55 protein-coding genes (2 of these 55 only partly in view) are annotated in these 56,236 nt (G+C 63.1%); 22 read left to right on the forward strand and 33 right to left on the reverse strand.

Annotated elements, in window-relative coordinates; translation table 11 throughout:
- A protein-coding gene (locus LSG43_RS07410; RefSeq protein WP_231802556.1) for an ABC transporter substrate-binding protein crosses the window boundary here: on the forward strand, positions 1-1,139 show its 3' portion. Its footprint begins 439 nt before the window's first position; 1,139 of the gene's 1,578 nt are visible here — the last part of the coding sequence; its start codon lies off the left edge, out of view; the stop codon is at positions 1,137-1,139.
- A 188-nt stretch (positions 1,140-1,327) separates the two neighbouring features.
- Here LSG43_RS07410 and LSG43_RS07415 read toward each other — a convergent pair whose 3' ends face one another.
- Both LSG43_RS07415 and LSG43_RS07420 read right to left on the reverse strand, forming a co-directional pair.
- A complete protein-coding gene (locus tag LSG43_RS07415; protein WP_231802558.1) occupies positions 1,328-1,555 on the reverse strand; it encodes a hypothetical protein in 228 nt (75 codons plus the stop codon).
- Between the two features lie 113 nt (positions 1,556-1,668).
- Positions 1,669-2,931 carry a hypothetical protein gene (locus LSG43_RS07420; RefSeq protein ID WP_231802560.1) on the reverse strand — a complete coding sequence of 421 codons (1,263 nt, stop codon included), beginning with the start codon at positions 2,929-2,931 and terminating at the stop codon, positions 1,669-1,671.
- Between the two features lie 241 nt (positions 2,932-3,172).
- Between LSG43_RS07420 and pabB the strand changes: the two genes are divergently transcribed.
- Positions 3,173-4,957, forward strand: coding sequence for an aminodeoxychorismate synthase component I (gene pabB, locus LSG43_RS07425; RefSeq protein ID WP_231802562.1), 1,785 nt, complete (start codon positions 3,173-3,175; stop codon positions 4,955-4,957).
- A 22-nt stretch (positions 4,958-4,979) separates the two neighbouring features.
- Here the strand turns inward: pabB and LSG43_RS07430 are convergent, their stop codons facing one another.
- The gene (locus LSG43_RS07430) at positions 4,980-5,681 is read right to left on the reverse strand and encodes a GntR family transcriptional regulator (protein ID WP_231802564.1); all 702 of its coding nucleotides are present in this window, start codon (positions 5,679-5,681) and stop codon (positions 4,980-4,982) included.
- Positions 5,682-5,951: 270 nt separating this feature from the next.
- Here LSG43_RS07430 and LSG43_RS07435 point away from each other — a divergent pair, with 270 nt between their 5' ends.
- The 6 genes from LSG43_RS07435 to LSG43_RS07460 are packed head-to-tail and all read left to right on the forward strand — an operon-like array spanning position 5,952 to position 11,626.
- Entirely contained in the window at positions 5,952-6,929 is a 978-nt protein-coding gene (locus LSG43_RS07435; protein WP_231802566.1) for an ABC transporter ATP-binding protein, read from the forward strand.
- Between the two features lie 60 nt (positions 6,930-6,989).
- On the forward strand, positions 6,990-8,300 hold the full coding sequence (locus LSG43_RS07440; RefSeq protein WP_231802568.1) for an ABC transporter substrate-binding protein: 1,311 nt from the start codon (positions 6,990-6,992) through the stop codon (positions 8,298-8,300).
- Between the two features lie 57 nt (positions 8,301-8,357).
- Positions 8,358-9,230, forward strand: a complete 873-nt coding sequence (locus LSG43_RS07445) for an ABC transporter permease (protein ID WP_231802570.1) — start codon at positions 8,358-8,360, stop codon at positions 9,228-9,230.
- 2 nt (positions 9,231-9,232) lie between these two features.
- Positions 9,233-10,075 (forward strand): ABC transporter permease, encoded by an 843-nt coding sequence (locus tag LSG43_RS07450; protein ID WP_231802572.1) that lies wholly within the window; start codon positions 9,233-9,235, stop codon positions 10,073-10,075.
- 4 nt (positions 10,076-10,079) lie between these two features.
- Complete coding sequence (locus LSG43_RS07455; protein ID WP_231802574.1) at positions 10,080-10,769, forward strand: aspartate/glutamate racemase family protein; 690 nt, start codon at positions 10,080-10,082, stop codon at positions 10,767-10,769.
- Positions 10,766-11,626: a GNAT family N-acetyltransferase gene (locus LSG43_RS07460; RefSeq protein ID WP_231802576.1), complete on the forward strand. Its 861-nt coding sequence runs from the start codon at positions 10,766-10,768 to the stop codon at positions 11,624-11,626. The genes LSG43_RS07455 and LSG43_RS07460 overlap by 4 nt, the downstream gene beginning before the upstream one ends.
- Before the next feature lie 42 nt (positions 11,627-11,668).
- Here LSG43_RS07460 and LSG43_RS07465 read toward each other — a convergent pair whose 3' ends face one another.
- The 5 genes from LSG43_RS07465 to LSG43_RS07485 all read right to left on the reverse strand — a co-directional run bounded on the left by LSG43_RS07465 (position 11,669) and on the right by LSG43_RS07485 (position 17,141).
- On the reverse strand, positions 11,669-12,667 hold the full coding sequence (locus LSG43_RS07465; protein WP_231802578.1) for an ABC transporter permease: 999 nt from the start codon (positions 12,665-12,667) through the stop codon (positions 11,669-11,671).
- The gene (locus tag LSG43_RS07470) at positions 12,664-13,644 is read right to left on the reverse strand and encodes an ABC transporter permease (protein WP_231802580.1); all 981 of its coding nucleotides are present in this window, start codon (positions 13,642-13,644) and stop codon (positions 12,664-12,666) included. The genes LSG43_RS07465 and LSG43_RS07470 overlap by 4 nt, the downstream gene beginning before the upstream one ends.
- A 2-nt stretch (positions 13,645-13,646) precedes the next feature.
- Complete coding sequence (locus LSG43_RS07475; protein WP_231802582.1) at positions 13,647-15,146, reverse strand: sugar ABC transporter ATP-binding protein; 1,500 nt, start codon at positions 15,144-15,146, stop codon at positions 13,647-13,649.
- A 153-nt stretch (positions 15,147-15,299) separates the two neighbouring features.
- Positions 15,300-16,295 carry a rhamnose ABC transporter substrate-binding protein gene (rhaS, locus tag LSG43_RS07480; RefSeq protein ID WP_231802584.1) on the reverse strand — a complete coding sequence of 332 codons (996 nt, stop codon included), beginning with the start codon at positions 16,293-16,295 and terminating at the stop codon, positions 15,300-15,302.
- Between the two features lie 45 nt (positions 16,296-16,340).
- Positions 16,341-17,141 (reverse strand): DeoR/GlpR family DNA-binding transcription regulator, encoded by an 801-nt coding sequence (locus tag LSG43_RS07485; protein ID WP_231802586.1) that lies wholly within the window; start codon positions 17,139-17,141, stop codon positions 16,341-16,343.
- A 250-nt stretch (positions 17,142-17,391) separates the two neighbouring features.
- On the opposite strand from LSG43_RS07485, the gene LSG43_RS07490 reads away from it, so the two are divergent.
- The 3 genes from LSG43_RS07490 to rhaM all read left to right on the forward strand — a co-directional run bounded on the left by LSG43_RS07490 (position 17,392) and on the right by rhaM (position 21,280).
- The gene (locus LSG43_RS07490; RefSeq protein ID WP_231802588.1) at positions 17,392-19,494 is read left to right on the forward strand and encodes a bifunctional rhamnulose-1-phosphate aldolase/short-chain dehydrogenase; all 2,103 of its coding nucleotides are present in this window, start codon (positions 17,392-17,394) and stop codon (positions 19,492-19,494) included.
- A gap of 127 nt (positions 19,495-19,621) precedes the next feature.
- Entirely contained in the window at positions 19,622-20,914 is a 1,293-nt protein-coding gene (gene rhaI / locus LSG43_RS07495; RefSeq protein ID WP_231802590.1) for an L-rhamnose catabolism isomerase, read from the forward strand.
- 48 nt (positions 20,915-20,962) lie between these two features.
- Complete coding sequence (gene rhaM, locus LSG43_RS07500; protein WP_231802592.1) at positions 20,963-21,280, forward strand: L-rhamnose mutarotase; 318 nt, start codon at positions 20,963-20,965, stop codon at positions 21,278-21,280.
- On the opposite strand, the gene LSG43_RS07505 is transcribed toward rhaM, so the two are convergent.
- Complete coding sequence (locus tag LSG43_RS07505) at positions 21,277-21,648, reverse strand: DoxX family protein (RefSeq protein ID WP_369412453.1); 372 nt, start codon at positions 21,646-21,648, stop codon at positions 21,277-21,279. The two genes, rhaM and LSG43_RS07505, sit on opposite strands and share 4 nt — an antisense overlap.
- A 20-nt stretch (positions 21,649-21,668) precedes the next feature.
- Entirely contained in the window at positions 21,669-23,330 is a 1,662-nt protein-coding gene (locus LSG43_RS07510; protein WP_231802594.1) for a glutaredoxin domain-containing protein, read from the reverse strand.
- 105 nt (positions 23,331-23,435) lie between these two features.
- Between LSG43_RS07510 and LSG43_RS07515 the strand changes: the two genes are divergently transcribed.
- Entirely contained in the window at positions 23,436-24,359 is a 924-nt protein-coding gene (locus tag LSG43_RS07515) for a LysR family transcriptional regulator (protein WP_231802596.1), read from the forward strand.
- A 2-nt stretch (positions 24,360-24,361) separates the two neighbouring features.
- Here LSG43_RS07515 and LSG43_RS07520 read toward each other — a convergent pair whose 3' ends face one another.
- Positions 24,362-25,945, reverse strand: coding sequence for a glycoside hydrolase family 43 protein (locus LSG43_RS07520; RefSeq protein ID WP_304622646.1), 1,584 nt, complete (start codon positions 25,943-25,945; stop codon positions 24,362-24,364).
- 127 nt (positions 25,946-26,072) lie between these two features.
- On the opposite strand from LSG43_RS07520, the gene LSG43_RS07525 reads away from it, so the two are divergent.
- The gene (locus tag LSG43_RS07525) at positions 26,073-27,458 is read left to right on the forward strand and encodes an FGGY-family carbohydrate kinase (protein ID WP_231802600.1); all 1,386 of its coding nucleotides are present in this window, start codon (positions 26,073-26,075) and stop codon (positions 27,456-27,458) included.
- 6 nt (positions 27,459-27,464) lie between these two features.
- On the opposite strand, the gene LSG43_RS07530 is transcribed toward LSG43_RS07525, so the two are convergent.
- From LSG43_RS07530 to LSG43_RS07565, 8 genes are all read right to left on the reverse strand, one after another.
- Positions 27,465-28,763 carry a Gfo/Idh/MocA family protein gene (locus LSG43_RS07530; protein WP_231802602.1) on the reverse strand — a complete coding sequence of 433 codons (1,299 nt, stop codon included), beginning with the start codon at positions 28,761-28,763 and terminating at the stop codon, positions 27,465-27,467.
- An 88-nt stretch (positions 28,764-28,851) separates the two neighbouring features.
- Entirely contained in the window at positions 28,852-29,919 is a 1,068-nt protein-coding gene (locus LSG43_RS07535; RefSeq protein WP_231802604.1) for an ABC transporter ATP-binding protein, read from the reverse strand.
- A 27-nt stretch (positions 29,920-29,946) separates the two neighbouring features.
- Positions 29,947-30,717 carry a carbohydrate ABC transporter permease gene (locus LSG43_RS07540; protein ID WP_231802841.1) on the reverse strand — a complete coding sequence of 257 codons (771 nt, stop codon included), beginning with the start codon at positions 30,715-30,717 and terminating at the stop codon, positions 29,947-29,949.
- A 134-nt stretch (positions 30,718-30,851) separates the two neighbouring features.
- Entirely contained in the window at positions 30,852-31,745 is an 894-nt protein-coding gene (locus LSG43_RS07545; protein ID WP_231802606.1) for a carbohydrate ABC transporter permease, read from the reverse strand.
- A gap of 93 nt (positions 31,746-31,838) precedes the next feature.
- The gene (locus LSG43_RS07550; protein WP_231802608.1) at positions 31,839-33,137 is read right to left on the reverse strand and encodes an ABC transporter substrate-binding protein; all 1,299 of its coding nucleotides are present in this window, start codon (positions 33,135-33,137) and stop codon (positions 31,839-31,841) included.
- Positions 33,138-33,461: 324 nt separating this feature from the next.
- Entirely contained in the window at positions 33,462-35,102 is a 1,641-nt protein-coding gene (locus tag LSG43_RS07555) for an MGH1-like glycoside hydrolase domain-containing protein (protein ID WP_231802610.1), read from the reverse strand.
- 146 nt (positions 35,103-35,248) lie between these two features.
- Positions 35,249-36,376 (reverse strand): epoxide hydrolase family protein, encoded by a 1,128-nt coding sequence (locus tag LSG43_RS07560; protein WP_231802612.1) that lies wholly within the window; start codon positions 36,374-36,376, stop codon positions 35,249-35,251.
- An 80-nt stretch (positions 36,377-36,456) separates the two neighbouring features.
- Positions 36,457-37,155 (reverse strand): helix-turn-helix transcriptional regulator, encoded by a 699-nt coding sequence (locus tag LSG43_RS07565; RefSeq protein WP_231802614.1) that lies wholly within the window; start codon positions 37,153-37,155, stop codon positions 36,457-36,459.
- Positions 37,156-37,232: 77 nt separating this feature from the next.
- On the opposite strand from LSG43_RS07565, the gene LSG43_RS07570 reads away from it, so the two are divergent.
- From LSG43_RS07570 to LSG43_RS07585, 4 genes are all read left to right on the forward strand, one after another.
- Positions 37,233-37,799 (forward strand): NnrU family protein, encoded by a 567-nt coding sequence (locus LSG43_RS07570; protein ID WP_231802616.1) that lies wholly within the window; start codon positions 37,233-37,235, stop codon positions 37,797-37,799.
- Positions 37,800-37,907: 108 nt separating this feature from the next.
- Positions 37,908-38,648: a tetratricopeptide repeat protein gene (locus tag LSG43_RS07575; RefSeq protein ID WP_231802618.1), complete on the forward strand. Its 741-nt coding sequence runs from the start codon at positions 37,908-37,910 to the stop codon at positions 38,646-38,648.
- Positions 38,649-38,673: 25 nt separating this feature from the next.
- Positions 38,674-40,131 carry a ribosome biogenesis GTPase Der gene (gene der / locus LSG43_RS07580; protein ID WP_231802620.1) on the forward strand — a complete coding sequence of 486 codons (1,458 nt, stop codon included), beginning with the start codon at positions 38,674-38,676 and terminating at the stop codon, positions 40,129-40,131.
- A gap of 503 nt (positions 40,132-40,634) precedes the next feature.
- Positions 40,635-40,862, forward strand: a complete 228-nt coding sequence (locus tag LSG43_RS07585; RefSeq protein ID WP_231802622.1) for a hypothetical protein — start codon at positions 40,635-40,637, stop codon at positions 40,860-40,862.
- 17 nt (positions 40,863-40,879) lie between these two features.
- Here LSG43_RS07585 and LSG43_RS07590 read toward each other — a convergent pair whose 3' ends face one another.
- The 12 genes from LSG43_RS07590 to rpsF form a co-directional block, all read right to left on the reverse strand.
- The gene (locus LSG43_RS07590; RefSeq protein WP_231802624.1) at positions 40,880-42,580 is read right to left on the reverse strand and encodes a glycine/sarcosine N-methyltransferase; all 1,701 of its coding nucleotides are present in this window, start codon (positions 42,578-42,580) and stop codon (positions 40,880-40,882) included.
- 511 nt (positions 42,581-43,091) lie between these two features.
- On the reverse strand, positions 43,092-43,820 hold the full coding sequence (locus tag LSG43_RS07595; RefSeq protein ID WP_231802626.1) for an SDR family NAD(P)-dependent oxidoreductase: 729 nt from the start codon (positions 43,818-43,820) through the stop codon (positions 43,092-43,094).
- Positions 43,820-45,301, reverse strand: a complete 1,482-nt coding sequence (purF, locus tag LSG43_RS07600; protein WP_231802843.1) for an amidophosphoribosyltransferase — start codon at positions 45,299-45,301, stop codon at positions 43,820-43,822. The genes LSG43_RS07595 and purF overlap by 1 nt, the downstream gene beginning before the upstream one ends.
- A gap of 134 nt (positions 45,302-45,435) precedes the next feature.
- Positions 45,436-46,080 carry a CvpA family protein gene (locus tag LSG43_RS07605; protein WP_231802628.1) on the reverse strand — a complete coding sequence of 215 codons (645 nt, stop codon included), beginning with the start codon at positions 46,078-46,080 and terminating at the stop codon, positions 45,436-45,438.
- An 86-nt stretch (positions 46,081-46,166) separates the two neighbouring features.
- Positions 46,167-47,564, reverse strand: a complete 1,398-nt coding sequence (radA, locus tag LSG43_RS07610) for a DNA repair protein RadA (protein WP_231802629.1) — start codon at positions 47,562-47,564, stop codon at positions 46,167-46,169.
- 102 nt (positions 47,565-47,666) lie between these two features.
- Positions 47,667-48,800: an alanine racemase gene (gene alr / locus LSG43_RS07615; protein ID WP_231802631.1), complete on the reverse strand. Its 1,134-nt coding sequence runs from the start codon at positions 48,798-48,800 to the stop codon at positions 47,667-47,669.
- Positions 48,801-48,946: 146 nt separating this feature from the next.
- Positions 48,947-49,375 carry a type II toxin-antitoxin system VapC family toxin gene (locus LSG43_RS07620; RefSeq protein ID WP_231802845.1) on the reverse strand — a complete coding sequence of 143 codons (429 nt, stop codon included), beginning with the start codon at positions 49,373-49,375 and terminating at the stop codon, positions 48,947-48,949.
- On the reverse strand, positions 49,372-49,626 hold the full coding sequence (locus LSG43_RS07625; RefSeq protein ID WP_231802633.1) for a type II toxin-antitoxin system Phd/YefM family antitoxin: 255 nt from the start codon (positions 49,624-49,626) through the stop codon (positions 49,372-49,374). The genes LSG43_RS07620 and LSG43_RS07625 overlap by 4 nt, the downstream gene beginning before the upstream one ends.
- Before the next feature lie 76 nt (positions 49,627-49,702).
- Positions 49,703-51,196, reverse strand: a complete 1,494-nt coding sequence (locus LSG43_RS07630; protein ID WP_231802635.1) for a replicative DNA helicase — start codon at positions 51,194-51,196, stop codon at positions 49,703-49,705.
- A gap of 220 nt (positions 51,197-51,416) precedes the next feature.
- Complete coding sequence (gene rplI, locus LSG43_RS07635; RefSeq protein ID WP_231802637.1) at positions 51,417-52,028, reverse strand: 50S ribosomal protein L9; 612 nt, start codon at positions 52,026-52,028, stop codon at positions 51,417-51,419.
- A 95-nt stretch (positions 52,029-52,123) separates the two neighbouring features.
- Positions 52,124-52,378: a 30S ribosomal protein S18 gene (gene rpsR, locus LSG43_RS07640; RefSeq protein WP_231802639.1), complete on the reverse strand. Its 255-nt coding sequence runs from the start codon at positions 52,376-52,378 to the stop codon at positions 52,124-52,126.
- Positions 52,379-52,397: 19 nt separating this feature from the next.
- Positions 52,398-52,772: a 30S ribosomal protein S6 gene (rpsF, locus tag LSG43_RS07645; RefSeq protein WP_231802641.1), complete on the reverse strand. Its 375-nt coding sequence runs from the start codon at positions 52,770-52,772 to the stop codon at positions 52,398-52,400.
- Between the two features lie 294 nt (positions 52,773-53,066).
- Between rpsF and LSG43_RS07650 the strand changes: the two genes are divergently transcribed.
- From LSG43_RS07650 to LSG43_RS07660, 3 genes are read left to right on the forward strand one after another with little or no spacing between them, the layout of a single operon-like run.
- Positions 53,067-53,351, forward strand: coding sequence for a type II toxin-antitoxin system ParD family antitoxin (locus tag LSG43_RS07650; protein ID WP_231802643.1), 285 nt, complete (start codon positions 53,067-53,069; stop codon positions 53,349-53,351).
- Positions 53,348-53,677 carry a type II toxin-antitoxin system RelE/ParE family toxin gene (locus LSG43_RS07655; protein ID WP_231802645.1) on the forward strand — a complete coding sequence of 110 codons (330 nt, stop codon included), beginning with the start codon at positions 53,348-53,350 and terminating at the stop codon, positions 53,675-53,677. Before LSG43_RS07650 ends, LSG43_RS07655 begins: the two co-directional genes overlap by 4 nt.
- A complete protein-coding gene (locus LSG43_RS07660; RefSeq protein WP_231802647.1) occupies positions 53,674-53,862 on the forward strand; it encodes a helix-hairpin-helix domain-containing protein in 189 nt (62 codons plus the stop codon). The genes LSG43_RS07655 and LSG43_RS07660 overlap by 4 nt, the downstream gene beginning before the upstream one ends.
- On the opposite strand, the gene LSG43_RS07665 is transcribed toward LSG43_RS07660, so the two are convergent.
- A complete protein-coding gene (locus LSG43_RS07665; RefSeq protein WP_231802649.1) occupies positions 53,845-54,060 on the reverse strand; it encodes a YjiS-like domain-containing protein in 216 nt (71 codons plus the stop codon). The two genes, LSG43_RS07660 and LSG43_RS07665, sit on opposite strands and share 18 nt — an antisense overlap.
- A 113-nt stretch (positions 54,061-54,173) precedes the next feature.
- On the opposite strand from LSG43_RS07665, the gene LSG43_RS07670 reads away from it, so the two are divergent.
- Both LSG43_RS07670 and LSG43_RS07675 read left to right on the forward strand, forming a co-directional pair.
- Positions 54,174-55,040 carry a LysR family transcriptional regulator gene (locus LSG43_RS07670; protein ID WP_231802651.1) on the forward strand — a complete coding sequence of 289 codons (867 nt, stop codon included), beginning with the start codon at positions 54,174-54,176 and terminating at the stop codon, positions 55,038-55,040.
- Between the two features lie 158 nt (positions 55,041-55,198).
- Positions 55,199-56,107: a FecR domain-containing protein gene (locus tag LSG43_RS07675; protein WP_231802653.1), complete on the forward strand. Its 909-nt coding sequence runs from the start codon at positions 55,199-55,201 to the stop codon at positions 56,105-56,107.
- Between the two features lie 8 nt (positions 56,108-56,115).
- Here LSG43_RS07675 and LSG43_RS07680 read toward each other — a convergent pair whose 3' ends face one another.
- Positions 56,116-56,236, reverse strand: partial view of a MarR family winged helix-turn-helix transcriptional regulator gene (locus tag LSG43_RS07680; protein WP_231802655.1) — the 3' end only. The gene runs 485 nt beyond the window's last position; only the last 121 of its 606 coding nucleotides appear in the window; its start codon lies off the right edge, out of view — the gene reads right to left on this strand; its stop codon occupies positions 56,116-56,118.

The raw sequence follows: 56,236 nt of genomic DNA on the forward strand, positions 1-56,236 counted from the left end.
TCTTTCCCGACAGCATCGCCAACTGGATGATCCTGGATCGTGGCTGGGCCGAGGCCAATAACGCCACAATGCCCGCGCGCGACGAGCAAACGACCGCCACACTCGAAACCAACGGAACCGGCCCGTTCATTCTGCAAGCGCGCGAGCCGGGTGTCGAAATCCGCCTCACGCCCAATCCCGACTGGTGGGATACCCCCGAACACAACATCACCGAGGCGGTATTCAACCCCATCGTAAATCCCGCAACCGCGCTCGCCGCCCTGCTTTCGGGCGAGGTCGACATGCTCGCGACCGTGCCGGTTCAGGATGTCGAGCGCTTGCGCACCCAGGACGGCATTACCGTTTTCGAAGGGCTTGAAGCGCGCGTCATCATGCTTGGGTTCGGACACAACAAGGACACGCTTTATGGCGGCTCCGGCGATGTCGAGGGCAACCCCTTCCGCGACATGAACGTCCGCGAGGCCGTCGCCCATGCGATCAACGTGGATGCGATCGACCAGGTTTTGATGGACGGCATGGCCGAACCGGCAAGCCAGCTGCAGCCCGCGGGACTTTCCGGATATTCGGAGGAAAACGCCGCGCGTCCCGAGTTCAATCCCGATCTGGCGCGCGAACTGCTCGCCGAGGCGGGCTACGCCGATGGTTTTGCGTTCAACTTCAAATGCACGAACGATCGCTACCTCAACGATTCCGACGTGTGCCAGGCGATTGTGGGCATGCTCGGACAGGTCGGCATCGACGCCCAACTCGAAGCGATCCCCGTCGCCAACTACTGGACCGAACTGCGCGCCGGCAATTACGACATGTACCTTCTGGGCTGGTCGCCCGGAACCTTCGACGCCGAGCACCCCATCCGGTTCCTCGCGCATACGCCGACCGAAACGCTAGGGACGTGGAATTTCGGCGGCTATTCGAACGCGCGTGTCGACGAATTGCTGCCGCAGATCCAGAGCGAACTGGACCCGGAGGCCCGGCAGGCCATGCTCGACGAAGTCGCGGCCATCCTGCAGGACGAGGTCGCATACGTCCCGCTGTATCAGGAGCCTCTCGTCTGGGCGGCCCGGGACGGCATCGACCTCACCCAGCGGCCGGACAATTTCTTCATGCTGCGCTGGGTTACCGTGGACGGCGGACAATAGGCCGTCGCGCCGCCGCGAGAGGGTGGTGGCCGGGCGGTACCCAAGACAAGTGAGCCGCTCGCCGGACGCTTGGGGGCAAACGTCGGCAAGCGGCTCTACGGCGGCAAAGCGAGCTTTACCGGTCCGTCCCTGTACAACGGACAAAGGCGTCCAGGGGTTCATCGATTTTCGCAAACGTGCGTGCGCCGTCAGCTCGCCGGGCGGTAGAGCCTGCCTGAGGGGGCCGGGCGCTCGAGGACTTCGGCGATCCTGTGCTCGATGAGCCGATGAATCTCCCCCACGCCATTAACGCTTGGAGCTGTGCGGGCGAAGGACGATACCGTCGTCGTACCTTCGATACTGGTGACTTTTGCTGTGAACGACACAGTGGCGCTATCGGGGTGATAGCGAAGATCGACAACTTCCACGTCATGCATGACCGTACTCCGGACAAGGGCTTCGTTTCGGAACATGCTGCGCGGCGAGTGCGGCGGTGTTTTGGTGGGAAGCGGGCAGGGGGGTGCCTTAAATGTGGCCGGTGCCCAGGCGGTTACCGCGCACGCGTCGGGAACGGGTTCAGCCGCGTTGCGGGGCGGACCTGGCTCTGCGCCATATGAACGGCGCTGCCGTCGAGATAGCGGAACCCGTAATCCATCGCCCGGTTGGCGACCGCGATTGTCGTCACGCCATGGGCGATGCCGACGAGCCCGGCCTGGCCGCACACGCCGCCGATACCCTTGAGCCAGAAATCGTGCTCCCGCGTAAGCTTGCGCGATGAACCAAGCTCGACCGAAACGCCCCAGACCTGCGCCTGGAGCGCCTGCCGCAGCAACGCCCGGTCGTGTCCCACCCCGACCACCACGCGCTTGAGAACCGCCGAAAGCGCCGCGATCGCGTCGGCCAACGCCCCCGGCGCGGGCTGGCCGTCCGGCTCGGCGATTTCCACGATGAGCGATTGGCGGTAGGCCTCGGGCGCGTTTTTGATCTGCTCGATGTAATGCGCGCGCCGCTGTGCATCGGTCAGCGTGAAGGCCGTGACCGGGACCATGATGTCGGGCGCGTAGCGCTGGCGTTTCGCGTTATAGACGCCCAGCAGCCCTTTCTTGAGCGCCATGAGGTCATAATCGGCGCAGATCGCCTGCAATTCTGCGTCGTCGATGGCGGACCGGATCTGTTTGATCGCCGCCGACCGGAGCGAAAAATCCAGAACGCAACGATTGATGTCGGTTTTCTCGTTCGCCGTGTTCCAGGCCGGTACGAAGAGCGAGGCGGCGTCCTTGCGCACGGCGCGCAGCTTGCCCTCGTGTTCCTGGGCGAGCGCGAGTTGCCGCGCTTCGAGCTCGCTGAACAGGGTCGCGACATAGTCGTTCACCGAACCCGGCTTGTCGGCGGCCTTCGGCGCCGCCGCGAGACTGCTGACCCGGACGTCGATAGCGTCGCCCGTGGCCTCGAGGAGCCGGACCCGAAGCGCATCGCCGATCTGTTCGAGCTTTATGTTCGCGCGCTCGGCGTCGAGATCCCGAAAGTGGACCGAATAGCGCAACGCGCCTTGCGTGAGCACGCGGCCGGCGTCCGAGATGTGCCATTCGATGACCGAAAGGGCGATGTCGCCGAGCCGGTCGGCGTCCTCGCGCTCTGCGAGGCCCGATAGCTCCAATACGCAAACCGCACCCGCCAGCGCCGTCAGTTCGTGCGCGGCCGCGCCGGCATGTTCCGGGACGTCCCGAACCCGCTGTGCGACGCGCACGGGCGCTTGCTTTTTGGCGGCCTCCTCGCGCTGGAGAAGGTCCTTTACCTGTTGAAGTACGCTCATTGCCCCATCGCGTCCGGCACTGCGATTAACGGAGATTGCAAACGACCGGGACCTTGCCGCCAAATAGTAAAACCCGGGTGACTTTCGGACCCTCGGTTGTTCGCTTCGGATTAACGCAAACGGTACCCAATTGCGGCCTTGGCGAGCGGGGCCGCCCGCGGTAGAAGCAGCGCTCTATGACCGCCCCGGCCCGCGGGGGGAGTTTCCAACGATCGAGCGGCGAAACCTATTGGCAAACCAGATGCGGCCAGGCACCGTTCTGCTCAACGACACGCTTTCCCAGCATGCCGCGAGCCTGTTGTTCGACGAGCCCCGCGAGATCGTCCGCGCCTATACGCGGGAGGAAGCGCTCACGGCGCTGGACCGGCTGGAAACAGCGCGCGCCGAGGGGCTCTGGGCCGCAGGATACTTTGCCTACGAACTGGGTTTCGTATTCGAGGAGCGCTTGGCGGACCGCCTGCCGGCCCGTAGCGGCACGCCTCTGGTGTGGCTTGGTATTTTCGATGCGCCGCAGCGTCTCGACGCGCGCGAGACGGACGCCTGGCTCGCAGCGCACGCGGGAGAGGGGCGCGCCGGGAACATCGTGCCGCGGCTGAGCGAAGCTGCCTACCGCCGGGCGTTCGAACGCTGCAAGGACCTCATCGTGGCGGGTGACATCTATCAGGTCAATCTGACGTTCAAGGCCGGCTTCGACCTCGAAGGCGACCCGGTAGCGCTCTACCGGGCGCTCTGCCGCAAACAGGCCAGCGCCTATGGCGCGCTGATCCACGCAGGGGACCACTGGGTGCTCTCCCGCTCCCCGGAACTTTTTGTGTCGCTGACCGGAGACAGGCTCGCGGCACGCCCGATGAAGGGCACTGCCAAACGCGGGCTTTCGCTCGCCGACGACGCGGCGGGTCGCGCGGCACTCGCTGCCGACATCAAGAACCGCGCGGAAAACCTTATGATCGTTGACCTGTTGCGCAACGATCTGGCGCGCATATCCGAGGTGGGTTCGGTCCAAGTCACGGACCTCTTCACGGTCGAAACCTATCGGCACCTGCACACCATGACCTCGGGGATTGAGGCGCGCCTGAAATCTGGGCTGTCGCGGCGCGACATCATTGCGGGGCTCTTTCCATGCGGCTCGATCACCGGCGCGCCGAAAATCCGCGCCATGGAAGTGATCGACGCGGTCGAAACCGAGCCGCGCGGCCTTTACACCGGCTCGATCGGTTGGTTTGCTCCCGATGGCGATTTCTGCCTCAACGTTGCCATCCGCACAGCGGTTATCGGCCCGGACGGTGCGGGCGAGATCGGCATCGGCGGCGGCATCGTCGCCGACAGCCAGTGCGAAAACGAATACGCCGAGGCGCTCCTGAAAATGCAGTTCCTTTCCGACAAGGCCGAGCCCGTCTGCCTCATCGAAACCATGCTGTGGACGCGCGATGAGGGCATTTACCTGCTCGGCCGCCACCTCGACCGCCTGTCCACCTCGGCGCGTTATTTTGCGATTCCGTTCGACGAGGCCATCCTGCGCGCGCGTATCGAGGAATGGGCGCGGGCCGCACCCGGCGACCGCTATCGCGTACGCCTCACTCTGCACGAAACGGACGGCCTCGACCTTGCCGCGACCGAACTGCCCTCACCTCCCGATGCACCGGCGCCTTTCCGTTTCGCAATCGCGCCCGAACGCCTCCACTCCGAAAACCTCTGGCAGGCTCACAAAACCACCAACCGCGCCTTCTACGACACCCCGCGCCAGATCGCCCACGCCGCGCGCGGCGTCGACGAGGTCGTCTTCCTCAACGAGCGCGGCGAGATCGCGGAGGGATCGATCACGACTGTCTTCGTCGAAAGCGGTAGCACGCTGCTGACGCCGCCGCTTTCAGTGGGCATTCTGCCGGGAACCCTCAGAGCCGAACTGCTTGCCACCGGGCGCGCGAAAGAAGCCGTGCTTACCCTCGACGATCTCGAATGCGCTACCGCCATCTACCTGGGCAATTCCGTGCGCGGCCTGATGCGGGCGCAGTGGGTTCGCGGCTGACCGGCTCGGCTCGCGCCCGCTGTCACGCCCCGCGCAGCGCTTCAGCAAGGCTCGTCTTCCCCGGCGGCCTCTGCGACAGATCGAGCCCCGAGAGCAGATCCACCAGATGGCTCGTCATGAGTTCCGCCGCATCCTGCGGCCTGTTCCCCGCGATTGCCTCCACGAGCGCATTATGCGCGTGGCTCTCGCACGTTGTGTCCCGCCGTTTCCAGTATAGCGCGATGATCAGCGATGAGCGCGAGCACAGGTCGCGGACGAACTCGGTGTAGATCGAGTGCCCGGCCAGCTCGGCGATGCCGATATGGAACTTCGCCGAGAGAACCAGCGCTTCGCCGTCCTTGCCCGCGCGGGTTGCTGCGTGTTCCTCTTCCAGATGCGCGCGCAGGCGTGCGGCATCGCCCGGTTTGGCGACCTCCGCCGCCAGGGCTGCGACCTTGGGTTCCAGGAGCGCGCGGGCCTCGAACACCTCGCGCGCCTCGCGCGTCGAGGGTTTGGCAACGAACGCACCGCGATTGGGTTCGAGAATGACGAGGCGGTCGGCGGCAAGCCCCTGCAGCGCCGAACGGACGATGGTCCGGCTGACCCCGTAAATGCCGCCGAGTTCGTCTTCGGCGAGCTTGGTGCCCGGTGCCAGGGCGTGACGCAGGATCGCGTCGCGAACCCCCGAATAGACGGCAGCGCCCCTCGATGTGGGGTGCATCGTTGCTGCCGTTCCCGAAGACATCGTCCGCTCCGTTTTCATCCGTCCGCTTCAAGCCCTATTGCATCCGAGGGGATCATACAAGTACATCAATTATTGTATACGAAATATGCTTATATCGTGTGCATGTGCGCAACCGATAGGCAGTCCGAACAATTCTATGCATTCCGCCCGCCTTCGTGTCGCCGGAAAAAATAATTTTGTTACAGTAAGTTAAAGGCGGTTCCGCGAGTCATTCGCGGTTTGGCACGGCTGTTGCACCAAGTCTCGTGAATGCAATGCCGAAGGACTGCCATGGCCACCGGAGACCTCGAACTCGCTGCCCTGACCAAGCGCTACGGCGACACCACAGCCGTCGACGCGATCGACCTCAAGGTCCCCAAAGGCACGTATTGCTGCCTGCTCGGCCCCTCGGGCTGCGGCAAATCCTCGACCCTGCGCATGATCGCCGGCCATGAGACCGTCACCTCGGGCGACATCGTCCTTTCGGGCCAGAACATCACCGACGCACCGCCCGCCCGGCGCGGCACCGCGATGATGTTCCAGAACTATGCGCTTTTCCCGCACCTGAGCGTCATCGACAACGTGGCGTTCAGTCTCAAGATGAAGGGCGTCGGCAAGTCTGAGCGCCGGGCGCGGGCAGGGGAGCTGCTCGAACTCGTCGATATGAGCGCCCGCGCCGACCGGCTGCCCAGTCAGCTTTCGGGCGGCCAGCAGCAGCGCGTGGCGCTGGCTCGCGCGCTCGTCACCGACCCCCAGATCCTCCTCCTCGACGAGCCGCTTTCTGCGCTCGATCCCTTCCTGCGCGAGCGCATGCGATCCGAACTCAAGGGCTTCCAGCGCCGCCTGGGGATCACGTTCATCCACGTCACCCACAGTCAGGATGAGGCGCTGGCGCTCGCGGACCTGGTCATCGTGATGAACGACGCGACGATCCAGCAGGCAGGCACGGCCCGAGACGTCTTCGACGCCCCGCGCAATGAATTCGTCGCCCGCTTCATGGGCGGGCACAACATCCTTCAAAAGGACGGCGGCCCGGTGGCCGTCCGCGCCGACCGGATCGCCGTCGGGCGCGGTAAGGCGGGGCTCGGCGCGCGGCTATCGGGGGTCGAATATCTCGGCACCACCGTCAAGCTGGCGCTCGACGCAGGCGCGGCCGGCGATCTCACCGCGCTCGTCCCCGACGCCGCATTCTTCTCCGACCCGCTTTCGCTCGGCGACGAAGTCACCCTCTCATGGGACGCCGCCGACGAACATCAGCTTGCCGGATAGCACGAGGGTCCAGGTGCTCCCGAAGCGAGACGAACACACATCACCAAAGGCGAGGCTTACATGACTGAAACAACCGACAAGACCACCCAATCGACCCGGAAAGGCGTCGACCGCCGCAGCTTTCTCAAAGGGAGTGCCGCCGCGATCGGCGCCGCCGCCGGTTCAGGCGCCATCACCGGCTTCCCCACCATCTGGGCGCAGAACATCCAGAACATCACGCTCCGCCAGTTCGGCACCGGCGTGTCCAACCTCAACGAGGTCGCCCAGAAGGTGAAGGAAGACCTCGGCTTCACGCTCGAAATGACGGCGCTCGATTCCGATGCCGTGACCCAGCGCGCCGCCACCCAGCCCGAGAGCTTCGACATCGCCGATATCGAATACTGGATCTGCAAGAAGGTCTGGCCCACCGGCAACCTGCAGGCGATGGATACCTCCAGGATCGCCAACTATGAAAAGATCGTCGGCATCTTCCGCGACGGCAAACTGACCCCGGATTCAGAAATCGCCCAGGGCACCGCGCCGCACACGGTCGGGTTCACCTCCGGCCCGGGGGGCACCGATTTCGTCGCCGAGGAAAGCGGCTGGATGACGCTCATTCCGACGATCTACAACGCCGATACCCTGGGCATACGGCCAGACCTCATCGGCCGCCCCATCGAGACGTGGGCAGAGCTGCTGAACCCCGAATTCAGGGGCAAGGCCTCGATCCTCGACATCTCCTCGATCGGCATCATGGACATGGCCATGGTCTGCGAGGCGATGGGCGAGATCACCTATGGCGACAAGGGCAACATGACCCGCGAGGAGATCGACAAGACCATCGCCATCTTCACCGAAGCCAAGCAGGCGGGCCAGTTCCGCAGCTTCTGGAAGACGTTCGACGAGAGCGTCAACCTCATGGCGTCGGGCGAAGTCGTCATCCAGTCCATGTGGTCGCCCGCGATCACGGCGGTCAAGTCGCGCGGCATCCCGTGCGTTTACCAGCCCCTCAAGGAAGGCTATCGCTCCTGGGGCGGCGGCATCGGGCTTTCCAAGAACCTCACAGGCCTCGAGCTCGACGCGGCCTACGAATACATCAACTGGTACCTCGACGGCTGGGTCGGCGGCTTCCTGATGCGGCAAGGCTATTATTCGGCCGTCCCTGAAACCTCGAAGAACCACATGACCGAGAACGAATGGGGCTACTGGTTCGAGGGCAAGGAAGCCACCGACGACATCTTGAGCCCCTTCGGCGACAAGCTGGCCGGTGCGGGCGAAATCCGCGACGGGGGCTCCTTCTACGACCGCATGGGGTCCGTCGCCTGCTGGAATGCCGTCATGGACGAGAACCAGTACATGGTTCGCAAGTGGAACGAATTCATCGCGTCCTGACACACAGCGCGAGGGCGTCCCGTACGCGGGGCGCCCATCTTCAACGGCGGAACGGACATGCAAGCTCAACTCCGAAAATCTCTGCCCCAGGCGGCCATTGCCTGGTTCCTTGCGTCGCCGCTGACGCTCGTGCTCGCGGGCTTTCTGGTGCTGCCGATCGTCATGATCGTCATCGTCAGCTTCTGGGGCGCGACCGAATTTTCGATCTATCCCGCGTTCCTCTTCGACAATTACGAGTTCCTGCTCTCCTCGCGCGTCACCTATGCGGTGTTCCTCAACACCGCCAAATACGCGCTCGTCACCTGGGCGATCACACTGGTCCTCGGGTTCACCGTCGCCTACTTCCTCGCATTCCATGTCAGGAGCCTGACCTGGCAGGTCGCGCTCTTCCTCCTGTGCACGATCCCGTTCTGGACCTCGAACATCATCCGTATGATCTCGTGGATCCCGTTCCTGGGCCGCAACGGCATCGCCAATTCCGCACTGATCTCCATGGGCGTCATCGACGAACCCCTCGAATGGCTGCTTTTTTCCGATTTTTCGGTGATCCTGGCGTTCGTGCACCTTTATACGCTCTTCATGGTGGTGCCGATCTTCAACACCATGATGCGCATCGACAAAAGCCTGATCGAAGCCGCCTACGACAATGGCGCCACGGGCTTCCAGACCCTGACCAACGTTATCATCCCGCTCACCAAGCCCGGCATCGTCATCGGTTCGATCTTCGTCGTGACCCTCGTCATGGGCGACTTCATCACCGTGCGCTTCATGTCCGGCTCGCAATCGGCAAATGTCGGGCGGCTGATTTCCAACGATATCGCCCTTCTGCAATACCCCTCCGCCGCGGCGACCGCGGTGGTGCTGCTGATCACCGTGCTCATCGTCATCGGCATTCTCCTGCGCTTCGTCGACATCAGGAAGGAGCTCTAGTTATGGACGGCAAACGCCCCTCGAGCTTCTACATCCTCGCGGCCGTCTTCGCGCTCTTCATCCTGTTCCTTTATGGCCCCACGATCACCATCGGCATCCTGAGCTTCCAGGGCGAGGGCGGCGGACTCACCTTCCCCATGCGCGGCGTGTCGCTGCACTGGTTCGCCGAACTCTTCCAGCAGCAGGCCGTCGGCGACATCTGGGGCAGCTTTTCGCGCAGCCTCATCCTGGGCCTCATGGTCATGGTGACGACGGTCGTCGTCTCCATCATGGGTGGGCTGGCCTTCCGCAAGAAATTCGCCGGCTCGGGCGTGCTCTTCTATCTCGTCATCGCGTCGCTGGTGATCCCCTCGATCCTCGTCTCTCTGGGCGTTGGACTGATTTTCAGCCAATCCGGCCTCCCGGTGCACTGGGCGACCTCGGGCTATGGCGCGCAGCTTACCTGGACGCTGCCCTTCGGGTTGCTCATCATGTTCGCCGTCTTCAACCGCTTCGACAAAAGCTATGAGGAAGCGGCCCGCGACCTGGGCGCATCGCCCTGGCAGACCTTCCGCTTTGTCGTCCTCCCGATTATCGCCCCATCGCTCATCGGCGTTGCGCTCTTCGGCTTCACCTTGAGCTACGACGAATTCGCCCGCACGCTCCTGACCTCCGGCAGCTACAACACCCTGCCGCTCGAAATCTACGGCATGACGACCAACGTCACGACGCCCGTCATCTTCGCCCTCGGCACGCTCACGACGGCGTTCTCCTTCATCGTCATCGGCGTCGCTTTGGCCGCCTTCATGCTCTTTGGCCGCCGCCGGGCTAAACAGGGCTCGGATGCGGGAAAGGGCATGGTCTAGTCCCTTGCGTATCCTCCTCATCAATCCCAACTCGACCGCCGAAATGACGGCATCGATCGCGGCCGAGGCCCGGCTTGCGGCGAGGGACGGCACCGAGATCGTTGCCGTCAACCCGTCTGACGGGCCGCCCGCGATTCAGGGCGCAGCCGACGGCGAAGCGGCTCTGCCGGGCCTCTTTGCGCTCTTCGACAAGGAGATGGCGGCGCAGTCCTACGACGCCGTCATCATCGCGTGCTTCGACGACACCGGCCTTTGGGAGCTGCGCAGGCGCGCCCGCGTCCCGGTGATCGGCATCGGCGAGGCGGGCTATCTCGCGGGCAGCGTCATGGGCATGCGGTTCTCCGTCGTCACGACGCTGCAAGTTGCGGTTCCCGTGCTCGAGGGCAACCTTGCCCGCTACGGGCTCGCCAGGCGTTGCGCCCACGTGCGCGCCTCGGGGGTGCCCGTGCTGGCGCTCGAAACGGACCGGAAGGCATCCACCGATGCCATCGCCGCAACCATCGCCGCCGCGCTGCGCGAAGACGAATGCGATGCCATCGTCCTTGGTTGCGCAGGCATGGCAGGGCTTGCCGAGGACATGGCGGCGCGGTTCGGTATTCCCGTCATCGACGGCGTCGCGGCCGCGGTCGGGCTGTGCGAGACGGTTGCGCGCGGGGTGCCATCGCGTCACCACTCCGCTATATCTGCCCGATGAGCACGGATTTCGTCGTCAGACCGGCCTCTGCGGCCCAGTTCCAGACCGCCATCGATTGGGCTGCGGCCGAGGGCTGGAACCCGGGTCTCGATGACCTCGCAGCCTTCCACGCCGCCGATCCCGAAGGCTTCCTTGTCGGCTATCTCGGGGACGAGCCGGTCTCCTCGATTTCCGTTGTCCGCTATGGCGATGCTTTCGGCTTTCTGGGCTTCTACATTGTCCGAGAACCGCATCGCGGCAAGGGGTTCGGGCTGGCGACGTGGAACGCCGGGCTGGCTCATCTCGCCGGACGGACCATCGGTCTTGACGGCGTCGTCGCGCAGCAGGACAACTATCGTAAATCGGGCTTCGGTTATGCTGGCCGCAACATTCGCTTCACAGCGCCCGCGCGGGCCTTCCCCCGGCAGCGTGGACCCGGCATTCGTCCGATCGGGCCGTCCGACACCGAACCCCTTATGCGCTACGACCGCCGTTTCTTCCCTGCGGACCGAACGATTTTCCTGAAAGCCTGGACGCTCCCACCGGAAGGAACGCGCCGGAAAACGCTTGTCGCCCAAGGAGGCGGCCGTCTCACCGGTTACGGCACCATCCGCCCGTGCGTAGAGGGCTACAAGATCGGTCCGCTCTTCGCCGATAGTGGCGAAATCGCCCAGGCCCTGCTCGCCGCGCTGACCGAAACGGCGGAGCCCGGCGCCCCGGTCTTCCTCGACGTTCCAGCGGACAATCCAACGGCACTCCGCCTTGCCGAGCAGTTCAATATGGCACCGGTCTTTGAAACCGCACGCATGTACAAGGGCCCAGCGCCAGCAACGGATATGGCTGGCATTTTCGGCATCACGACGTTCGAGTTGGGGTGACGGGCGCCGCCGTCCCGAGAGCAGGCGACGCTTGCTTGGCCTCTATCTCCGGCTCTTGATGCGCCGGGCAACGATCGGGATTGCGATCACTGTAATCAGCATCAAGCCGACAAAGATCGACATGACGATCCCCGGCACGTTCAAAAGGCCCAGCCCGAACGTCACCAGCCCCATGACGAACCCGGCGATCACGACCCCCAGGATGCTTCCCGCACCCCCGAGGATCGACACCCCGCCGAGCACGACGATGGTGACCACCTCGAGTTCCCATGCAAAGGCAATCGAGGGCCGCGTCGAACCCAGCCGCGACGTCAGAAGGATCGCCGCGAGCCCCGCCATGAGACCCGTGAGGCAGAAAAGCACGAACTTCACCCGCCGCACGCGAATGCCGGAGAACTGTGCTGCCATTGCGTTGTTGCCGATGGCGAACACACTCCTGCCGAAGCTCGTCCGGTGCAGGAGAACATAAAATATCGCGGCCATGACGAGAAACAGCACGATCTCGAACGAGATCACCCAATAGACATAGCCCTGTCCAAAGAACGAGAAACCTGACGGATAGCCGCGATAGGCCTGGTCTCCCAGCACGATGTAGGAAATGCCCCGGAAAAGGCTCATCGTGCCGATGGTAACGACGATGGACGGCAGTCCAAGGCCCGAGACCAGCAGCCCGTTGAAGGCGCCGCAGAGAACGCCGACCGCGAGCCCGATGGCAATCAGCACCGGTACATCGACCCCGAACTGCGCCGCCGCACCCATCGCGGTCGACGCCAGCGCCAGAATGCCCGCGACCGACAGGTCGATTTCGCCCGAGATGATGACCATGGCCATCGCCAGCGCGATGATGCCGCGCTCGGTGAAATTGAACGTGGCGTCCGACAGGCTCCACGGGTTGAGGAAATAGGGCGTCGCAAGGCTGTTGAAGATGAAGATCGCGACCGCCACCAGAGCCAGCAGCATCTCCCAGCTCTTGAGCGCCGAGGCGAGGGGGCTCTCGAGCCGGTCGGGAATGGAGCGGGGGGAAAGGGTGGTGTCGCTCATGCTGACGCCTCGGCTTTTCTCAGGATGATCCGGCCGGTTTTGCGCTCGGCCCGGGCGTTGAAGATAACGGCGATGACGATAACGGCGCCCGAAATCGCCATTTGCGCAAAGGGCGAGACGTCAATGACCGGAAGGGCGTTCTTGACGACACCGAGGAACAGCGCCCCCAGTACCGCACCCGCCACGGTCCCGATCCCGCCGGCAATCGAGATACCGCCGATGACGCACGCCGCGACGACCTCAAGTTCGAATCCGCCCGCGATATCCACATAGGCAACCGCGTAACGCGACACCCACAAATACCCGGCAAGCCCCGCGACAATTCCCGATACGACGAACGCAAAGAACCGCGTCCGTCCCACGTCGATCCCGGTATAGACCGACGCGGTGGGATTGACCCCGACCGCATAGAACGACCGCCCCAGCGGCGTGCGCGTCATCAGCACGAAAAAGAGCGCGATGACCGCAATCGCGATCCACGAAAAGACCGGGATCCAGAGGAACTCGGTGCGCGGAAATGCCTTGAACGCCGCGCTCATCTGGTGCGCGTTGACCCATTCGCCCGACGAAAGCAGGAAGATCGATCCGCGGAAGATCGTCATCGTCCCCAGCGTCACGACGATCGAGGGAATGTCGAGCTTCCAGACCAGAAGCCCGTTCACGGCGCCCAGCGCCGCCCCGCAGGCAACGCCCACAACGATCAGTGCCGGGATCGGAATATCGGGAAACGCCGCATTGATCATCGCGACGATCATGCCGCACAGCGCCAGGTTCGCCGCAATCGAAAGGTCGATGCACCGGGTGAGAATGACGACCATCTGCCCCAGCGCCAGCATCATCAGGATCGAGGTGTCGTCGAACACCCGCACGATGTTGCGCGGCGCGATGAAGCCGGGGAACCGCAGGGCGATCAGCCCCACGAGCACGGCAATGGCGCCAACGAGAATGAGTTCGCGATGTTTCAAAAGTGCTTGCACGGTCAGGTTTCCTCGATGCCGGCGGCAGTGCGCACCAGCGTTTCGGCGTCGAGCGCCTCGCGGTTGAATTCCCCGGCGATCCGGCCTTCGCGCATCACGATCACCCGGTCCGACATGCCCATGATTTCCGGCAGTTCGGACGAGACCATGATGACGCACAGCCCCTCGGCGGCGAGCGCGCTCATGAATTCATGCACGGCCGCCTTGGAGCCGATATCGATACCCTTGGTCGGCTCGTCGAGAATGATGACGCGCGGCTGTGTCGCCAGCCATTTGGCGATCACCACCTTCTGCTGGTTGCCGCCCGAAAGCGTGCCCACGTCCTGGCTCAGCGATGCCGCGCGCAAATCCAGCCGCTCGGCATACTTCCGCGCCAGCGCGAACTCGCGCGCAAGATCGAGAAACCCGCTGCGCGACGTCTTCTTCAAGGAGGGCAGGGAGATGTTCTGGAAGATCGGCAATCCGATCACCGCGCCCTGCCGCCCACGTTCCTCGGGCACATAGACGATGCCTTTTTCAATCGCATCCGCCTCGCTCTTGGCCAGCGCCGGCTTGCCCTCGAGCGTCACGGTGCCCGACGAAGGCCGCGTCGCGCCGAAGAGCGCCTGCATCAGCTCCGAGCGTCCTGCGCCCACGAGCCCGTAAAACCCGAGGATTTCCCCGCGCCTGAGCGTAAAGTTGATATCGTCGAACTCGGTCGGATGCGAGAGGCCCTTGACCTCCAGCACGGTTTCGCCAAGCGTGACCTCCTGCTTGGGAAACACCTGGTCGACCGACCGGCCAACCATCATTCGCACGAGTTCCTTCTGGTCGGTCTCGGCCATCAGCCCGGACCCCACCATCTCCCCGTCGCGGAAGACCGTGTAGCGGTCCGCGATGCGGAAGATTTCATCGAACTTGTGCGAGATAAAGAGGATCGCCTTGCCGTCCTGGCGCAACAGGTCGACGAGGACGAAAAGCTCCTCGATCTCCTTGTGCGAGAGCGCGGCGGTCGGCTCGTCCATGATCACGATCTGCGCTTCGATGGAAAGCGCGCGCGCCACCGCCACAAGGTGCTTGTTGGCGATCGAAAGATCCTTGAGCCGCGCACCGGGGTCGATTGACGCGCCCATGTTCTTGAGGATATCGGCGGCCTCGGCGCGCAGCTTTTTCCAGTCGACAAAGCCGACCCGGGTGCGCGGCGCGTGGCCCAGAAAAATGTTCTCGGCGACCGAAAGCTCGTCGAAGAGCACGGTTTCCTGATGGATCGCCGTAATGCCGTGGTCGAGCGCGGCATGCGCGGACGGGAAGTGCACAGCCTCGCCGTCAAGCGTGATCGCACCGGCATCGGGCTGATAGATGCCGGTCATGATCTTGACCAGCGTGGATTTCCCCGCGCCGTTCTCGCCGATGAGCGCGGTCACCTGGCCCGGATAGAGCTCGAGCGCGATATCGTTGAGCGCTTTGACGCCGGGGAACGTCTTGGTGATCCCCTCAAGGCGCAGGATCGGTTCTGCGGTCATCGTTGCAGGTTTCTCAGGTCTATTGAGCATTATCGCTCCCAAATGCCCATTCGCAAAATCGCCGGCGGAACCGGGTTCGCTGCGGCTGACGGGAAGAGGGGGGCAAGCAGAGGAGCGGAGCACGGCCGGGCCGCGCTCCGCGCCTGTGTTCGATCAGAAGATGGTCTTGAACTGATCGATATTGCTTGCGTCATAGGTGAACGGCTCGGCCATGGCGGCCTGACCGTCTTCACCGATGGTCACTTCGCCCACATGGCCGATGCCAATCGTCGAACCGGGCTCGGCGGTCGCTGCGCCGGTCGCAAGGGCGTGGGCGATATAGGTCGCCGAATAGCCCAGATCGATCGGGTTCCAGATCGCAAAGCTTTCCGAGGCACCCGATGCGATATGCCCTGCCATTTCAGAGGGCAGCGCGAGGCCGGTGACGTTGATTTCCCCGATCTTGCCCGCATCCGTCACCGCCTGGGCAGCGGCCACGATACCGACGGTCGTCGGCGCGATGATGGCGTCGAGGTCCGGATAGGACTGAATCAGGCCCTGCGCTTCGCGGTAGGACTTGTCCGAAAGATCGTCGCCATAAACGATATCGACAAGTTCGATACCTTCGTAGTTCGGCAGCACCTTCTGGGCTTCCTCGATCCAGATATTCTGGTTCGTGGCTGTCGCGGTGGCCGAAAGAATGGCGACCTGGCCGCCATCGGGCAGATGATCGGCCGCAAGCCGGATGATCGTATCGCCGATCAACTCGTTGGACGAGGGGTTGAGGTGCATTTCGCGGCCTTCAGGCGCAACGCCCGAGTCCCAGGAAATCACGGTAATCCCGCGATCCATGGCGCGCTGCAGCGCCGGAACCACGGCGTCCGGATCGTTGGCCGAAATCGCGATGGCGTCGACCTGCTGGGCGATGAGCGTGTTGATCACCTCGATCTGCGCTTCCGCTGTCGGCTCGGTCGGGCCGGTATAGATGATTTCCACATCGCCGATTTCCTCGGCGGCATCGCGAGCGCCGGCGGCGGCGGCTTCAAAGAAGCCGTTGCCGAGCGACTTGACCACAAGCGCGATACGCGTCTGGGCCTGTGCCGGAGCGGCGGCGGTCAGCATCGCTGCCGCCAGCGCCGTCGATGTGATGAGGGTCTTAACCAAGCTCATGAATGTCCTCCCTGGAGCATGTTGGTTGGTGGTTCGGCGTCAGCCTCAGGCGACCGACGACGATTCTTTTGCCTCCGCGTCCGCAACGACAACCTTGACGCCTTCGTCTTCGAGCATCTGCCGGTCTTCGTCGCGAATGCCGCGGTCGGTAACAACGGTATCGATGCGCTCGAGCGTGCATAGAATGAGGCTCGAGCGTTGTCTGAATTTCGAGGAGTCCGCCAGTACGACGAGTTCGTCCGCCTGGCCGATCAGCTTTTGTTCGGCCTGAATGATCAGCGGATCGGCTTCCGTAAGCCCGTGCGGCCCCAGCCCCTGCGCGCCGATGAACATGCGCTGGGCGTAAAAATGCCTGGTCACATCGCTTTCGAAGGGCGAGAGGATGATGTTCTGCTCGCGGTAGATCGTGCCGCCGGGCACCACGACGCTGTTCTTCGAATGCGCGAGAAGGTGGCTGGCGATGGGGAAGGAGTTCGTGAACACCTGCATCCGCCGCGCCGCGAGATAATGCACCATCTGGAACGTCGTCGTCCCGCCGTTGATGATGATCGATTCCCCGTCCTTGCACAGCGCGACCGCCTCCTTGGCAATCGCGCGCTTCAACGGGGCATTGATCCCCTCATTGACGGCGAACGGGCGTCCGATGAGCGAGGAGGTCGACGGCGGCGTCAGCGCTTCCGCACCGCCGCGCACGCGCCGCAGCCGGCCCTGCACATGCAGTGCGGCGATGTCCCGCCGGATCGTCGCTTCCGAGGAATCGGTCAGCTCGACCAGCTCGCCGACGGTCGCGACCGGCTTGCTCTGGACAGCGGATACAATCAGGCGGTGGCGTTCTTTTTCGTGCATATAGCTCCTCCTGCCGATCAACATCCGAGAGCAAACAATCAAAGTCAATCAAAATTTCTGTCATACAACTCATGTAATTGGGTAGGATATGCTGCGCTCGGCCAGAAAATCGGGCGGTTTCGCGCTGAAACCGCCGTGGATGGCGGGAGTGCAAGGGCTTCGCTGCATGACAGTTTTTGACGGAAACTGATTGACTTTCCGCCCTTGGTCGTGGAAATGAAGGGCAACACCAAGACCCCGGGAGGATATCATGGCCACCTCATCCGCGCCCGCGCGCCTCGAAAACCTTTGGGACGACGCCAAGGCGGCGTCCATGAACGAGGCCGAGCGCCTCGTTTACCGCTCCAACCTTTTGGGGTCGGACAAGCGCGTCACCAACTACGGCGGCGGCAACACGTCCTCGAAGATCTTCGAGAAGGACCCGCTGACCGGAGAGGACGTCGAAGTCCTCTGGGTCAAGGGCTCGGGCGGTGACGTCGGCACCATCAAGCTTGACGGCTTCGCGACCCTTTATATGGACAAGCTCCGCGCCTTGAAGGATCTCTATCGCGGTGTCGAATACGAGGACGAGATGGTCGGCTACCTTCCGCACGCCACCTTCAACCTCAACCCCCGCGCCGCTTCGATCGATACCCCGCTGCACGCATACGTGCCGCGGCCTTTCGTCGATCACATGCACCCCGACGCCATCATCGCCATCGCCGCCTCCAAGGATTCCAAGGCTCTGACGCAGGAGATCTTCGGCGACGAGATCGGCTGGCTCCCCTGGAAGCGCCCGGGCTACGAACTCGGCCTCTGGCTCGAAAAGTTCTGCCTCGAAAACCCCGATGCAAAGGGCGTCATCCTCGAAAGCCACGGCCTCTTCACCTGGGGCGATACGCCCAAGGAGTGCTACGAAACCACAATCGCGACCATCAACAAGGCCATCGCGTGGCTCGAAAAGAAAACCGAAAGCGTCCCCGCCTTTGGCGGCGCCAGGGTTGAGTCGCTTCCCCAGAGCGAGCGTCGCGCCATCGCCGCCCGCCTCATGCCCCGCATTCGCGGCATGATTTCGGCTGACAGCCACAAGGTCGGCCATTTCGACGACAGCGCCGCGGTTCTCGACTTCGTCAATTCGCAGAACCTCGAGCCGCTGGCCGCGCTCGGCACCTCGTGCCCGGATCACTTCCTGCGCACGAAAATCCGCCCGCTCGTCATCGGCTTCGACCCCAGGAACCCGGACGTCGACGCCGTCATTGCCAATCTCGAAAAAGACGTTGAAGCCTACCGCGCCGACTACGCCGCCTATTACGAGCGCTGCAAGCACGACAATTCCCCGGCCATGCGCGACCCCAACGCGGTCGTCTACCTGATGCCCGGCGTCGGAATGTTCACGTTCGCCAAGGACAAGGCAACCGCGCGGATTTCCGGCGAATTCTACGTCAACGCCATCAACGTCATGCGCGGCGCGTCCGCCGTCTCGACCTATCAGGGCCTCTCCGAACAGGAAGCCTTCGATATCGAATATTGGCTCCTTGAAGAAGCCAAGCTCCAGCGCATGCCCAAGCCCAAATCGCTCGCCGGCCAGGTCGCGCTCGTCACCGGCGGGGCAGGGGGCATCGGCAAGGCGACCGCCGTCCGTCTGCTGCGAGAAGGCGCGTGCGTCGTCCTCGCCGATATCGATGCCGGAGGCCTCGCGGCGGCCAAGGACGAGCTGAGCGCTGCCTTCTCCGGGGACGTCGTCCGCACGGCCGAGGTGAACGTCACCAGCGAAGACGCCGTCATCGCCGGCTTCGCGTCGGCAGCTGTCGAATTCGGCGGCCTCGACATTCTCGTTTCCAACGCCGGTCTCGCGTCCTCGGCCCCCATCGAGGAAACCTCGCTGGCGCTCTGGAACAAGAACATGGACATCCTCTCGACGGGCTATTTCCTCGTCTCCCGCGAGGCGTTCAAGCTGTTCCGCGCCCAGAAGATCGGCGGCAATGTCGTCTTCGTCGCCTCGAAAAACGGCCTTGCCGCGTCCCCCAACGCCTCGGCCTACTGCACGGCCAAGGCCGCCGAAATCCACCTGGCGCGCTGCCTCGCGCTCGAAGGCGCGGGCGAACAGATCCGCGTCAACGTGGTGAACCCCGACGCCGTCCTGCGCGGCTCGAAAATCTGGACTGGCGAGTGGAAAGAACAGCGCGCGGCGGCCTATAAAATGGACACCGACGACCTCGAAGAACACTACCGCCAGCGCTCCATGCTCAAGCGCTCGGTGTTCCCCGAGGACATCGCCGAGGCCATCTATTTTCTCGCATCCGACATGTCGGCGAAATCGACCGGCAACATCATCAACGTCGACGCGGGCAACGCCCAGAGCTTTACGCGGTAGGACACGCATTTTGACGAATGCGCCTTCGGCGCCACCCCACCCTTAATCCCCCCATCAAGGGGAGGGGCTAGGGGTGGGGGTGAGCCGAGACAGCAACGGTCTGATGGCCGATAGGGAGGACAAGACTATGAGCGAAAACACGATCGCCAAAGACGTCATTGCAACGCAGAACGCTGCCGCATCCGCCCGCCTCGACGCGGACTATGCCGCGCTGGGCGAACACCTCGACCGCCGTGGCATCGATATCGAAACGGTCACCGAAAAGGTCGGCGCCTACGGCGTCGCCGTCCCCTCCTGGGGCGTTGGCACAGGCGGCACGCGCTTTGCGCGCTTCCCGGGCAAGGGCGAGCCGCGCGACATCTTCGACAAGCTCGAGGATTGCGGCGTCATCCACCAGCTGACCGGCGCGACCCCGTCCGTCTCGCTCCACATCCCGTGGGACAAGGCCGACCCGAAAAAGCTAAAGGACAAGGCCGATGCGCTCGGGTTGGGGTTCGACGCGATGAACTCCAATACCTTCCAGGATTCTCCCGGTCAGCAGCATTCCTACAAATACGGCTCACTGAGCCACACCGACGCCGCCACCCGCCAGCAGGCCATCGACCACAACATCGAGTGCATCGAAATCGGCAAGGCCATCGGCTCGAAGGCCCTGACCGTCTGGATCGGCGACGGCTCGAACTTCCCCGGCCAGACCAATTTCACCGCCCAGTTCGAGCGCTACCTCGCCGCGATGAAAGACGTCACCAAGGCGCTGCCCGCCGACTGGCGCATCTTCACCGAGCACAAGATGTACGAACCGGCCTTTTATTCGACCGTCGTGCAGGACTGGGGCACCAACTACATGATCGCCCAGGAACTCGGACCCCAGGCCTATTGCCTCGTCGACCTCGGCCACCACGCGCCCAACGTGAATATCGAGATGATCGTCGCCCGCCTCATCCAGTTCGGCAAGCTCGGGGGCTTCCACTTCAACGACAGCAAATACGGCGACGATGACCTCGATACCGCCTCGATCGACCCCTACCGCCTGTTCCTCGTCTTCAACGAACTCGTCGACGCCGAGCAGCGCGGCGCGAAGAACTTCGATCCCGCGCACATGCTCGACCAGAGCCACAACGTCACCGATCCCATCGAAAGCCTGATGCAGTCCGCGATGGAAGTGCAACGCGCCTACGCTCAGGCGCTCCTTGTCGACCGCAAGGCGCTCGCCGGCTATCAGGAGGACAACGACGCCCTGATGGCGAGCCAGACGCTCAAGGCGGCCTTCCGCACCGATGTCGAGCCCATCCTCGCCATGGCCCGCAAGCGCAAGGAGGCCGCCGTCGATCCCATCGCCACCTACCGCGCCGCCGGCTACCGAGCCAGGGTCGCGGCAGTCCGCCCCGAAAGTTCGGGCGGCGGCGGCGGCATCGTCTAGGGCGGGGGCGATAAAGTGGCAACCGGATCTTCAAACCAGGAGCGGGGCATGAGCGAACGCATCGCCTTTCGCATGACCCTCAATCCTGGCCAGGCCGCCGAATACGAACGCCGGCACGACGAAATCTGGCCCGAGCTGGCCCGGGCGCTCAAGGATGCGGGCGTCTCGGATTATTCCATTTGGCTCGACCCGGAAACCCATCACCTCTTCGCCACGCTCGTCCGCACCGCTGATCACACGATGGACGCGCTGCCGGACACCGAAATCGTCAAGCGCTGGTGGGTGATGATGGCGGACATCATGGAGACCAACCCGGACAATTCGCCTGTCCAGGTTGATCTTAAGCGCGTCTTCCAGCTCGATTAAGCCGGGCGCTGCAGCCACGCCACCGTTGCGGTGATCGCAAGCAGGATCAGCGCGGGCAACGCGCTGCCTCCGATCAGGAAGAGGTGGGCCAGCACTGCGCACGCCATGATGGACGCCAATAGAAGCGCCCCCCGAAACGCTTGGCGAGGGATCAGGATCAGAACCGCGCCGGTGATTTCGAGCAGCCCCGTGAGGTAGCGGAACCACTGGCCGATCCCGATCTGCTCGAAAAGATCGACCATCGCGGGGGCGTTGACCAGCTTGGCGCCGCCGGCGGCGAGAAAGACGATTGCGGTGCCCCCCTGCAGGACCCAGACCGTCCAGCGCAGCCAGACGGGTCTCATTGCGATTTTTGTTGAACTGGACAAGGCAACCTCCTGTTTTGACTCTAGTTCACAGCCTTCGCGCTCAGCGCAGCCGTCTCTTCCGCGAGCGGGTAGCGCACCGCCAGCGTATCGGTCTCGAGCCCATGCGCGTCCATGAACCGCTCCACCTCGGGCTCCATCTCTGGCCGGACAATGGCGCAAAACCGCTGCACCAACCCGGCCAGCGCGCAGACGGTGATGAGGTGCACGAGCTCCACCGGCCCGTAATGCGCGACCGCCGGCGCCACGAACCGCCGAGGCGTCGTGAGCGGGATTTGCGCTGAAACCCACGCAAGCCGCAGCGCCGCGGTTTCCGCCGGTGTGAAGAGATCGTCCGGAACGGCGTATCCCCTCGCGGCGTCGAACGCGTGACGCGCGCGCTCGACCGCTTTGGGGGTGTCTCCACCAGCCCGCGCCGCGAGATAAGCCTCGACGGCGGCAAGATAGTCGTGCCCCCGCACGATCGCGGACACCCGCGCCATCAGATGTTTGAGCTCGGAGGGTATGGGCGAATGCCCCCGTGGCTGCATCAATTCGCAATAGAGATAGGCATGCCGCGCCCGCAAATGCCCCGGCCACAGCGACACCCAGTCCGGCATCAGCCCAAGCTCGCCGATAAGATACGGCTCAACCCCGCCGGCATTGATGACCACAGCCTCATACTTCGCGATCATCTCCTCCATCGTCGGCCCGCCCTGGGGCAGATCGTGGTCGAGGTTGGTCGATGCGCGGTCGCTGCTGACGCCGTGCCGCCCGGCTTCGATGCCACGGGCTTGCTCGGCCTTGGCGGCCCATTCGGGTTCCACCTTCACGCCGGTCATGTCGTTGAACGTATTGAGAAACCCGAAGGCCGAAGCGATCATCGCCGTGCCCTTGATGCTCTCGTGCGGCTCGCGCCTGGGCCCGCGCGCCGTGTCCGCCAGCGCAGTGATGCGCGCAAAGGCGTCCGGCGCCACCGAATGTGTCGTGGCGTCCGCCGCGAGATCGGACAGGGCAACCTCATAAGGCCCGATAGGCGCATCGGGCGGTGCCTTGCCCGCCCGTGCCATCTCGACGAGGTCGGCGATCCCCAGCGATGCATCGCCCCCGGCGGCCGTCATATGCACCTTGCAGTAATTGCATCCATGCGCGTTCGAGGTCGCGAACCCCGTCGCCATCATCACAGGCGGGCCGAGAATTTCGCGTCCCGCGCCGATGGCGCCGGCGTTGTGGCAATAAACGAAGAGCTTGTAGCCCTCCGGCCAGTGGCGCATGAAATAAAAACAGTTCGGCCAGAACCCGAAAAAATCCTTGTAGAGCCGCAGGATCGGCCAGGCCTCCGGGTCCTCGTCATGCGTGCCGTCGCTCTCGGGGATGACCTCGCGCAGAAGAAGGTCCTCCGCCCCCTCGGCGAGGTCTTCATCGCTCGGTCCATCGATCGGCAAGCCGCCGTCTTCGGCCTCGTAAAGCGCCTCGAGCCGTCCCGCATCCGAAAGGGCGGTCAGATCGTCCGAGCCGTTGATATGGCGCTCGCCGATAAAAATCTGCGGTACCGTCCCGACCCCGGAAAAATAGATGCTCGCATCCGCATTCCGCGCGTTCGCGGTGATATCGAGCGTCTGGTAGGGCAGGTGATGCGCCTCGAGCGCAGCCTTGGCGCGGGCGCAGTAAGGGCAGTTGGGCTTGGTAAAAACGAGGATGCTCATGGCTCACTCCTGTGTCGTACCCCCCAACGCTACGCGTGGTTTTCGTTCCGAAAAGCGCCCAAACTGAAACTGGACGTTCCGAAAGTGGAACGATAGGCTGAAGCGATGACACAGCACGAATTCGACCCTCGAGACTTCGATATCGAGGATGTCTGCACTTTCGGCCTGATCGCCGCCGCTGGCGGGCTTTCCGCCGCCGCGCGGCGTTTCGGACGGTCCAAGGCCTCGCTTTCACGCGCGCTGACCCGGCTTGAAACCGCCGCCGGATCGCCGCTCTTTGACCGCATGGCCCGGGGATTGCGGCTGACCCCGCTCGGCGAAACGCTGCGCCCCGCCGCCGAAGCCGCGATCGAGGCCTCGCGTCAGGCCGACGAGGTGCTCCGACGCGGCCAGAGCGAACCGAGCGGACCGCTGCGCATCGCGGCGAGCGCGCTGCTCGGTGAACACATCCTCGCCCCGGTTCTCGCCGGGATCACCCGGCGCTACCCGAAGGTGCGCACGGAGCTTCATATCTCCGGTCTCGGCCCTGATCCCCTGGCGGAAAATCTCGACGTCGTCCTGCGGCTCGGACGCCCCGACGAACCCCATCTCGTCGCCAAGCGCGTCCTCGCGAGCCCGTTGGCGCTTTTCGTGCCCGCGGCCGCCGCTATCGATCCCCACGACACGGATGCGATCGCCGCGCGGGGCCGTCTCGTCGTCGCCGTCGCGGGCGTATCGCCGAATTGGGAGCTGACCGACGGCCGGGATACGCTCGTCCTCGACAGTCCGCCGCGACTGGTCGTCGAGGATCCGGCGGTTGCTGTCAGCGTCCTCAAGGCCGGCGAGGGGATCGCCTTCCTGCCCCGGTTATACGGGGAGCACCTTGTCAGCGCGCAAACGCTTGCGCGCGTCCTGCCCGATTGGACGGGTCCCCTCGTCGAGGTCTATGCCGTCATGCCGCCTCGCCGCGCCACCGTGCCCGCCGTGAGGGTCTTTCTCGACACTCTGGATGGCCATATCCGGCGTCTGATGGCGTCAATCGGCCGGTAGGTTCAGCGTTCGTCATATGTGAAATACGAATAGAATGCCGGTTTGCCATACCCGTTGAGGTCAGCTGCGCACATCCCCACGAAGGCGCCCGTAAAACAGCCCCCGCCCACCGATACGCTCGCCTCGTCCGAGAGCACGCTTGCATCCAGAGCCGGCCCGACGGGCGTGAACTCCGTATCGCCCTCCAGCGCGTATGAGAACTGCAGCGTACCGTGATCGACCGAAACGGCAAGACGGACCTTGCCCGTTTGCGGCAGCGGTACTGGCGGCGCGGGATAGGCCAGCGTGCCCCCGCGCGTATTGGCCTCCGCTGTCATGAGCAGCAATTCCCGCTTTCCGTCCGAATGTGCCGTGACCGCAAGATAATAGAGCGCATGCCGGCTGTAATACGCTGTAAGGCCGGCCATTTCGCGTTCGTCGACCGGCGCGAAATCGACTTCCGTTTCCGCCCGGTAGGAAAACGCCGTCTGCCGCCGCGCGATCAGCGCCTGTTCGTACCAGTCGCCAATGGATTCTCGCCCGTAAAGGCAAAGCGTTCCGGGCCGCTCGGTCAGCGAGAACAGCCTTTCGGACGCGGGCGTCCGCAGCCACTGGAAGTCCGGGTCAAGCGCGGGACCATCGAACCGGAACTGCCGGATCCCGGCACTGGCAACCGGCGTGCCCGGCACATCGACCTCGAGCGAGGGCAGGGGGCCGTCCTTGACCCACAGCCAGTCGTCGTCACGCCATTCGGCCTCCTGAATGCCCGTCTCGCGCCCCAGAACACACCGCCGCTTCTGCGTGATCGGACGCCCCATCAGGTGCACGAGATAGGTCCGCCCGTCCGGCGTATCGACGATATCCCCGTGGCCCGCCCGCTGGATCGGATGCCGGGGATTGTCCTTGGCCGTCAGGATATGGCGCTGCGGATGCACCTCGTAAGGCCCCTCGAGCTGGCGCGACCGGGCCAGCGTGCAGGCGTGGTCAAATCCAGTTCCGCCCTCGGCGGTCAGGAGATAGTACCACCCGTTCCGCTTATAAAGATGCGGGCCTTCGGTCAAGGCGAGGTCGGTGCCGTAAAAGATGACCTTGCGCGGGCCGGTCAGCGTCCGGCGCTCGGGATCGTACTCCTGCAGCGCGATCCCCGCGAAAAGGTTCGGCCGCGCCCGGTGGTCCCAGAGCATCTGAACGAGCCATTTGCGTCCATCATCGTCGTGAAAGAGCGAAGGATCGAAACCCGAGGAATTGAGCCGCAACGGCTCGGACCAGGGCCCCTCGATCGCGGGAGCTGTCGTCAGGTAGTTATGGCCGTCCTTGAACGAGCCGTGATGCCGTTTCATGTCGGTATAGACCAGCCAGAACTTTCCATCGGCAAGGCTCAGGCAGGGCGCCCAGACGCCGCCGCTGTCGGGTGCGCCGCGCATGTCGAGCAGGCTGGCCCGGTCCAGCGGCCGCGCGGCCAGTGTCCAGTTCGCGAGGTCCTTCGAATGATGGATTTGCACCCCCGGATACCATTCGAAGGTCGAGGTCGCGATATAATAGTCTTCGCCTGCACGGCAGATCGAGGGGTCGGGATTGAACCCGGGGAGGATGGGATTGCGCACCAGTGCCATGTCGATTGTCCTTAGCTTTTCCGCATGATGTCGAAAATGATCGGATATGAAAGGTTCCTGATTGAAAATGATGGTTTGCCAGCTAATGTGCGGCCAACGAATGGGGAGGTAGGCACGGCTCATGACGGACAACATCAAGACCGGCAACATTGCGGTCATCGACATCGGCAAGACCAATGCCAAGCTGGTCGCGCTCGACGCGGCCTCCGGCGCGGAAATCGAAACGCTTCGCCGGGGCAATGCGCCTGTCACGTCCGGTCCGTATCCTCATTGTGACGTAGATGGCCTGTGGCATTTCATCCTCGACGGCCTCAAAACGCTTCACGCCCGTCACGGCATCGACGCCATCGCCATCACCACCCACGGCGCGACAGCCGCGCTTCTGAGCGGCGACACGCTCGCCATGCCCGTCCTGGACTACGAGCACGCCGGGCCCGAGGAGACGGCGGCCGAATACGGTACCGTCCGCCCCGATTTCTCCGAGACGCTCTCGCCGCGTCTGCCCGTCGGACTCAATCTCGGCGCCCAGCTTTTCTGGCAGGCAAGGACCTTTCCCGAAGCCTTCGCCGGGGTCACGGCCATTGTTCCCTATCCGCAGTACTGGGCGTTCAGGCTCACAGGCCGGATCGTTTCCGAACGCACCTCTCTGGGGTGTCACACCGACCTGTGGAACCCGGTCGAGGCGCGCTATTCCAGTCTTGTCGAACGCATGGACTGGCAGGAACGTCTTCCCGAGCCCGTGGCAACCACCGATCATTTGTCTCCCCTGTGCCGCGATATCGCCGCCGCTACCGGACTGTCCGAGGCCACACCCGTGTCCTGCGGCATCCATGACTCCAATGCCTCGCTTGTCCCCTATCTGGGCCATCGCGAGGGCGCGCTGACCGTGATTTCCTCGGGCACCTGGACCATCGCCATGACCCTGGGAGGCACGACAGGCAACCTCGATCCGGCCCGGGACAGTCTGGCCAATGTCGACGCGCTCGGGCGCCCCGTGCCGACCGCGCGCTTCATGGGCGGCCGGGAGTACGGGCTCATCGCTGGCGGGAACGCGCCCGAACCGTCGGTTGCTGATGCCGTCGCCGTCATTGACGCGGGCATCATGGCGCTGCCCTCCTGGGTCGAAGGCACCGGCCCATTCCCAGGGGAAAAGGGCCGCTGGCATGGTGACATTGATGCACTCGCTCCCGCCGGGCGCGCCGCCGCGGCAAGTCTTTATCTTGCCCTGATGACCACCGAAACGCTCACGCTTGCGGGGCAGGGCGACGATATCGTCGTCGAAGGTCCGCTGGCGCAGAATGGTCTTTACTGTTCGGCCCTCGCCACGTTGACCGGTGTCCCGGTGCGCCCCTCGCGGGATGCCACGGGAACCGCGAAGGGTGCGGCCATGCTCCTGACGGGACTGGGAAGCGGCGCGCCGCTTCCCGATGCCGTCGCGCCGTTTACGGGCGCCGATATCGCAGGCTTTGCGAAATCCTGGCGCGCCCGCGCCCGGCAGGAGCCGTAAAGCCGGCTATTTCGAAGGGAGGTCGATCCCGTTCTCGGCCAGCATCGAACGCACATGCGTGGTCTCCCCGCTGGCCATCGAGGCATTGGCCGCGATACCCGTAAGGATCGACCACGCTCCGTCGACATGACTTGAGCTGCGCCCGTAAAGGTCCGGGTCCATCCCGTCTGGATCGAACAGATATCCGAGCATGACCGGGTCGGCCCCGCCGTGATCGCCCGTACCTTCCCAGACGTCAATCTTCTCGGGCTCCTTGCCGGCGACGTGCAGTGTGGTGGTGATGGCGTCGGCGACGGGTCTAGCGCGTTCCCCGCCGAACACGCCGTGAACCTCGACATGCTTGTGAATGAGCTCGCCCTTGGTCCCGTGAAACCGGATCTCCAGTCCTTCCCATGGGGAGTATGCGCAAAGCGTATAGTTCAGCATGGCGCCGTTCTCGTAACCCACCTGCACCTGCATGGTGTCCTCGATGGTGATGTCATCGGCAAAGACGCATTTGTCCCGCTCATATCCGTCCAGGGCCTCGGCATCGAGATAGAGCGCCTTCAGCGCCTCATCGTTCTCCAGGTCCATCCGGAAATCGCACTTGTGGGCAACCGGACAGTCGTGGCACCGCTCACCATGACCCGAAAGCCCCAGCGCCTCGGCCATTTGCGGCGTGTAGAATGCCAGCCGCCCGTTCGCCGAAACGCTTTTGGGTGACGACCCCAGCCACCAGTTCACCAGATCGAAGTGGTGCGTCGACTTGTGCACCAGCAGTCCGCCCGACTTGTCCTTGTACCGGTGCCAGCGACGGAAATAGTCCGCACCGTGCACCCGGTCCAGATGCCATGAGAAATCGACCGCCACGACCTCGCCTATGGCCCCCGAGTCCAGCAGGTCCTTGATCTGTGTCCGGGCAGGGGTGTAGCGGTAGTTGAAGGTAACCGTGACCGACTTGCCGGTCTCTTTCTGCGCATCGATGATCGCCTTGAGTCGCTCAAGGTCTGTCGTCATCGGCTTTTCGGTCATGACGTTGCAGCCGGCCTTCATCGCAGCCACGATATATTCGTGATGCAGGTAGTCGGGCACCGTCACCACCACGGTATCGGGCTTTTGCTCCGCGAGCATCTGGTCGAAATCGTCGGCCTTGTAGGTGGCGACCCCGTTGCCGGATTGCTGCGGCACCTTGCTCGCAGACAGCGCCAGTCTTGCATCGTTGGTGTCGCACAGCCCGACAAGCTCGCTCTGTGCACCGTAGGTTTCAGTGATGGCGCCGCGGAACATCTGATGCCGCGCTCCGGTGCCGACAATTGCGTATTTCACGTTGGTCCTCTCAGAAGCATCTTCAGGCAATGTGAGGTCGCCCCCCTTTTTCTCTTTAAGGGGAGGCGGGCCTTGGAGACCCGGGGGTTCAGGCGTCGAAAATGGGCAGACGGCGATTGTCTGCGTCGAAGTAATGGGCGTGTTCGGGGATCAGCGACAGGGGCAGCTTGTCGCCGATCTTGTGTTCGGCCTTGCCCGCATCCTTGACCATGACGATCCGGCCTGAAGGCAGGCGGGTATGGACATACATTTCACTGCCCAGATATTCGACGAGCGTGACTTCGCTCTGGGTCGTTATGGGGCCGCTGGAACCGATTTCGAACTGTTCCGGCCTCACGCCGACCGTGATCTTTCCGTCCGGTGCCCCGCCGCCGAGCGCAATGTCGCCGAAATCGGGCACGCTTACGGTACCACCGCGCACCACTGCTTCGATCATGTTCATCTTTGGCGAGCCGATGAAGGTCGCCACGAACGTGTTCTGCGGCCGCGTATAGAGTTCGTGCGGCGTTCCGACCTGCTCGATATAGCCCTTGGACAGCACCACGATACGCGTCGCCATGGTCATGGCTTCGACCTGGTCGTGCGTGACGTAGATCATCGTGGTGCCCAGGCGGTTATAGAGCCCGGCAAGTTCCACGCGCATCTGGACGCGCAGCTCCGCATCCAGGTTCGAAAGCGGTTCGTCGAACAGGAAGAGCTCGGGCTCGCGCACAATGGCACGGCCGATTGCGACGCGCTGTTTCTGCCCGCCCGAAAGCTGCCGCGGCTTGCGGTCCATCAATTCATTGATTTGAAGAACGCGCGCCGCCTCCGATACCCGCCGCTCGATCTCGTCCTTGGGCATTTTGAGGTTGCTCAGGCCGAACGCAAGGTTCTTGCGCACGCTCATATGCGGGTAGAGGGCGTAGGACTGGAACACCATCGACAGATTGCGCCGCGCCGCGGGCAGATCGTTCACGATCCGGTCCCCGATCGCGATCGTCCCGTCGGAAATCTCCTCAAGGCCCGCAATCATCCGCAAAAGCGTCGATTTTCCGCACCCCGAGGGGCCGACCAGCACCAGGAATTCTCCGGAGTGAACCTCGAGGTCGATCCCGTGGATGACTTCGAGTTTGCCGTAGTCCTTGACGACTTTGTTTAGCGTAACTCCCGCCATTTTCGTGAGGCGCCCTTTCGCTGCTGTTTATTTGAGACCGCTCATCGCGATGCCGCGGATGATGAACTTCTGGAAGATGATGAAGAAGATGATGATCGGCACGATCGACAGGATCGACATGGCGAACATCTGCCCGTACTCCGAGATACTGTCCTGCGAGAGGAACATGCGCAGCGCCAGGGGGACGGTGTAGTCGTTGATGTCGTTGAGATAGACCAGCGGCCCGAGGAAATCTTCCCACACCCAGATGAACGAGAAGATCGCCGCGGTTGCGACCGCGGGCAGCGACAAAGGCATGATGATCGCCCAGTAGATCTTGAACGCGGAACACCCGTCGATCATCGCCGCTTCGTCGAGTTCGCGCGGCAACTGCCGGAAGAACTGGATCATCAGGAAGACGAAGAATGCGTCGGTCGCGAGGAATTTCGGCACGATCAACGGCAGATAGGTATCCACCCACCCCGCCTTGAGGAAGATGAGGTACTGCGGGATCAAAACGACATGATAGGGGATCATCAGCGTCATCATCATGAGCGCGAACGCGATGTTCCGTCCCTTGAATTCGAGCCGTGCGAACGCATAGGCGGCGAACGAACACGAAATCACGTTGCCGATCACCGAGAGCACTGTGACAAAAAGCGAGTTGCCGAAGAACCGCGTGAAGCTGACCGGCAGGCCTTCCCAGCCTTCGGGGTATGTCTCCCACATGACTTCGGACGGCCAAAGCGACAGCGATCCGAAAATCTCGTCGCTGGGCTTGAGCGAACTCGAGAGCATCCACAAGAGCGGATAGATCATGATGAAGGTGCACGCGATGAGGAAGGCGTGCTTGATCAGCCCGGCGCGCTTTTCGCTCCTGCGCTTTTTTTCCCGCAGAGCGCGGGCGATTGCCGCGTGATCGTCAAGAGATTGCGTAGCGACGTCGACCATTCTCAGCCCCGCTCGTTTTCATAATGGACCCAGTACCGGGACGAATAGAATGCAATCGCCGTGAAAATGGCGATGATGATCAAGAGCACCCAGGCCAGGGCCGAGGCGTAGCCCATCCGGAAGAACGAGAAGGCCTCGTTGTACAGATAGACCGTGAAGAACAGCAGTGAGTCGAGCGGCGCGCCTGTGCCTCCAGAGATGACGAAAGCGCCCGTGAAGGTTTTGAAGGCCTCGATCATCTGCAGCACGAGGTTGAAAAAGATCACCGGCGCCAGCAGCGGCAGCGTGATGGCAAAGAACTGGCGGGGCTTGGATGCCGCATCGATCTCGGCGGCTTCGTAAAGGTCCTGCGGTATGGCCCGCAACCCCGCGAGAAAGATCAGCATCGGCGAGCCGAACTGCCAGACCGCCAGAACGACGAGCGTATAGAGCGAATAGCGCGGATCCGAGAGCCAATAGGGACCTTCGATCCCGAAAAGGCCCAATGCGGCGTTGACGACGCCGTCCTGGTTGAACAATTGCCGCCACAGGATGGCGACCGCGATCGACCCCCCGAGGATGGAGGGGAGATAAAAGAGCGCCCTGTAGATCCCGATCGCCCGAATGCCCTTGTCGAGCACCATGGCAACCCCGAGCGCAAAGATGAGCTTGGCCGGCACCGACAGAAACACGAACGCGAACGTCACCTGCAGCGATTTATAGAACCGGGTATCGAATGAGAACATGTACTCGTAGTTCTCGAGCCCGACCCATTCCGGTGCATTGATGATGTCGTACTGGGTGAACGAGAGATAGAGCGAAGCCAGGATCGGCCCCAGTGCGAGCCCGAGAAACCCGATGGCCCATGGCGTCAGGAAGACGTACCCGGCGCCGTACTTTTGCAGATAGTCTCTCATCGGGTTCACCCTGATTGGTCAATATACGTCGATATCTGCCCCGTGGCCGTGCCGTCCTCACGGACGCTCAGGGCCACGGGGCGCAAGATGTGCCTAGGCCCGGGCGAGAATTGCCTCGGCCTGCCTCAGGAAGTCGCGGGCGACGTCCGAAATGCTGCCCTGATCGAGCAGAACGGCGACCGCCATGCGCTCGAATGTCTGTTCGACTTCGTTCGCACCGGTCGGGAAGGGCGGCGGCAACACGGCGACCTTGTCCTGGATCGTATCGAAGAATTCGACGGACGTCGCCGCCGCGCCTTCGAGCGTGGGCCGCAACGCTTCGCGCACTTCCGAATTCGACGGAATGCCGCGCTCGAGCCCGAGCACCTTCGTCATGTCCAGATCGTTGACGAACGCGTTCATATACGTCGTCGCCGCCTCGGGATTGGCGCTATCGCGCGTAAGGCAGATGAACTGGCTCGGCTGGATGTACGACCCCGGGACCATCGCCGGCGTATTGGGGAACATTGCCGCGCCAAGCGTATCCTGCATGAGGTTCTGCGCGCCCACGAGCTGGTTCGACCAGGCATAGGTCGTCGCGGTGCGCCCGGTCACAATGCCCCATTGGCTGACTTCGGCACCCACCTGGCCTGCCGATTCCGGACCCGGCGGCGTCGCACCGGCGTCCCGGATCATCTTCCAGGTTTCCCAGTACTCTTCGACGATCTCCTGCGTCGGACCGTATGAGCCATCGTCGTTGTAGAGCTTGCCCCCCTTCTGCACCACGAAGTCCGAGAAGTTCTGGTAGTCCGCGGTGTTGTCGTCGGTGCCGAACGTGCCCGTCGCATCCGTGACGGCCGCGCCGATCCGCGCCACGTCCTCATAAGTCCAGCCGTACGGATCGAAGTCCTCACCGGGGCGGAAGCCGGCTTCTTCATAAAGCCGCGTGTTGTACATCGCCATGTGGGAATTGGCGCCGATCGACAGGGCGTAAAGCTGGCCGTTGACGGTGCCGGCATCGAGCGCGCTCTGGTCCATCTTGGACAGGTCGATGGTGTTGCCCACCCATTCATCGAGAGGCACGACCGCACCCCGGTCGACATATTCGAACAGGACGCCATAGCCCTGCTGGATGACGTCGGCCATGTTGCCGCCCGCGATCTGGGTCGTCAGCCGCGTGAAATAGTCCGAAAATCCAAGCGTTTCGCCCTCAACGAAAATGTTGGGGTGCTTGCTGTTGAAAATATCGATGACGGCGAACGTCCGCTCGTCGCGGTCCGGATTGCCCCACCAGAAATGGCGGATACGCGCATCCTGGGCGAATGTCGGCAGGCTGAAGCTCGATGCCGCCACACCTGCGCCCGCGGTCATCGCTGCGGTTTTGAGAAATCGTCTACGGTTGAATTGAGTCACTGTGTACCCTCCCGGTTATGGGCGCGAACAAATGTGAGGTACGTACGTCATATGCATCCGCGCATGAGCTTGTCTGACAACAAGCTTGCCCGGCAGTAGCACATCGAATTTGAGATGTAAACTTGTTGGACAACTGGTTTCATTAAAAATGCAAAAATGGCTCCAGGCGCCATGGGCATCCGCACAAAATCGGGGATTTTAGCGTGGAGCTGGAGCGCGCCGAACCACCGCGCGGGACACAGATTGCGTGCGCGAACTTGTTGGACAAGTGAATACCCCTCCGGCCCTCGGCCGGGTCGGAGGCAGACCTTGCGATAGCCGCGCTCAGGAGCGCGGGAAGACCAGTCCCGGGTCTCGTACGCTCACCCAGCGGTTATCCACCAGGTCCAGCTGCTGGTTGCCTCTTACCTCGAAGGGCAGCGCGCCATCAGGCAATTCGATCGACCCGGAAATATCATGCACGCTCATCCCGATCAGCGACACGATGGTGCCGGTCCTGTCCGTAACGACCCGCACACCCTTTGGAGCGTCGAACAGCTTGTCCCCGTCGCGGAAGGCCGTCATGCTGTCCGGGCCGTTGACCAGCTCGAAGCGCCGCCCGTCGACCGTCCGGCCATAGGCGGTTTCGTGCGCCGCGTCACGGTGATCGATCTGATAGGGGATAAGCCCGGTGAACCACAATGTGCCGTCGGGCCGGGGCTGGACACCGCTCAGGCGCTCGACAAAGTCGAGAAGACACAGGATTGCCGGCGAATAGACTTCGGTGAAGCCGGCTTTGCCGGTGAAAGGGTTCAGCGTTTGCGCAAACCGCTCCATCCGGAACAGTGCCGAAAGAATGGGATAGAGCACCCATGTCAGTTCCACATGCCGATTGTGCGCCTCGAACGCATGCGGCGCGCGGATGAGGCTCAGGAAATTCGTCGGCCCGCTCCAGCTGTTGTAGTCGAACGCAGGATCGAAGCGCGGATCGTCAAGCGCGATCGAGGTGAAGGGGAATTTCGCAAAGAACTTGCGCGTGTTGAGCAGATACCGCGAGAGCGCCGCCTCGAAAAAGGCGTCGTCGCCGACTTCGCACGCGAGCACCCGCAAGAGGACATCGGACTGTACCTTGACGAGGTGCCCGTTCCTGTCCCGGTCGTAGAAGAACCCGTCCGCCTCATCGAAGCATTGTGCGAAAAGCGCATCGAGGCTTGCCTGTGACTTGGCCCGCCATTCCGCACCGTCCTCTCCCAACGCCTCTGCGATCTTGGCGAGATAGAGCCGCTGGCAGGCCACATTCGCAGTCAGGTCCGGAGCGATGAACGGAAGGATCGGGTTGTCCGGGTTGTACCGCTCGGGATCGTTGCCGAACGGCGAATCCGGCACGTGCCAGAAGCGCGCTGAAAGATCGTGCCCGGTGTCGAAAGTACAAAATGCCTCGACGGCGCCGGTCCCCCGCGTATCGCGATGGCGCGCCAGCCAATCGTCATAGCGCGCCATGGCCGCAAAAAGCGTGCGCAGGTCGTCGGTGTCCAGGCCGTTGATCTGATGGTGCGTCCAGACGCTCCGCGCCAGCGGCGTAACGAGCTGGATCTGTGAAAACACAGGCCCGTCGGCGGTGAGCTTGTAGGGAAATAGGCCGTCATCGCGCTGATACCGGGCGAACGACCCGAATGTCTGCGTGGCCACCGAGGGCAGAAAACGGCTGAGCAATTCGGCATTGATCGTGCCTGTACTCTCGAGCCAGCAGCCATAATAGATGCCGCCTTCATTGAGGATCGGCTCGGCGTCCGCGGTCGGCTTGATGCAGGCGAACAGCTCCTTTACGGCCCGGTAATATTGCGCCTCGAACTCGGGCGAGGAGGCGGCGAAACGGACGTCGCCATTGTGCCACTCGTCGGCCAGAGCGCCGCTGTGCGCGATACCCGCGCGCGTACCGGCATCGTTGCGGCGCAGCGATTCCAGCAATTGAACATTGACCGGCAAGGCACTTCCTCCCAAAGCACGACCGAAATTGCGCGATTTTCGATCAAAGTCAATCATGGGCGGTCGTATTAATTTCGATTCCCGTCATAAGCGCGCAGAAAGGGCGCCCCGAAGGGCGCCCTTGGCAAATCCTGGGCTGACAGGTGTCACGCCAGGCGGGCGTAGAAGGTGCGCAGGTCGTCAGCCAGAAGGTCGGGAGCTTCGATCGCCGGAAAATGCCCGCCGCGCTCCATTTCGCTCCAGTGCACGATATTGTTCGCGCGCTCGGCGAAGCTGCGCACCGAACGGAAGTCCGAGGGAAATACCGATACACCCGTTGGGGTAGGGTTGTCGGTCTCCCTGTAGCCGGCCCCGGTCTGGGCATTCTCGAAATAGAAATTCGCTGCCGAGCCCGCCGTTCTGGTAAACCAGTAAACGGCGGCATTGGTCAGGTAGCGTTCGCGGTCGACGAAGGCTTCTCCCTCGCCCTCGAACCCGAAATGCAGTTCCGCATGCCAGGCGAGCAGTCCCGCCGGCGAGTCGACAAGACCGTATCCCAGGGTCTGCGGCCGCTTTTGCTGAATGTCATTGAACCCGGCATATTTTTGGAACTTTTCAAGGTGAGCGAACCCCTCACGCTCGAATGGCGTCAGCGCCTCCATTTCGCCTTCCGTTCCATTGGGAAATGCGAATATGTGCTGCAAATGCACGCCCACTAGACCGTCCGGGGCCAACGCTCCCAATTCGCGCCCGACAAGCGCGCCGGCGTCGCCGCCGTGAAAGCCGTAGCGCGTATACCCGAGCACCTTCATCAGACTGTCGAACGCCCTTGCCACCCGTGCGGCGTCCCACCCCGGTTCTGTCACCTGGCCCGAGAAGCCGAAGCCGGGGATCGATGGGATAACCAGATCGAATGCCTGCCCGTCCGGCGCGCCATTGTTTTCCGGATCGGTCAAAAATGGCACGAGATCGAAAAATTCCGAGAAGTTCGATGGCCAGCCGTGCACCAGCAGAAGCGGAATCGCACCCTCCTTACCGGATTTGACGTGCACGAAATGGATCGTCTGTCCGTCGATCTCGGCCAGAAATTGCGGATAGGCGTTGAGCGCGGCCTCGGCCTTGCGCCAGTCGAACCGGTTGAGCCACTGGTCGGCAAGGTCGCGTACAAGATGATCGGCCTGGCCGCGCCCGTAGCCCGGCGCAACCACAGACGGCCATCGCGTCATGGCAAGGCGTTCCTTGAGATCCTGGATTTCGTCCTGCGGGAGGGCAATCGTGAATGGGGTGATCGTCATCTGTTGTGGTCCTTCTCAGTGGCGGCACCCTGTGCGCCGCCGTCCAGAGGACCCTGGACCACCCCTGCTGTCAGTCCGTGTCAGGAGCCTCGGCCCCGCTCGCTAAGCCACGCCTGCCGCCATCTTCCAGCAAGCACTGGTCGCCGCTCCCCGAACCGTTCGCCGGTGATGTCCGCGCTCCGGACCCGTTCGGTCCGGAAATGCCGGAAATCCTCGCGCAGCGTGCACCAGGCGACAATGATCTGCTTGTTTTCGTAATACGCGATCTGCACCGGCCAGATCGTCCGCGAGGTGACGGCTCCTGCCTCGTCGGCGTAGTCGATCCGCACCGCCTGTTCCGCCCGCATCGCCTGGCGCATCTGCCCGAGGACGGGCAGGGGGGAGTGCTCGTTGCTCATCCGTACCGGCCAGAGCCCGGTATCGTCGATGCGCTCGCGCAGATCGTCAGGCGCCGCCGCGCGGATTTTCCCCAGCGCATTGGCCGCCGCACCCGAAAGGTCGTCGTCGGGCTGATCCTCCACCCAGCGCGCGCCCAGCACCAGCGCTTCGAGTTCGTCAGCCGAAAACATCAGTGGCGGCAGAAAATAGCCTTTTCGCAGCATATACCCGATGCCCGCTTCCCCTTCGATCGGCGCCCCGAGCGCCATCAGCGTCTGCATGTCGCGGTAAAGCGTCCGGAGCGAAACCCCGTGTTCCTCGGCCAGCGCGCCCGCGGTCACCGGCTGACGGTGGCGGCGCAGAGTATCCATGATGGCGAAAAGGCGGGCTGTCTTGTCCATGGTTTCCATTCATGGCGGGAATCGCCGAAACTTGGAACCGGCATTATCGCTGCGAGACCTCACAGGAGGAGGGAAGAATGTGGGTACTTATCTTGGGACTGGTCCTGTTCCTGGGCGCGCATTCGGTGCGCATCGTCGCCCCGGCCTGGCGTGACGCCCAGATCGCCGAACGGCCAGGGGCCTTCAAGGGCATCTACACCCTCGTATCGCTCGTCGGCCTCGTCCTCATCATCTGGGGCTTCGGGCTCGCGCGGCCCGAAACCGCGTTCGTCTTCACGCCTCCGGACTGGGGCGTCCACGCGGCGTCGCTACTCGTCATCCTCGGCTTCATCGGCATTGCCGCCGCCTATCTGCCCGCCGGGCGGATCAAGGCGTGGCTCAAGCACCCCATGGTCGTCGGCGTGGCGCTCTGGGCGTTGGGACATCTGCTCGCCAACGGCGACCTCGCCTCGCTCCTGCTCTTCGGCGCATTCCTTCTCTGGGCCGTGGTCGATCGCATCGCCGCGGGCCGCCGCCCCGATCCCGTGCCCCAGGCCGGCCCGGTGACCAACGACCTTCTGGCCATAGTCGTCGGCGCAGCCGTCGGGCTCGTTTTTGCCCTCTGGCTCCACGCCCCGCTGATTGGCGTCGCGCCGTTCGGCTAAGGCCCTGAAAACCGCCTCGTTTCAATTGCAATCGGCGCGCGCCGACACTATTGTCCGCCGAACTTTTAACGGCGGCCGTGCGCCGGGCACGAACGATAGGGCTTTTCAATGAGCGACGACTCTTTTCTCCGCGAGGTCGAGGAAGAACTGCGCAGCGACAAGATGCGCGCCTTCTGGCGCAAATATGCGCCCTTCATCATCGGCGCAGCGGTTCTGATCGTCGTTGTCGTCGCCGCCAATGAAGCCTGGAACTGGTGGCGCGCGTCCACCGCCGCCGCCGCGTCCGACCGCTACTATGCCGCGGTCAACCTCGCGGTCGAAGGCGATTACCCCGCTGCCGAAGACGCACTTGCCGCCATCGTCGAGGACGGTCCGCGCGGCTACGCCGTTCTCGCCCAGTTCCGCCAGGGTTCGGTACAAAGGCAGCAGGGCGACGCCGCCGGCGCGCTCGCGACCTACGATGCGCTTTCATCCTCGCTCGATTCCCAGCGTCTGCGCGAACTCGCGCTCATCCTCGCCGGGTATACCGCGGTCGACACCGGCACGGTCGCCGACGTCGAAACCCGCGTTGGCGGCCTCAACACCGCCCAGCACCCCATGCGCAATCTCGCCCGCGAAGCGCTCGGGCTTGCGTACTACAAGGCCGGCGAATACGGCGATGCCCGCGCGCGCTTTGAAGAGATTGCCGCGGACCCCAACGCCTCTCAGGACATGCAGGTCCGTGCCATGGTCTATCTCGAGCAGCTCGCCGCCGTGGGCGCCGATGTCTCCGAGGAGATATTGCCCGCCGTCGAGGCCTCTGGCGCTCCCGAACCCGCCGCCACCACAGAACAGACGCCCGCCCAATAGGCGCGGGGCACAAGGACAAAACGCCATGAGCGTCACCGTGGCCATCGTCGGCCGCCCCAATGTCGGCAAGTCCACCCTGTTCAACAGGCTCGTGGGCCGCAAGATCGCGCTCGTCGACGATACCCCCGGCGTCACCCGCGACCGCCGCGAAGGGCAGGGCCGCATCGGCGACCTGACTTTCACCCTCGTCGATACCGCCGGCTATGAGGATGCTCACGACGACAGCCTCGAAGCGCGCATGCGCGCCCAGACCGAAATGGCGATCACCGAGGCCGATATCATCCTCTTCATGATCGACGCCCGTGCCGGGGTCACCCCCACCGACGAGCATTTCGCCCGCCTTCTGCGCCGCGCCGACAAGAATATCCACCTTGTTGCCAACAAGGCCGAGGGCAAGGCCGCCGAGCCGGGCCTGATGGAGGCCTATAGCCTGGGCTTTGGCGAAGCGATCCCGCTGTCCGCCGAACACGGCCTCGGCCTGGCCGACCTCTATTCCATCGTTTCCGAAGCCGTCGAAACGCAGGAAGAGAAAAAGGCCGAAGCCGAGGCCCCCGCGGAAACCGACTACGATATGGCCCATCGCCCCGTCGTCGACGTCGACGTCCTCGAAGACGAAGGCGAGGACCAGACCGGCGACACCGCGCCTCTGCGCTGGGACCCCAACCGCTACCTCAACGTCGCCATCGTCGGCCGCCCCAATTCGGGCAAATCCACCCTCATCAACCGTATGGTCGGCGAGGAGCGCCTACTGACGGGCCCGGAAGCCGGCATCACGCGCGATTCCATCATGGTCCCCTGGGAGTGGGAAGGCCGCGTCATCAATCTCGTCGATACCGCCGGGATACGCCGCAAGGCCCGCGTGCAGCAGAAACTCGAAAAGCTCTCGGTTGCCGATAGCCTGCGCTCGATCCAGTACGCCGAGGTGGTCGTTCTCCTCCTCGACGCGACGATCCCCTTCGAAAAGCAGGACCTCCAGCTTGCCGACCTCGTCGAGCGCGAGGGCCGCGCGATGGTCATCGCGGTCAACAAGTGGGATCTGATCGAAGACAAGAACGCCAAGATCCTCGAGTTGCGCGAAACCTGCGAGCGCATGCTCCCGCAGTTGCGCGGCATCCCGCTCGTCACCCTGTCGGGCCTCCAAGGCCGCAATATCGACAAGCTGATGAAGGCGATCTTCGACATCGAACGCGTCTGGAACGTCCGCATCCGCACCGCCAAGCTCAACCGCTGGCTCACCGGCATGGTCGAACACCATCCGCCCCCGGCGGTCTCCGGCCGCCGCCTCAAGATCCGCTACATGACCCAGGCCAAGACCCGCCCCCCGAGCTTCATCATCTTCTGCTCTCGGCCCGAGGCCTTGCCCAAGGCGTATCAGCGCTACCTCGTGCAGGGTCTGCGGCAGGATTTCGGTCTCCCCGGCACCCCCATCCGCCTCTGGGTCCGCGGCGGCAAGAACCCGTATATAGAAAACGGCGGGAAATAGATGTCAAAGGTAATCGGTTGGGGGCTGAGTTGACTGTTTTGGACGAAAATCAAGTAATTGAGCTTTTCTTGAACTGGGCACGGCAGCAAGGATTTCGAGTTAAGAGCCATCGCGAGGCAGGAAAGCCTGGAAAGGACATTGAACTCTATCATCCATCTCGCGGCGAAGAATGGGTTCTCGAGGCGAAGGGGGGAATAAGCAGCAAATCAGCATTCGGAAAACCGTATGGTTCCGGCCCCAGTTTTGCTGCTTTGGCTAGCGCTACACTGCTGTGTATGCAGTGGCGGCAAAGGGATGACACTAAGCACTGTAGGCTTGGCATCGTGCTTCCCAATTCAGACGCCTTTCAGAAGCATTTCGCTGTTACACGGCAGTCCTTTCCGGTGCTAGGCGTTCATGTGTTCTTCGTTAGCCCAGACGGTAGTGTGAGCGAGGCCACAGGACAGTATCGGTAGTTTACGGCAGGTAGCGCCCGCGTATTACACTTTCGTAATCCGCTTTACATGGCCACATTGCGTCCCTATGTCCGCAAGGCCATGAAAAAGAACGTCTTTAAATTCCGTCGCCTGAAATGGGGCGACCCCGAAGAAAAGTTCAAGCTCCTGCCCGAGGACACCACGCCGTCCGACGGCGGCCGCACGCGCGAACGGGGCGGCGCGGTCTGGAGCGATAAAACGCTCATCGCCGCCGCCCTCGTCCTCATCGTTCTGGCGTTGGGCCTTTCGCTATAGGGTCGGCTTGAAGGCCGCTACGCGGGCTTGCGGAAAAGCTGGAACCCCCAGCTCATCTTCCCCGCGTCGGCGGCTTTCACCCAGTTCTCCAGCCCCACGATCATCCTGTCGAGATAATCGGTCGAAGCCCCGCTTTCGCGCAGCTTGTCGTAATTATCGATCAGGTCCTCGCGCACCCGCGCATAATGCGTGCGCAACTGGTGCACCATCTGCTCCTGCGCCACGATCTCGAAGCCCAGCCGTTCCCCGGCCGCGCGGTAGAACGCCATCGACCCCAGGTCCTTGAGTTCCAGCCGGTCGTAGACCGGTTGCAGATCGGGGTCTCCCGGTGCCACGTCGTCCGCCTGCATCGGATCGGTGAAGATGAAATACCCGCCGGGCTTCAGCACGCGGAAAACCTCCGAAAGCACCCGTTCGCGCTCCGCCGAATGAAGGATCGCGTCCATGCTCCAAACGACGTCATGGCTGGCATCCGGCTCCGGAATCTCCTCGAACGAGGCGTGCACGACCCGGATTTTCTCATCGAACCCTTGCTGCTGGTTGCGCAGCCGGTTCGTGTCGTTCTGGATCTCCGAGATATTGAGGCAGGTCGCCGTGCCGCCATACCGCCCGACAACCCGGCGCATCGCGCCGCCATAACCCGCGCCGATGTCGAGAATGCGTGTATCCGGTCCCAGTCCGGGCACCATCTGCGCCATTCGGTCGACGGTCACGTCGCTCGCCTCGCGGATATCGCGCGTGTCGTCATAGCACCCGATATGGAGATCCTGTCCGCCCCACACGGTCGAATAGAACGCGTCCGCATCGGCGCTGTCGTAATAATCCTCGGCGACCTCGCGGATGTCCTTGTCCCCGTCGCCGGCGTCACCATCGCCCCAGCGTGAACCCTGCGTCATCGATTTCTCGCAAACATGGATGAAAAAGTCCGGGTCGTCCTCGGCATAGGTTTCCTGAAAGTCGCCATAGGTCCGCACCCGCTGAAACCCGGCCTCGGTGATCAGCCGGCGCACGTAATTCTTGCGGATCGGGCACATGTTGAGCGTGTATTCCGCGCCGTCCGGGAAGGTGTATTTGAACCGCGCCAGCCCCTCGTCGATATACTCGGGTTCGGCTTTCACCTTGTCCCCGGCATAGTAATATTTGTGCTTGGACGAAAACCCGTGGTCGAGCATCGCATCGTAATTGCGCTGGTCGAGGATCAGGATGCCGTCATGCTTGAGCGCGGCGTAAAATTCCGCCAGCGCCCGCCGCCGGTCCTGCTCGGTGTGCAGATGCGTGAAGGAATTCCCAAGGCAGATGATCGCGTCGTACTTGCCGTTGACGTCGCGGTTGAGCCAGCGCCAGTCCGCCTGCACGGTATTGAGAATGAGCCCGCGCGCCTGCGCGTTCTCGAAGGCCTTGGCCAGCATCGCCGCCGAGCCGTCCGCGCTGATTACCCGGAACCCCGCCTCGCTCAGGCGCACCGAATGAAACCCGGTCCCCGTCGCCACGTCGAGCACGCTCTCCTTGCCCCGGGCACGCAGGACGTCGATGAAGAACTGCCCCTCGCTCTCGGCCCGCGCGTCCCAGTTGATAAGCTCGTCCCACTTCTCCACGAAGCTCATCACATATTCGCCGCGGTAGAGGTCGGTCTCCCTGTCCTCGAGCGGATCGTGGCCATAGGCCTGGTGATCCATGTTCAGTTCGGCGTTGTGAGCGTTGAGGTCCGAGTGCACCATATCTCCCTCTCCGGTCTGGTTTCGAACAAATACTGCCCGCCCGCCACGAAGGCGCAATGACAGGCGCCGCGAAGGCATCGCTTCGCGGTTGGAAGGTCTGATCTCCAATTTTTCGTGCCGGGCGCAGCATTCCCCGGGCGGGGACGCGCGGCTGCGCCCTGCGGGCTCAAGCGCTTCCAGGAATAGTGGAGGCCACTCTTGGCCCCGGAAGCGCGATGGCAAGGACGAGGAGCCCATGGTTCCAAGGCTCTCGTCACGCTGTGCCGGGCGAAGGCCGGTTCAAAGGCACAACGATGCGTCAGGTTGCGGCAAGGGGCGTCCATACCGCATGGGCATGCGGGAAGCGCAAAGCCGCCGCAGGATGGTTATGCAGGATAGCCGTGGAGCCCCGCATTACAAGGGGGAGGGGGTGATAGTTTGATGACACGAAGGGCTGGACATGCCCAAGTCCTTGAGATTCCACCCTATAACCGGCTGAAAAAGCTTGTGGGAGCGAAGCTTTCGCGGTGCCTTAAAGCGCTTCTTCGCCCTTGAGCACGTCCACGCGCATGCCGGTCTTCTCATAGGCCGGGGAAATCAGATCGACCATTTTGGGTGCGATATCGTCGGGCGCCGGCAGCGTCATGGGGTCTTCCCCCGGCATCGCCTTGGCGCGCATCGCCGTGCGCACCTGCCCGGGATAGAAGATATTGGCCTTCACATTGGTGATTGCCATTTCCCCCGCATAGGCTTTGACCATCGCATCGAGCGCGGCCTTGGTCGCCGCATAGAGCCCCCAATAGGGCTTTGCCGAAAGCGCCGCCCCGGAGGATACGAACACCGCGCGTCCCGCGTCGGACTGGCGCAGCAGCAGATCGAGCGAGCGCAGCAGCCTGTAATTCGCCGTCACGTTCACCTCGAAGACTTTGGCGAACTCCTTGGGCGCAATGTGGGGCAGGGGGCTCAGCGTCCCCAGAAGTCCCGCATTGCCGATCAGCCCGTCGAGTTGCCCCCAGCGTTCGAAGATCGCCGCGCCCAGCCGGTCGATCGCCTCGCTGTCGGTGAGATCGAGCGGCACGAGCGTCGTTGAGGACCCCAGCGCCTGGATATCGTCGTCGAGATCCTCGAGCCCGCCAACGGTCCGCGCAACCGCAACGATATGGGCACCGCGCGCAGCGGCATTCTTTGCGGCGGCGTAGCCAAGCCCCCGCGAAGCGCCTGTAACGAGGACGACGCGGCCTTCGAGGTCTTTTTCGGACATTAAACGGCTTCTCTCAGCATGGAAATCTGCTTGGGATCGTTCTTGCCACGATCCTGGAGATCGGTGAGCGGCGTGGGGTAATCGCCGGTGAAGTAGTGGTCGGTGAACTGCGGCTTTTTCGGATCGCGCTTTTCCCCGCCTACGGCGGTATAGAGCCCGTCGATGGACAGGAACGCAAGTGAATCTGCGCCGATATAGGCGCACATGTCCTCGAGCGTCGCGTACTGGTTGGCCAGCAGCTTCTCGGGGTCCGGCGTATCGATCCCGTAATAGTCCGAATGATAGATCATCGGGCTCGCCACGCGGATATGCACCTCCTTGGCGCCAGCGTCGCGGATCATCTGCACGATCTTCAAAGACGTCGTTCCGCGCACGATGGAATCGTCCACCAGCACAACGCGCTTGCCCTCGATCTCGTGCCGGTTCGCCGAATGCTTGAGCTTCACCCCAAGCGCCCGGATCGATTGCGTCGGCTCGATGAACGTGCGCCCCACATAGTGGTTGCGGATGATCCCGTATTCGAACGGTATCCCCGATTCCTGCGCATAACCCAGCGCCGCCGGCGTCCCGCCATCGGGCACCGGTACGATCACGTCCGCCTCGACCGGCGCTTCCTTGGCGAGGTTTCGCCCCATATTCTTGCGCGCCGCATAAACCGACCGCCCCGCGACTACCGAATCCGGCCGCGCGAAATAGACATATTCGAAAAGGCACATCCGCTCGCGCTTGGGCTTGAACGGCTTGTACGATTCGATGGTGATCTCGCCGTCCTTCTGGATTTCGGCCACGACGATCTCGCCGTTCTCCACGTCGCGCACGAATTTCGCGCCGATAATGTCGAGCGCGCAGGTTTCCGACGCGAAGATCGGCTTGCCGTCGAGATCGCCAAGCACCAGCGGGCGGATGCCATTGGGGTCGCGCGCGCCGATCAGCTTGGTGCGTGTCATCGCCACCATCGCATAGGCGCCCTCAATGGCCCCGAGCGCGTCGATGAACCGGTCGGCCGACCCCGACCGCTGCGAACGCGCGATCAAATGCAGCACCACCTCGGTATCCGACGTCGACTGACAGATCGCGCCCTGCGCAATCAGCCGCTTCCTGAGCGCAAGCCCGTTGGTGAGGTTCCCGTTATGCGCAATGGCGATGCCGCCGACTTCGAGTTCGGCAAAGAGCGGCTGCACGTTGCGCAGTACCGTTTCGCCGGTCGTCGAGTAGCGCACATGCCCCATGGCCATCCGCCCCGGCAGGCGGTTGAGCGTCGCCGCGTCGGTATAATGATCGCCAACGAGACCCAGATGCCGTTCGGAAAAGAACTGCTCTCCGTCATAGGTCACGATACCCGCGGCTTCCTGCCCCCGGTGCTGCAGTGCATGCAGGCCCAGCGCCGTCAGCGCGGCGGCATCGGGGTGCCCCAAAATGCCGAACACGCCGCACTCTTCGCGCAGCGTGTCACCGTAAAGATCGAGAGACAAACCGGTCAAATGGTCGGGGGTCGTCGCCAAAGCAGTTCACCGTGTGCAAGAAAAAAGGCGTCACCTCGGGGCGAATTACGCCCGTCCCATGGTGAAGTCAACTCAACGTCACATTTTAGCACCCGCGTCCGCGGGTGTCGGCATCAAAGCTCGGTGATTGAGCTGTCTCCGGCCGGTGCGGGCTCGGCGGCGGGTTGCTCGGGCGCCGGCTGGGTGCTTTCTGCGCCGTCCTCATTGGTCACCGCGCCGCCCTCGACGGTCTCGCCCAGCGAGCCGCTGCCCTGCAGGAAGTCGTTGACCTGCTCCTCGAGGTTTTGCGGGAGAAGCGAAATCAGCCCTTCGCCCAGCGCCTCGAGCGTCGGCAGGGTCTGCGCCTCGGCGGCCCAGTCGGGCAGGTTGTCCCGTCCGCCCATCAGCCAGACGCCGAAGATCACGACCACAACAGCGATCAGGATGCCGCGCAGCGCGCCGAAAACGAATCCCAGCGTCCTGTCGAGCGGCCCCAGGCGGCTGTCGGTGATCCAGTCTCCGATGCGCATCGTCAGAAGGTGCAGAATGACGAGCGCGACAAGGAAGCTCACGACCACGGTCGCCACGTCCGCCCACAGATCGTCGTTCACATACTGGCGCGCCAGATCGGGGTGGTTGAGATACATCCACACCGCAAACCCGGCCGCGCCAGCCCAGGTGACGAGCGAAAGCACCTCGCGCGTCAGCCCCCGGGTCGTCGCCAGCAGCGCCGAAATGAGCACAAGAATTCCGACACCGATGTCGAACGCGGTCAGCATGAGATCGTCTCTCCAGGATTGCCCGGCGGTTTACTCAGCGCCTCGTTTAGCGTTTCTGTCGCCCAAAGCCAAGTCATTGCGAGGCGTTAGGCGTCCTCGCCCACAGGTTGCGCATCCCCTTTGGCTGCAATCCGCCCCACCAACGCCGCGAGCGCGGAGAATTCCTCGACCCTTACCCCCTCGGCCCGCTCGCCGTCCCCCAGTTTCGCTGTATGGACGATCCCGAAGCCGAGCTTGGCCGCCTCGCGGACCCGAAGGTTTGCGTGCACCACCGGACGCACCCCGCCCGAAAGGCTCACCTCGCCGAAATAGACCGCATCGGGCGGAAGCGGTGCGTTGGTGAGCGAGGAGATGAGCGCCGCGGCGACCGCCAGGTCCGCCGCGGGCTCGTTGACTTTGAGCCCGCCCGCGACGTTGAGGTAGATATCGTTCGCACCGATCCTCACCCCGCAGCGCGTTTCGAGCACAGCGAGCACCATCGAAAGCCGGCTCGAATCCCACCCCACCACGGCCCGCCTTGGCGTACCGAGCGGGGAGGGGGCCACGAGCGCCTGGATTTCGACGAGCACCGGCCGCGTCCCCTCGACCCCGGCGAAGACCGCCGACCCGGCCGCGCCGGTATCGCGCTGGTCGAGAAACAGCGCCGAAGGGTTGGGCACTTCGCGCAGGCCCGACCCCACCATTTCGAAGACCCCGATCTCGTCGGTCGCCCCGTACCGGTTCTTGACCCCGCGCAGGATGCGGTAGGTCAGCGAGGTATCGCCCTCGAAATACAGCACCGCGTCGACCATATGCTCGACCACGCGCGGCCCGGCGATCTGCCCGTCCTTGGTCACGTGCCCGACGATCACCACCGCGGACCCGGACTTTTTCGCGAACCGCGTCAGTGCCTGCGCCGATGTGCGCACCTGTGTCACCGTTCCCGGTGCGCTCTCGATCCGCTCGGTCCAGCACGTCTGGATGGAGTCGATAATGACGAGGTCGGGCGCCTTGCCCTTTTCGAGCGTCGCGAGGATCGTCTCCACATGCGTCTCGCTCGCAAGCTCCACCGGCGCCTCGGCCACCCCGAGCCGCGCCGCGCGCAATCGCACCTGCGCGATCGCCTCTTCGCCCGAAATATAGATGACCCGCTTGCCCTGGTTCGCCAGCGCAGCGGCGGCCTGCAGGAGCAGCGTCGATTTGCCGATCCCCGGATCGCCGCCCACCAGTGTCGCCGAGCCCATCACGAACCCGCCACCCAGAACCCGGTCGAGCTCGGTATTGCGCGTCACGATCCGGATCGCGTCCTCGCTTTCGCCTGAAAGCGGCACCAACTCCGCCGGACGCCCCGACGCCTTCGCCGATTTCGGTCCCGCGCCCACCCCGGAGGTCTCGACCTCCTCGACGATGGTGTTCCACTCCCCGCAGGCGTCGCACCGCCCCGCCCAGCGCGGGGTCACGTTGCCGCAAGCCTGACAGATGAACGTCGATTTGAGCTTGGCCATGTGGCGCTCCGATTGCGTCAAGCCCGTGTAACAGCCAACTCCGCGTCAGGCAAGAACAAATAAAGAACAGATGCACCGGTCCCCAGACCGGAGCAGGGCGCCTCAGTCCACTTCGACGCCCTCGGGCACATTCGCGTACCGGCGGGGGAACCGCCCGTTGAACTGGGTGAGGATTTCATACCCGATCGTTCCCGCGGCCTCGGCCACGTCGTCGATCCCGATCGTCTCGCCCAGCACCTCGACCGTGTCTCCGGCGCGCAATGGCGCCGGAATGTCCGTGATATCCACCGCCGTCATATCCATCGAAACCCGTCCCACGATCGGTGCAAGCTGCCCCCCGATGGCAACCGTGCCGCCCTTGTGCCCATGGACGCCCGAAAGCGAGCGAAACAGCCCGTCCGCATACCCCATTGCGATGATCGCCAGCCGCGAATCCCGCCGCAGACGGTACGAGGCGCCATAGCCCACCGTCTCTCCGGCTCGCGCGGATTTGGTCTGCAGCACCGGCACCTCCATCCGGATCACCGGCGCCATCGGATTGGGCCGGCCATTGATCGCCCGGCCGCCATAAACCGCGATCCCGGGCCGCACCATCTGGAAGTGAAAATCCTTGGACGCCATCAGCCCCGCCGAGTTGGCGAGCGAGGCGGGAATGTTGGGGAACTGGTTGCGAAGCCCCTGGAAGAGCCCGTACTGCTTGCGCGTCATCTCGTGCTGCGGCTGGTCCGCGCAGGCAAGGTGGCTCATGATCATCTGCGGTTCGAACCCGGACTGCTTGAGCGCCTCGGCTACCCCTTCGGCCTCGTCCATCCGCAGCCCGACGCGGTTGAACCCGGTGTCGAAATGCAGCGCCGCCGGCGCGGCCTCGCCGACCGCGAGGCAATAATCCAGCCACTCGCCAAGTTGCTCGGTCGATGCGAGCACCGGCATCAGCCCATGTTCGGCATAGTCGCGCGCCGTCCCGGGCAGCAGCCCGTCGAGCACAAACACATGCGCCTGCGGCACCGCCGCCTTGAGGCTCAATCCCTCATCGGGCGTCGCGACAAAAAAGAACCGCGCACCGGCTTTGAACAGCGTCCGCGACACGGTCTTGATCCCGGTCCCGTACGCATCGGCCTTGAGCACGGCCCCCGTCAGCGCATTGGCCGCAACCGCATCGAGCGCCCGCCAATTGCGCGTGATCGCATCCAGATCAATCTCGATCCCGCCGCCGAGCAATGTGGAATTTCGAATCATTGAACCCCAAGCGTTTCAGGAAAAAGTGGATACCACTTTTCCCTTCCGACCCGTAGGGCCGCGCATAAAACGCGACAAGACAGAAAGTCATGCCGCTGGCCCAGAGACATGGACCAGCGCCGGGACAACTTCAAGGCGGGAGCTGGCTATTCCCCGTCGCCCCACGGGTTGACGACACTCACGCCGGTACCCTGGAAGTCGCCGACGTTCCGTGTGACCACGGCCATGCCGTGAACGAGACCCGTCGCGGCTATGAGCGCGTCGCGTTCAGGGCGAGGGTCGGGTACATGCAGTTTCGCACAGCGCAGAGCAACCGCGGCATCGACCGGCAGCGTCCGCTCGGCAAACTCGGGCAAGACGTGAGCGTGCATCCAGCTGCGCAAGAGTGCGCCTTGATCGGCATCTTTGCGCTCCAACCGCAGAATGCCCAGTTCGAGCTCCAGCAGTGTAATCGCCGACACATAGAGATCCGACGCATCAACACTTTCTGTCCAGACAGAGACGCCAGGGGCGGCCTTTCCAAACCGAACCTTGCGCAGCTCGGAAATGACGTTGGTGTCGAGCAGAAACATCAGTCGAATTCCGCAGCGCGCGGAAGCTCGCGCGAACGCGGAAACTCGACATCGATATCGGCGACGCCCGGCATCGCCAGCGCGTCTGCAATATTACGCCGTTGCTTTGTGAGTCGTTGATAGTCCTCGATGCTCAAAAGCACATGCGCGGGTTTGCCCCGGTCGGTGATGAATACCGGACCATCTTTTGCCGCCTTCTTGGCGCGGCCGATATCCTGATTGAGTTCTCGGCTCGTAAAGGTCGTAATCGACATAGCGGCTCCCACAGCATATATTGTAGTAACATTACTACATTACAAGAGAGGCCGCAATGGCAAGCCCTGCCGCGCGCTACTCAAACCGATCCGGCAGATAATCTTCCCGCGCCAGGTTCGAGAACCGCGTCAGGTTCGCCTCGAAGTGCAATTGCACCGTGCCCGTGGGGCCGTGACGCTGTTTGGCGATGATCACTTCGGCGCGCCCGTGCACCTTTTCCATCTCGGCCTGCCATTCGAGATGTTCCTGGGTGCCTTCCTTGGGCTCCTTGTTCTTGAGGTAATATTCCTCGCGATAAACGAACAATACCACGTCCGCGTCCTGCTCGATCGAGCCCGATTCACGCAGGTCGGCCAGCTGTGGATGCTTGTCGTCGCGCGATTCCACCTGACGCGAGAGCTGGGAGAGCGCGATGATGGGCACTTCGAGTTCTTTCGCCAGCGCCTTGAGCCCGGTCGTGATTTCCGTCAGCTCCTGCACGCGGTTTTCCCCCGCGCGCTTGGACGATCCCGAAAGCAGTTGCAGATAGTCGACGATCAGGAGGTCGAGTCCCTTCTGCCGCTTGAGCCGCCGCGCCCGCGCCGAAAGCTGCGCGATCGAAATGCCGCCCGTATCGTCGATATAAAGCGGCACCTGCGCCATGAGGTTCGAGGTGTCCACCAGCTTGGCGTACTGGCTCTCATGGATATTGCCGCGCCGGATATCGGCCGAGGAGATCTCCGATTGCTCGGCGAGAATACGCGTCGCGAGCTGTTCGGCGCTCATTTCGAGCGAGAAAAAGCCGACCACGCCGCCATTGACCGTCTTCATATGCCCGTCGGGCATCGGCTCGGCCTTGTAGGCCTTGGCAACCGAGAACGCGATGTTGGTCGCAAGAGAGGTCTTGCCCATGGCCGGGCGCGCCGCGAGGATGATCAGGTCCGAGCGCTGCAGCCCGCCCATCAGCCGGTCGAGATCGGTCAGCCCCGTCGCCGTGCCCGAAAGCGACCCGTCGCGGCTATAGGCCTCGCCCGCCATATTGATCGCTTCGATGAGCGCCTGGTTGAACCCCTGGAACCCGCCGTCGTACCGGCCTTTTTCCGCAAGGTCGAACAGCCGTTTTTCCGCCTCCTCGATCTGCTTTTGCGCCGAGGTCTCGACATCGGCGTTATAGGCCGAATCCATCACCTCCTCGCCGATGAGGATCAGGTTCCGCCGGATCGCGAGGTCGTAGATGGCCTGGCCGTAATCCGAAGCGTTGAGCACCGTCGTCGCCTCGGCGGAAAGCCGGGCGAGGTACTGTGCCATCGTAACGCCCTCGAGCAGGTCGTCGGGCAGGTAGGTCTTGGCGGTGATCGGCGTCGCGGTCTTGCCGGTCCTGATGATCTTGCCGCACACCTCGAAAATCTCGCGGTGGATCGGCTCGTAGAAATGGATCGGCTCGAGAAAGTCCGAAACGCGGTAGAAGGCCTCGTTGTTGACCAGAATCGCGCCCAGCAGCGCCTGTTCCGCCTCGATATTGTGCGGGGCAAGCTTGATATTGGCCTCGGACTCAGCCTGAAGGGGCGCAAGGCGCCGTACCGCTTCCATAGTCACGTCTCAAGTTTGAGTTGCGTAGGGAATTATCGTCCTCCGCTGTGAGTACAAGCCGACTCAAGCGGTTTAGAGCTTTCCAAACGCAGTTATTGAGTTGTCCAAGACTCAATGCTGCCTGTGGAAAAAATAGCAATGATTCTGGGGACAACTCTAGCACCAAAAGAAAGGCCGGACACTTGGCCCGGCCTTCCAGAATGAACCGTGAAGAAACGCCTTACGCGTCTTCCTGACGCTCCAGTTCCTCGGCGGCGGCGGCATCTTCGGCTTCGCTGCCCTCTTCGGCAACGTCGCCCTCGCCCTCGATCACTTCGTCCTCGTCCTCATCTTCGTCATAGTTCTTGACGGTGAGGTCTTCGCCGGACGCCTGGCGCTCGGCTTCGTCGGCCGAGCGGGCCACGTTGACGGTGACGTGGATCGAAACTTCCGCGTGCAGGTTGATCGCGACCTCGTGCAGCCCGACGGTCTTGATCGGACCGGCAAGGTCGACCTGGTTGCGTTCGATCTTGGCGCCGTCTTCGATCAGCGCGTCTGCGATGTCGCGGGCAGAGACCGAGCCGTAGAGCTGGCCGGTTTCGCCGGCCTGACGCACCATGACGATGGTCTTGCCTTCGAGGCTGGCAGCGTTCTTTTCGGCTTCCGAGCGGCGTTCGGCGTTCCGGGCCTCGATTGCGGCGCGTTCGGCCTCGAACTTGGCACGGTTGTTTTCCGAAGCGCGCAGCGCCTTGCCCTGCGGCAGAAGGAAGTTACGGGCAAAACCGTCCTTGACCGAAACTTCGTCGCCGATCGAGCCGAGGCGGCCGACGCGTTCAAGCAGAATGACTTTCATGGGATGTCTCCAATGCTGTCCCGCCGGATATGGCGGTTAGAACGCGCGGACCATTCCGCGCGCCCAACGGTGGCAGCGTTGTGCTGCCGGTAGGCTTATTTCACCGCGAAGGGCAGAAGGCCCAGGAAGCGGGCGCGCTTGATGGCGCGGGCCAGTTCACGCTGCTTCTTGGCCGAAACCGCCGTGATGCGCGAGGGCACGATCTTGCCGCGTTCCGAAACGTAGCGCTGCAGCAGCCGCACATCCTTGTAGTCGATCTTGGGCGCGTTGGCGCCCGAGAACGGGCAGGTCTTGCGGCGGCGCTGGAAGGGGCGGCGGGTCTGCGTGGTGGTGAGATTGCGAATAGCCATCTTTAAAAGACCTCTCTACTTACGACCGGCGCGGGCCGCGGGGGCCGCGGTCGCCACGATCGGAGCGCTCGTCACGCTTCTGCATCATCACCGAGGGCGTTTCCTCGAGCTCGTCCACGCGGATCGTCATGAAGCGCAACACGTCTTCATTGATGCGCATCTGGCGCTCCATTTCCGCGACGGCCGCAGCCGGCGCGTCGATGTTCATGAGCGTGTAGTGCGCCTTGCGGTTCTTGTTGATCCGGTAGGAGAGGGACTTCACGCCCCAGTATTCGGTCTTGGCGACCTTGCCGCCATTTTCCGAAAGAAGATCCGAATAGGTCTTGGTCAGGTCTTCGACCTGCTGCGCGGACACGTCCTGGCGCGACAGGAAGATGTGCTCGTAAAGGGGCATTGAGTGCCTTTCATCTAAGCGTTAGCAACAAGCATCCATTGGCGCGGAGCCTCCTTGATGCCTCGAGAAAGGCGATCAAAGGTTCATCTAAAGAGCGGGAACACGGGAGGCCGGACCACATCACTACCGGTCCATTGGATATGCAATACCCAACCCTCCGTTCAGCCCCCGGCCGAACGAATGCTGGGCGCTATCTATAGCCGCAGGGCGCGAAAGGCAAGGGCTTTGTCGCTTCTGCCTTGATCGTCTATCGAGTATGAATATATCATACTGGCCTGGAAGGGAATTTGTGCGATGACAGCAATCACCAAGCGTACCGTAAGCGTGACGGCGGAACAGGACAAGTATATCGAATCCAGCGTCGCGTCAGGCGAATATGCCAGCGCCAGCGAAGTCGTGCGCGCCGGGCTGCGCGCGCTGCAGGAGCGGGATCGAGCTATGAACGAATGGCTGCGGCGCGAGGCGGTGCCGGTGATGGAACGTCTATTGGAGCACCCTGAAGAGGCTATCCCGGCCAGGGAGGTCTTCGATGACCTGCGGCGGTTGCACGCCGAGCGTACGACGAAAACGGGTCGGTGACGTTCGAGGTCAAATTCTCTGAAACGGCTCGGCAGGACCTTGTCGATCTTTACCTGTTTATCGCCGAACGGGATGGTGACGATCCTGCCTTGGCCTACGTGGAACGCATCGAGCAACACTGCCTGCGTCTTCAAGTGTATCCCGAGCGCGGTCGCCTCTATGGTCCAGAACAACCGGCATTAAGGATATTGCCTTTTGGGCGTCGCGTCGTGATCATCTACCATATCCATGGTGCCCAGGTTTTCGTCGACCGCGTTTTTTACGGAGGTCAGAACGTGGAACGCGCGCTCATGGGCGCGCCTTGGTTGGAGGACGATCCCCAATGACCCCGATCCCCAAGCTCTCGAAACCCGCCACACGAGCCCTCGCGGCCGCCGGCGTTGCATCTCTCGAAGACCTTGCAAGGCTAACCCGCGAGGAGTTCCTCGCCCTCCACGGCGTCGGGCCCTCGGCAATACCGCCGGTGCTCGACGCCATGAAGAAGGCAGGGCTCTCATTTGCGGGAGAATAGGGCGTCTTCCACCGCGGACCGGCTCACCCCGATATCCCGAAGCTGCCAGTCTTCCATTTCCCTGAGTTCCAAAAGCGCCTTGCGGTGCCGGCGTTCCCGCGCCTTGGCGCGGGCAAACGCCGAGAGTTTCGCGACAGCGTCGCCGATCCAGAAAAAGGGGCTCCGTTCCACATAGCGATTGCGTTCGATCGTGCTCATTGTCCAATCTCCTCGATTGATCGTGAGCAAACCATCGCGCATTTCGATTGATTGATCTAACGAATGTTTTTTGTTATAAGCATCGAAGAATTCAATCTGACGAAGGCGAAGAGATGTATTCCCTTGATCCGGACTTCCTGCGCACCTTCCTGGCGATCTCGGAAACCGGCAGTTTCGGCGCCGCCGGCACGCGCATCAACAAGACCCAGTCCACCGTCTCGGCCCAGATGAAGCGCCTCGAGGACATTCTCGGCGTGTCGCTCTTTGAAAAGGACGGCCGCCGTAATGTCCTCACCGCAGACGGCCGCAAGCTTCTCGAATACGCGGCCTCCATGGTCCGCCTCAACGACGAGACGGTAAACGCCTTCCGCCCGCCCGAGGTCAGCGGCACGATCCGCATCGGAGCCGTCGACGAATACGCTCAGGCCTTTTTCCCGGAGGTGTTGTCGACCTTCGCGGTCACGCACCCATCGGTCCAGGTCGATGTCGTGACCGGCACGACCCGGCAACTGCGTCCCAGGGTCGAAGACGGTACGCTCGATGCCGCCGTCATCTCGTGCTACGCGGACGACACCAATCTCGAAGTGCTGCGCACCGATCGCCTGCACTGGATCGGAGCGCCGGGCCGGACGCTCCATTTCGAGGATCCCATTCCGCTCTCGACCTGGTCGGACGGCTGCTCGTGGCGCGACGCCGGGCTGGCCGCACTCGCGAGGGCAGGGCGGCAATGGCGTGTCGCCTTCACGTCCTCGAATGCGTCGCTTCTCTCGATCACCGTCCGCAACGGCCTGGGCATCACCGTCGCCCCGAGCTGGTTCGTAGGAGAAGGCATGACGATCCTGAGCGATCTCGATGCCCAATGCCCACTGGTCGATGCCAATATCGGCATCAAGCGCCACGACGGCGTGGACGACGCGGCACTCGAAACCTTCCTCGCCCATCTTCGCCGCCAGTTCACCGCGCCGGCAGTCGCTGCTTGACTTGTAGGAAGGCCCTGACGGTCAAAGTCAAATATTCTTGGGAGACTTGGCAATAGGAACGTTTTGTTAAGCGCGATACCCATAACTGCTAACCTCGCATCGGCAACACGTGAAATACTTTGCATCCGATGTGTATTTCGCAGTTATGGGGACGATAAATGCCTATCGCACGTTTGGCGATCGCCGTTGGTTTGTTTGCGGGCCTGTTGCCGTCAATATCCTTTGCCGGCGAATGGTACGCCGAGCGTCTCCGGGGTGTCGTCTTGATGATGGTTGAGGACCAGTGGGTCCCGATCGAACGAGGCACGACCATCCCCGACAGCCGCATTATCCGCACTGGCGCGAACGGCCAGGTGACCTTCCGCTCGGGCGAGCAGGTCATCGAGCTTACGCGCGATACCCAGATTCAGATTTCGTCGGCCGAGGCGCGGGACTATACGTGGGTCCTCCAGGCGGGCGGCGAGATTACCGTCGATGTCGATGCCCGCGAGGTCGAGCACTTCGGCGTGCGCACATTCCACCTCGTCACGGTGGTCAAGGGCACGCGCTTCACCGTCACTGCCGACGAGCAAACCGCGAGCGTCAGCGTAGAGCGCGGCGTCGTTGCGGTCGAGGACCTCGATACCGGCCGTACCGCCGATGTGCAGGCGGGCCAGCGTGCAACCGGTGGCGATGGGGACCTCGTCGTAGGCGCGGCGGCCCAGGTGTCCAATACTCCGGCCGCGCCTGCAGCGTCCGCCTCGACAACCTCATCCTCGTCGTCCTCCGGATCCAGCACGTCGTCGGGCGGTGCCGCGAGCACGCCGGCAAGCACGGGCGGGTCCGCGCCGGGCGGCAGCAGCAGCAGCGGCGGCGGCAGCAGCGGCGTGGCGCAGGCAGCGGCGGAAACCGTTTCGGGCGTCGCGGAAACCGCGTCCGGCGCGGTCGAAACGACCGTCGATGCCGTTGAGGATACAGTGGAAACGGTTGGGTCCGTGGTCGAGGATGTCGCGGACAGCGTGACGGGCGTTGTCGAGGACGTGACCGAAAGCCCGGTCGTCGAGTCCATCACCGGAAAACTCTTCTAGCGCGGACGCTACGCTTTTACACTGGCGCGGGCGTCCGCCACCGTCCGTGCCAGGACTTCGATCTCCCGCGCATAGCGCGCGTCGTTCTCGGCGCTTTCGCGGTACCAGTCGGCGAACCGTGCCAGAAGC

It is taken from the genome of Pelagibacterium xiamenense, assembly GCF_021166475.1.
GTDB lineage: Bacteria > Pseudomonadota > Alphaproteobacteria > Rhizobiales > Devosiaceae > Pelagibacterium > Pelagibacterium xiamenense.

What these genes read in the sequence shown, in the direction of transcription:
- LSG43_RS07415 (WP_231802558.1), bottom strand. Translation starts at nt 1,555, where the DNA reads ATGCATGACGTGGAAGTTGTCGATCTTCGCTATCACCCCGATAGCGCC.
- LSG43_RS07420 (WP_231802560.1), bottom strand. Translation starts at nt 2,931, where the DNA reads ATGAGCGTACTTCAACAGGTAAAGGACCTTCTCCAGCGCGAGGAGGCC.
- pabB (WP_231802562.1), top strand. Translation starts at nt 3,173, where the DNA reads ATGCGGCCAGGCACCGTTCTGCTCAACGACACGCTTTCCCAGCATGCC.
- LSG43_RS07430 (WP_231802564.1), bottom strand. Translation starts at nt 5,681, where the DNA reads ATGTCTTCGGGAACGGCAGCAACGATGCACCCCACATCGAGGGGCGCT.
- LSG43_RS07435 (WP_231802566.1), top strand. Translation starts at nt 5,952, where the DNA reads ATGGCCACCGGAGACCTCGAACTCGCTGCCCTGACCAAGCGCTACGGC.
- LSG43_RS07440 (WP_231802568.1), top strand. Translation starts at nt 6,990, where the DNA reads ATGACTGAAACAACCGACAAGACCACCCAATCGACCCGGAAAGGCGTC.
- LSG43_RS07445 (WP_231802570.1), top strand. Translation starts at nt 8,358, where the DNA reads ATGCAAGCTCAACTCCGAAAATCTCTGCCCCAGGCGGCCATTGCCTGG.
- LSG43_RS07450 (WP_231802572.1), top strand. Translation starts at nt 9,233, where the DNA reads ATGGACGGCAAACGCCCCTCGAGCTTCTACATCCTCGCGGCCGTCTTC.
- LSG43_RS07460 (WP_231802576.1), top strand. Translation starts at nt 10,766, where the DNA reads ATGAGCACGGATTTCGTCGTCAGACCGGCCTCTGCGGCCCAGTTCCAG.
- LSG43_RS07465 (WP_231802578.1), bottom strand. Translation starts at nt 12,667, where the DNA reads ATGAGCGACACCACCCTTTCCCCCCGCTCCATTCCCGACCGGCTCGAG.
- LSG43_RS07475 (WP_231802582.1), bottom strand. Translation starts at nt 15,146, where the DNA reads ATGACCGCAGAACCGATCCTGCGCCTTGAGGGGATCACCAAGACGTTC.
- rhaS (WP_231802584.1), bottom strand. Translation starts at nt 16,295, where the DNA reads ATGAGCTTGGTTAAGACCCTCATCACATCGACGGCGCTGGCGGCAGCG.
- LSG43_RS07485 (WP_231802586.1), bottom strand. Translation starts at nt 17,141, where the DNA reads ATGCACGAAAAAGAACGCCACCGCCTGATTGTATCCGCTGTCCAGAGC.
- LSG43_RS07490 (WP_231802588.1), top strand. Translation starts at nt 17,392, where the DNA reads ATGGCCACCTCATCCGCGCCCGCGCGCCTCGAAAACCTTTGGGACGAC.
- rhaI (WP_231802590.1), top strand. Translation starts at nt 19,622, where the DNA reads ATGAGCGAAAACACGATCGCCAAAGACGTCATTGCAACGCAGAACGCT.
- rhaM (WP_231802592.1), top strand. Translation starts at nt 20,963, where the DNA reads ATGAGCGAACGCATCGCCTTTCGCATGACCCTCAATCCTGGCCAGGCC.
- LSG43_RS07510 (WP_231802594.1), bottom strand. Translation starts at nt 23,330, where the DNA reads ATGAGCATCCTCGTTTTTACCAAGCCCAACTGCCCTTACTGCGCCCGC.
- LSG43_RS07515 (WP_231802596.1), top strand. Translation starts at nt 23,436, where the DNA reads ATGACACAGCACGAATTCGACCCTCGAGACTTCGATATCGAGGATGTC.
- LSG43_RS07525 (WP_231802600.1), top strand. Translation starts at nt 26,073, where the DNA reads ATGACGGACAACATCAAGACCGGCAACATTGCGGTCATCGACATCGGC.
- LSG43_RS07535 (WP_231802604.1), bottom strand. Translation starts at nt 29,919, where the DNA reads ATGGCGGGAGTTACGCTAAACAAAGTCGTCAAGGACTACGGCAAACTC.
- LSG43_RS07540 (WP_231802841.1), bottom strand. Translation starts at nt 30,717, where the DNA reads ATGATCTATCCGCTCTTGTGGATGCTCTCGAGTTCGCTCAAGCCCAGC.
- LSG43_RS07545 (WP_231802606.1), bottom strand. Translation starts at nt 31,745, where the DNA reads ATGAGAGACTATCTGCAAAAGTACGGCGCCGGGTACGTCTTCCTGACG.
- LSG43_RS07560 (WP_231802612.1), bottom strand. Translation starts at nt 36,376, where the DNA reads ATGACGATCACCCCATTCACGATTGCCCTCCCGCAGGACGAAATCCAG.
- LSG43_RS07565 (WP_231802614.1), bottom strand. Translation starts at nt 37,155, where the DNA reads ATGGACAAGACAGCCCGCCTTTTCGCCATCATGGATACTCTGCGCCGC.
- LSG43_RS07570 (WP_231802616.1), top strand. Translation starts at nt 37,233, where the DNA reads ATGTGGGTACTTATCTTGGGACTGGTCCTGTTCCTGGGCGCGCATTCG.
- LSG43_RS07575 (WP_231802618.1), top strand. Translation starts at nt 37,908, where the DNA reads ATGAGCGACGACTCTTTTCTCCGCGAGGTCGAGGAAGAACTGCGCAGC.
- der (WP_231802620.1), top strand. Translation starts at nt 38,674, where the DNA reads ATGAGCGTCACCGTGGCCATCGTCGGCCGCCCCAATGTCGGCAAGTCC.
- LSG43_RS07585 (WP_231802622.1), top strand. Translation starts at nt 40,635, where the DNA reads ATGGCCACATTGCGTCCCTATGTCCGCAAGGCCATGAAAAAGAACGTC.
- LSG43_RS07590 (WP_231802624.1), bottom strand. Translation starts at nt 42,580, where the DNA reads ATGGTGCACTCGGACCTCAACGCTCACAACGCCGAACTGAACATGGAT.
- LSG43_RS07595 (WP_231802626.1), bottom strand. Translation starts at nt 43,820, where the DNA reads ATGTCCGAAAAAGACCTCGAAGGCCGCGTCGTCCTCGTTACAGGCGCT.
- LSG43_RS07605 (WP_231802628.1), bottom strand. Translation starts at nt 46,080, where the DNA reads ATGCTGACCGCGTTCGACATCGGTGTCGGAATTCTTGTGCTCATTTCG.
- radA (WP_231802629.1), bottom strand. Translation starts at nt 47,564, where the DNA reads ATGGCCAAGCTCAAATCGACGTTCATCTGTCAGGCTTGCGGCAACGTG.
- alr (WP_231802631.1), bottom strand. Translation starts at nt 48,800, where the DNA reads ATGATTCGAAATTCCACATTGCTCGGCGGCGGGATCGAGATTGATCTG.
- LSG43_RS07625 (WP_231802633.1), bottom strand. Translation starts at nt 49,626, where the DNA reads ATGTCGATTACGACCTTTACGAGCCGAGAACTCAATCAGGATATCGGC.
- LSG43_RS07630 (WP_231802635.1), bottom strand. Translation starts at nt 51,196, where the DNA reads ATGGAAGCGGTACGGCGCCTTGCGCCCCTTCAGGCTGAGTCCGAGGCC.
- rplI (WP_231802637.1), bottom strand. Translation starts at nt 52,028, where the DNA reads ATGAAAGTCATTCTGCTTGAACGCGTCGGCCGCCTCGGCTCGATCGGC.
- rpsR (WP_231802639.1), bottom strand. Translation starts at nt 52,378, where the DNA reads ATGGCTATTCGCAATCTCACCACCACGCAGACCCGCCGCCCCTTCCAG.
- rpsF (WP_231802641.1), bottom strand. Translation starts at nt 52,772, where the DNA reads ATGCCCCTTTACGAGCACATCTTCCTGTCGCGCCAGGACGTGTCCGCG.
- LSG43_RS07650 (WP_231802643.1), top strand. Translation starts at nt 53,067, where the DNA reads ATGACAGCAATCACCAAGCGTACCGTAAGCGTGACGGCGGAACAGGAC.
- LSG43_RS07660 (WP_231802647.1), top strand. Translation starts at nt 53,674, where the DNA reads ATGACCCCGATCCCCAAGCTCTCGAAACCCGCCACACGAGCCCTCGCG.
- LSG43_RS07665 (WP_231802649.1), bottom strand. Translation starts at nt 54,060, where the DNA reads ATGAGCACGATCGAACGCAATCGCTATGTGGAACGGAGCCCCTTTTTC.
- LSG43_RS07670 (WP_231802651.1), top strand. Translation starts at nt 54,174, where the DNA reads ATGTATTCCCTTGATCCGGACTTCCTGCGCACCTTCCTGGCGATCTCG.
- LSG43_RS07675 (WP_231802653.1), top strand. Translation starts at nt 55,199, where the DNA reads ATGCCTATCGCACGTTTGGCGATCGCCGTTGGTTTGTTTGCGGGCCTG.